The organism is Mesorhizobium sp. RCAM 05099 (assembly GCF_059683685.1).
Genome location: NZ_CM185035.1, coordinates 3,615,266 through 3,670,850 on the forward strand (window position 1 = coordinate 3,615,266; position 55,585 = coordinate 3,670,850).

Below are 55,585 nucleotides of genomic sequence, written 5' to 3' on the forward strand. Positions count from 1 at the left end.
CGCGGCGGCCGAACGGCGGCTTGCCGCCGGCATCGCCGCCGGCGAGGAGGAAGAGATCGCGCTGACCAACGAAGAGGTCGGCGAGGAGACGGAGCTTTCCGATGAACGCTACGAGTTCCTGAAGGCACACGAGCAATACGTGCTGACGGTGACCGAATATGGCTACGGCAAGCGCTCTTCGTCCTATGACTTCCGGCTGACGGGTCGCGGCGGCAAGGGCATTCGTGCCACCGACGTTTCGAAGACGGCCGAGATCGGCAGGCTGGTGGCGACCTTCCCGGTCGGCAATGACGATCAGATCATGCTGGTGTCGGACGGCGGCACCGTCATCCGGGTGCCGGTCAACGGTATCCGTTTCGCCAGCCGCGCCACCAAGGGCGTGACCATCTTCAACACCGCTGAAGGCGAAAAGGTGGTTTCGGTCGAACGGATATCGGAACCGCAGTCGGACGAGGAAACCGAAGAGAGTGTCGAGGGCGGTGCCGTGACAGATCCGGTCGCGGACATAGGCCCAGATGGCGCCGAGTGAAGTGCGGCGGCGGTTTTGACATAGCAACGCCGGCCCATGGGCCGGCGCGGTAGCACGTTCAGGCGATATCAGTAGTGGCGGTACGGCTTGCGGGGGCCGAAGCCTTCGAAGCGCTTGGTGTTGGCCTTGACGCGGACACGTTGGGCCTCCTGATGCAGCCCAAATACGGTGGCGATCAGCATGGCGACGGTCATTGCGGTGGCGAGCATGTAGATCAGCATATGCGTGTTCTCCTGCGCCTGATAACGGATAGATGGGATTTTGGTTTCATCTTATTAAGGTGCAACCTAGTGAACGCTGCGTGAAGGCTTCGTGATCGGCGTGTTCATCTGTCGTTCATGTGCCGGAAAAGGTTCACGGCCGGCGCGCCAATCGGATTTGCCTTTGCGAGAGAGGCTCGCTAGAAGCACCAGCCATGATCGAACGCATCGCCCTCTATGCCGGCTCCTTCGACCCGTTGACCAACGGCCATCTCGACGTGCTGAAGGCGTCGCTGGCCGTGGCCGACATCGTTTACGCGGCGATAGGCATCCATCCCGGCAAGACACCGCTGTTTTCCTTCGAGGAACGGGTGAGGCTGATCGAGACGGCGGCCAATGCGGAATTCGGCCGCGACGGCGCCCGCATCAAGGTTGTCGCCTTCGACGGGCTGGTCATCGATGCCGCCAGGAAGCAGGGCGCCTCGATCATGATCCGTGGCCTGCGCGACGGAACCGACCTCGATTATGAGATGCAGATGGCCGGCATGAACGAGACCATGGCGCCTGAGCTGCAGACGGTTTTTCTGCCCGCCAGTCCGTCCGTGCGCACCATTACCGCCACACTTGTCCGCCAGATTGCCTCGATGGGAGGCGATATCCGCCCCTTCGTGCCGGTGGCGGTTGCCGGTGCGCTCACCGCCAAATTCGCAAAATAAGTTTCTCGGAGAAGACCATGCAGCTGAAAAAGCTCGCCTCGTTCCTCGTTGTGCTTGCCGGTCTCGTGACCGCATCGGTTTCGGCTTTCGCCGCCGATCCGGAAAACACCATGATCATCACCCTGAAGGACGGCGACGTCACCATTGCGCTGAGGCCCGACCTCGCGCCCAAGCATGTCGCCCAGATCAAGAAGCTGGTGCGCCAGGGTGCCTATGACAATGTCGCCTTCCACCGCGTCATCGACGGCTTCATGGCACAGACCGGCGACGTCAAGTTCGGCAACATGAAGAAGGGCTTCAGCGCCGAGGCCGTCGGCACCGGCGGCTCCGATCTGCCCGACCTGCCGGCCGAATTCTCGCAGACCGAGCACTACAAGCGTGGCGTGGTCGGCATGGCCCGCTCGCAGGACCCCAACTCCGCCAATTCGCAGTTCTTCATCATGTTCGCGCCGGCGCCGCCGCTCGATGGCCAGTACACCATCGTCGGCAATGTCGTCAGCGGCATGGAACTGGTGGACCATATCAAGAAGGGCGACGAAGCGGACAACGGTACGGTCACAGACCCCGACCGGATGATCAAAGTGCGCATCGCCGCCGACAAATAAATCTGTTTTCTCAAAAGGATATCTGACATGGCCGAAATCAAGGACCGCGAGAACGCGCTCATCATGGAAACGACCAAGGGCAAGGTCGTCATTGAACTTTTCCCCGACCTGGCGCCCGGCCACGTTGCCCGCATCAAGGAACTGGCCCGCGAAGGCGCCTATGACGGCGTGGTCTTCCACCGCGTCATCGAAGGCTTCATGGCGCAGACCGGCGATGTCAAGTTCGGCAATTCCAGCAAGCCCTCCTTCGCGCCGTCGCGCGCCGGCATGGGCGGCTCCGACAAACCGGACCTGAAGGCCGAATTCTCCAACGCCAACCATGGCCGCGGCACCTGCTCGATGGCCCGTTCGCAGAACCCGAACTCGGCCAACTCGCAGTTCTTCATCTGCTTCGACGATGCCGCCTTCCTCAACCGCCAGTACACGGTCTGGGGCCAGGTCATCGAAGGCATGGACAATGTCGACAAGATCAAGCGCGGCGAGCCGGTGCAGGATCCCGACAAGATCGTGTCGCTGAAGGTCGCGGCCGACGTCAAGTAAGGCGAAACGACAATGATGGGCGTCGTCTGGTCGCTTCTCGGCATCCTGTCCGGCGCCTTCATCGCCATACGGGCGCCGATCAATTCGCAGTTGGCGCGCGGCCTGGGGCTCCCGGTCGCGGCGGCGGCGTTTTCGTTCCTGTCGGGCGCGGTCGTGCTTGGCATCATCTCCGTCGCGGTGGTGAAGCTGCAAGGCATCTCACTCGACTGGAAGGCGCCGGCACCATGGCTGTTCGTGGCCGGCGGCATGCTCGGCGGCTTCTATGTCACACTGTCGACGATCCTGACGCCGCGCATCGGTGCCGCCGACCTGATGGCGTTTCTCGTAGCCGGCCAGTTGCTGGCCGGCATGCTCATCGACCGTGTCGGCTTCCTGGGCGTCGCGGTGCGTGAGATCTCGCTCGGCCGCGTCGCTGGCGCGGTGCTGCTCTTGGCCGGAGCGCTGCTCGTCCGGCTCTACTGATGCGCGTCGATCTCTTTGACTTTGATCTGCCGGAGGAGCGCATCGCGCTACGCCCGGCAGAGCCGCGCGATCGCGCCAGGATGCTGGTGGTCAAGCCCGGCGAGGGGCTCGATGACCGGACGGTTGGCGATCTGCCTTCCTTGCTCCGCACCGGCGACGTGCTGGTTTTCAACGACACCAAGGTCATTCCGGCTCAGCTCAAAGGCTTCAGACGGCGCGGCGAAGCGGTGGCGCAAGTCGAAGCGACGCTGCACATGCGCATGGCTCCGGACCGCTGGCTGGCCTTCATGCGGCCGGGCAAGCGCATTGCCGCCGGCGACCGCATCCATTTCGGCCATGACGGCAATTCCTGTTTCCTCGGCCAGCTCGATGCCACGGTGATCGAGAAAGGCGAGGGCGGCGAGGCGCTGCTTGGCTTCGATCTCTCGGGGCCTTTCCTGGACGAGGCGCTGCATACGGTCGGCCACATTCCGCTGCCGCCCTATATCGCCTCGAAGCGCGACGATGACGAGCGTGATCGGGCCGACTACCAGACCATCTATGCCGGGAAGAAGGCGCCGTCGCGGCGCCCACGGCGGGCCTGCATTTCACGCCCGAGCTGTTTGCCGCACTCGACGCCAAAGGTATCGAGCGCCGCTTCGTCACCTTGCATGTCGGCGCCGGTACGTTCCTGCCGGTGAAGGTGGACGATACCGCCGACCACAAGATGCACGCCGAGACCGGTTCGGTCAGCGAGGCAACCGCCGACGCGCTGAACGCGGCCAAGGCGAGGGGCGGGCGCATCATCGCTGTCGGCACGACCTCGCTACGCCTGTTGGAGAGTGCCGCGCGCGAGGACGGCGCTCTGGCTGCCTGGTCCGGCCCGACCGACATCTTCATCACGCCCGGCTACCGCTTTCGCACCGCCGATATGCTGATGACCAATTTCCATCTGCCGCGCTCGACGCTGTTCATGCTGGTCTCCGCCTTCAGCGGCCTCGACACGATCCGCGCGGCCTATGCGCATGCCATCGAGAACCAATACAGGTTCTACTCCTATGGCGACGCAAGCCTGCTTTATCGAGCGGAGACGAGCGATGGACGATGATCTCGACGGCCTGGACCGCGACGCGCTGATCGCGGAAATCAGGAAATTGCGCGCCGGCATTCGCCAGCATCGTGATGCCACCGGGCATGATCTGTGCTGGCATCATCCCGATCTGTGGAATCTTCTGCCGGAAAAGACCGAGCCGGCGATCGCCGTGCCGCCGTGGCCAAAATTCATGCGGGGTTGCATCCGCTACCGCCAGTCGCTCGACGAACAGGCTCCGGGCGCGCCGCTACATGACAAGGAATTCAATGGTTAAGCCGTTCACCTTCAAGGTTCTGGCGACTGACGGCAAGGCACGACGCGGTGTGATCGACATGCCGCGCGGCGAGATCCGCACGCCGGCCTTCATGCCGGTCGGCACCGGCGGCACGGTCAAGGCGATGTACATGGACCAGGTGCGTGGCGTTGGCGCCGACATCATCCTTGGCAACACCTACCATCTGATGCTGCGGCCCGGCGCCGAGCGTGTGGCGCGGCTCGGCGGCTTGCATGAATTCGCCCGCTGGCCGCATCCCATCCTGACCGACAGCGGCGGCTTCCAGGTGATGTCGCTGTCGAAACTGCGAAAACTAACCGAGAAGGGCGTCACCTTCCGCTCGCATATCGACGGCGCGGCCTACGAGATGTCGCCGGAGCGCTCGATCGAGATCCAGGGGCTGCTCGATTCCGATATCCAGATGCAGCTCGACGAATGCACGGCGCTTCCGGCCCAGATGAAGGAGATCGAGCGCGCGATGGAGCTTTCGCTGCGCTGGGCCGAGCGCTGCAAGACGGCATTTGGCGACCAGCCGGGAAAGGCAATGTTCGGCATCGTGCAAGGCGGCGACAACGCAGCACTCAGAGTGCGGTCGGCACAGGCGCTGAGCGCGATGGAGCTCAAGGGCTATGCCGTTGGTGGCCTGGCCGTCGGCGAGCCGCAGGCCGTGATGCTCGAGATGCTCGACATCACCTGTCCCGAACTGCCGGCAGACAAGCCACGCTATCTGATGGGTGTCGGCACACCGGACGATATCTTGAAATCGGTGGCGCGCGGCATCGACATGTTCGATTGCGTCATGCCGACACGGGCCGGCCGGCATGGCCTTGCCTACACCAGGCGCGGCAAGGTCAATCTGCGCAACGCCCGCCATGCCGACGATCCGCGCCCGCTCGACGAGGACAGCGACTGCCCCGCCGCACGGGATTACTCGCGCGCCTATCTGCACCATCTGGTGCGCTCGCAAGAGGCACTCGGCGCCATGCTGCTCACTTGGAACAATCTTTCCTATTATCAAAAGCTTATGCAGGACATTCGCGCCGCGATCGAGATCGGCTCCTTCGAGACGCGCTCGGCCGAGATCACCGAAGGCTGGGCGAGGGGCGATATTCCACTGGTGTAACCAACGCTCAGGTGCTGAGTGAATTCGAAGCGCGCAGGCTGCAGCCAGTGATCTGGAACGTGCCGTCTGGCTGTTCCTGCAGCGTGTACACCGCCTCGTAGTCCTTGCCGTCCGGCCCAACGATCAGCACCTGTTGGACGATCGAACCCGGGCTCGTCTCCTCGACCTTGCCGAAGGAATAGGTCTGTGGCTTGCGCACCGGCGGGTAGCCGTTGGTCACCATGTTCATGAAGGTGTCGACGGTCGGGAAAATCTGTTTCACGTTGGGCGCCGCGTAACTGTAGGCAGTGGCGCCGTCATTGGCGACGAACGCTTTCAACTGGCCGTCGATGGCTGCCTGCGCCGCCTTGACCTCAGCATCGCCGGCGAAGGCCGACGAGGCCAGGATGAACGGAACGAACGCGAATGCAAAAAACATGCGGCGCATGGCCTGTCTCCGTTGCCCTCGAAAAGCTGCCTCCAGAAAATCTGTTCCAGGAGGCATCCTAACATACGCTTGGCGGCGCTTCACGGTTTCAGCAACGGCGAATATTCGCCTCGTCTCGGCGCATTTCCCAGGGTTGCGGTTCCATAAGGCGGGTCGCTCGTCGTGGTCTGGGGCGAGAGCGTGCAAGCCATGAGACGAAGGATGTTCGCACAGCCTGTCGACCGGTGCCTTTTGCTGAAGGGTGTTGCCAGCCTTGCCGTCTTGGCCCTTTTGCCGGCCTGGGCGAAGAATTCTCCGACGGTCACCGCCGGCTGAGTACGGATTCCAGCGCTTGAAAGCCCGCCTCCAGTCTGCCAGAAGGGCCGCTTGGACTTGGAATTTAGCGGGACGAAGCCATGAAGGCGTTTTTCGTGCAGATCAAATGCGAGCTGGGCAAATCCTACGAGGTTGCCAGCGCGCTTGCCGATGCCGAGATCGCCTCGGAAATCTACTCCACCGCCGGCAATTACGATCTGCTTGCCAAATTCTATGTCGACGATGAGGAAGACGTCGGGCATTTCGTCAATGAGAAGGTGCAGATTCTCCCCGGCATCAAGGACACGTTCACGGTCGTCACCTTCCGCGCCTTTTAGCTCCTGAGCACACTTGCCCGGGCACGAGGCAAAGCCTGACCAAGGCCGTATTTCAGCTGCCTCAATTTTAGGCAGGCGCAACTTACTGATCGTCGGGATCTCCCAAATCACCGATTACGCTTGATTTTCTCCGGCGACGTCAGTGAAATGGCGTCACAGGGGAGTATGCGATTGGCAGCGTTCGACGAAATGCTTCCGGAAGTCTCCGGATTGAGAAGACCGTATTCGGCTTATGATCGCTGGCTGAAGGAGCAGGATCCAGCCAGACTTACCGAGAAGATGCAGGACGCCGAACGCGTCTTCCGCAAGACCGGCATCACCTTCGCCGTCTATGGCGAGCAGGAAGCATCCGAACGGCTGATCCCGTTCGATATCGTTCCGCGCATCATTTCGGGCAATGAATGGCGACGCCTCACGCAAGGCATCGAGCAGCGCGTGCAGGCGCTGAATGCTTTCCTCGACGATATCTACCATCGCCAGGAAATCCTGCGCGCCGGCCGTGTTCCCACCGAGCTGATCGCTAGGAACGAGGCTTTTCTGCCGGAAATGATTGGCGTCAGGCCACCGGCCGGCGTCTACACCCATATTATCGGCGTCGATATCGTGCGCATCAGCGAGGACGAATTCTACGTGCTGGAGGACAACGCACGCACTCCGTCGGGCGTCTCCTACATGCTGGAAAACCGTGAGACGATGATGCAGCTGTTCCCCGAGCTGTTCCAGAAGATCAAGGTGCGGCCGGTGGAGAACTACTCGCAGCTTCTGCGCCAATCGCTGGCGGCGGTGCGCCCGCAAGGCACCAAGGGCGCGCCGACCATCGCCGTGCTGACGCCCGGCAGCTACAATTCCGCCTATTTCGAACACGCCTTCCTTGCCGACCAGATGGGCGTTCAACTGGTCGAGGGCCAGGATTTGCGCGTCGTCGACGGCCATGTCGCGATGCGCACCACCGAAGGCTACAAGCAGATCGACGTGCTCTATCGTCGCGTCGACGATTCTTTCCTCGATCCGCTGACCTTCAGGCCGGATTCGGCGCTTGGCGTACCCGGCATCATGGATGTCTACCGGGCCGGCAACATCACCATCGCCAACGCACCGGGCACCGGCATCGCCGACGACAAGGCGATCTATTCCTACATGCCCGAGATCGTCGAGTTCTACACCGGCCGCAAGGCGATCCTCGGCAACATCCCGACCTGGCGCTGTTCCGAGCCCGACAGTCTGAAATACGTGCTCGAGCACATCCACGAGCTGGTGATCAAGGAAGTGCATGGCTCCGGCGGCTACGGAATGCTGGTCGGCCCGGCGGCGACCAAGAAGGAGTGCGAGGCTTTTGCCAAGAAACTTCAGGCAAAGCCGTCGAACTACATCGCCCAGCCGACACTGGCGCTGTCGACCTGCCCGATCCTGACCGACAAAGGGCTGGCGCCGCGCCATGTCGATCTCAGGCCTTACGTGCTGGTCTCCGACCGCATCCAGATCGTGCCGGGCGGGCTGACGCGCGTTGCGCTCAAGGAAGGCTCGCTGGTCGTCAATTCCTCGCAAGGCGGCGGCACCAAGGACACATGGGTGCTGGATGACTGATTTTCATTTGAAGGATTTTGGATGCTTTTAGGCCGGACCGCCAACGGACTCTACTGGATGAACCGTTATATCGAGCGGGCCGAAAACATGGCGCGCCTGGTTGATGCCGGCTTGCGCATGGCGCTGACCCGCACGCAAAGCGCCTCGGAGGAATGGAACTCGGTGCTGCTCAGCGCCGGCTCCGACGCCGCCTTCACGCAGAAATACCAGGATTATACCGCCGCCAACGTCGCCGACTTCCTGCTGCGCGATGCGTCGAACCCATCGAGCACGATGGCGGCGATCGAGACAGCCCGCAACAATGCCCGCATGGTGCGCACCGCGCTGACGCGCGAAACCTGGGAAAGCATCAACGAAGCCTGGATGGCGCTGAAACGGATGCTGGCCAAGCCTATCGACGAGCGCGACCTGCCCAGCGTGCTCGACGCTATCAAGCGCGAGACGGCGCTGATCCGCGGTTCGTTCTACGGCACCATGCTGCGCAACGAGATCTTCGACTTCTCGCAGCTCGGCACCTATGTCGAGCGGGCAGACAACACGGCACGCATTCTCGACGTGAAATACTATGTGCTGTTGCCGTCGATCTCCTGGGTTGGCTCGACGCTCGACAACTATCAGTGGGAATCGATCTTGCGCTCAGTATCGGCGCACCGCTCCTATCGCTGGGTCTATGACGCCGACTACAAGCCAACCAACATTGCCGACTACCTGATCCTCAATGTCCGCATGCCGCGTTCGCTGACCTTCTGCTATCGCTTCCTGTCCGAGCACCTGAAGTTCCTCGGCGACGACTACGGCGAACGTCACGCCTGCCACGCGACCGCCGAGAAGACGCAGGCGATGCTGAGAGCCGGGTCGATCAAGGACATATTCGACGCCGGCCTTCATGAATTCCTGGCCGCCTTCATTCGCGACAACACCAAGCTCGGCAACGAGATCGCGCAAGATTACCGGTTCAATTGAGCATGATCCCGAACCGAAGGACCGCGTCAGCGAAAAGTGGGAACCGGTTTTCGGACAACATCATGCTCACAAACGGAACAAAAGCATGCGGCTGAAGATCACCCACAGGACCGAGTACCGCTATGATGCGCCGGTGCAATATTTGTTGCAGCGGCTGCGGCTGCTTCCGGTCAGCGGATCGACGCAGACCGTTCTGTCCTGGGCCCTGGTCATCGAAGGCGCGCGCGAAGAGGTTCGTTTTGTTGACCATTTCGGCAACGATACACGGCTGTTGAGCGTCGAGGGCGAGCGCGACTTCATCACGGTGGAAGCATCCGGCGAAGTGGTGACGCGCGACACCGCGGGCGTCTCCGGACCACATCAGGGCTTTACCCCGCTCTGGCTTTACAGCCATGAAACGCCATTGACGGCGATCGGCAGCGGCATTCGCGGACTCGCCGCATCCGTCGACAAGGGGACTGATATCGAAAGGCTGCACAGGCTGATGGCGATCATCGGTGAACGCGTCGCCTACACGCCGGGCAGCACCACCGCGACGACGCCGGCAGAGGAAGCGTTGGCGCTCAAGAGCGGTGTCTGCCAGGATCACACCCACATCTTTGCGGCCGCCGCGCGCGCCATGGGCTTTCCGGCCCGCTACGTCAGCGGTTATCTGATGCTGGACGCGACGGTAGAGCAGGCGGCAAGCCATGCCTGGGCCGAGGCGCATGTCGCGGGTCTTGGCTGGGTTGCTTTCGATGCCGCCAATGGCATTTCTCCGGACGAACGCTATGTAAAGGTGGCAACCGGTCGCGACTACCGCGACGCCACACCGGTGTCGGGGATTCGGCTGGGACAGGCGGAAGAACAGCTTGCGGTCACCGTCACGGTGGAGCAGTAATCCCCCAGGATTGCAGCTAGAAGAGATTCCATGACCTATTGCGTCGGCCTGAAGATCGATCGCGGGCTCGTGTTCATGTCGGACACGCGTACCAATGCCGGCATGGATTCGATCTCCACCTTCAAGAAGATGCATGTCTGGGAAGAGCCGGGCGAGCGCGTCATCGTCTTGATGTCGGCCGGCAACCTGGCGACGACCCAAGCGGTGGTCAGCCTGCTCGACGAGCGCACCAAGGCTATCTCGGAGCGACACTCCACTCTGCTGGAAACGCCATCCATGTACCAGACCGTGCGGATGGTCGGCGATACCGTCAAGGAGGTGATCGCCAGTTCGTCACCGGCCGGTGAAAAGGCGGATTCCTACTTCAATGCCTCGTTCATTCTCGGCGGTCAGATCAAGGGCAGCGAGCCGCGGCTTTTCATGATCTATCCCGAGGGCAATTTCATCGAATCGACCGACGACACGCCTTTCTTCCAGATCGGCGAGACCAAATACGGCAAGCCGATCATCATCCGCGCCTATGAAAAGACGATGAGCCTTGCCGAGACGGTGAAGCTGCTTTTGGTGTCGTTCGATTCGACACTGAAGTCGAATTTGTCCGTCGGCCTGCCGCTCGACATGCTCTTCCTGGAAAAAGATGCTTTCAAGGTCGGGTTGAAGAGGCGGATCGGCCAGGACGACCAGTATTACCGCACCATCTCGGACGGCTGGTCGAATGCACTGAAGACGGCCTTTGCCAGCCTGCCGGATTTCCCTGGCTAGGGGCGCCTGGCTGGCGGTTTCTTGTATTTCACATGTATTGATCTTGAGAAGCCAACCGCGACGGATGGCGGTGAGGGATCATGTCGGGAGGACAAGATGAACAACGATGAATTCCGGCATTGGTCGCGGCGCGCCGCTGACTGGGGCGCCGACTACCGCAACACACTTCGCGACCGGCCGGTGCGGCCGCTGGTCAAGCCGGGTGATATTTTCAGGAGCATCGAAGCTTCGCCGCCTGAAGACGCGGAGCCGATGGACAGGATCTTCGCCGACTTCGAGGAGAAGGTTCTGCCGGGGATGACGCATTGGCAGCATCCGCGCCTTTTCGCTTATTTTCCGGCGAATGCCGCGCCGGTCTCGGTGGTGGCGGAGTATCTGGTGTCGGCGATGGCCGCCCAATGCATGTTGTGGCAGACCTCGCCGGCGGCGACCGAACTCGAAACGCGGACCGTCGACTGGATGCGCCAGGCGCTCGGCCTGCCGGAAGGCTTCTCCGGGGTTATCCAGGATTCGGCCTCGTCGGCGACACTGGCCGCGGTCTTGACGATGCGCGAGCGGGCGCTCGACTGGCAAGGCAACAAGAGGGGACTGGCCGGGCAGGCGCGGTTGCGCATCTATTCGTCGGACCAGGTGCACACCTCGATCGACCGGGCAATCTGGGTGTCGGGTATCGGCGAGGACAATCTCGTGCGCATCCCGGTCGCCGGCCGCTTTCGCGCCATGGATACCGCGGCCCTCGAAGCGGCAATCGTCACCGACCAGGAAGCCGGAATGCTGCCCGCGGGCATCATCGCCTGCGTTGGTGGCACCAGCACAGGCGGCACCGACGACATTGCCACGGTTGCCGAGGTGGCGAAACGGCATGGGCTCTATCTTCACGTCGATGCGGCCTGGGCGGGATCGGCGATGATCTGCCCGGAATACCGGCATTTCTGGGCCGGCGTCGAAGGCGCCGATTCGATTGTCTTCAATCCACACAAATGGCTGGGCGCGCAGTTTGACTGTTCAATCCAGTTCCTGCGCGATCCCGAAAGCCATGTCAGGACGCTGGCCATCAAGCCGGACTATCTGAAGACCCATGGCCATGACGGCATCATCAACTATTCCGAATGGTCGGTACCGCTGGGCCGGCGCTTCCGCGCGCTCAAATTGTGGTTTCTGTTGCGTGCGCACGGGCTGGAAAAACTGCGGACGATGATCCGCGATCATGTGGCGTGGAGCGAGGGTCTTGCCGCACGGCTGGCGGGGGAGGCGGATTTCGAGATCGTCAGCGAACCCATGCTGTCGCTGTTTTCGTTCCGGCACAAAGCTGCAACCCGCGCCGACGCGGACGAGCACAATCTGCGGCTGGTCAATGCGATCAACGATGACGGTCGCATCTATCTGACGCAAACGAGGGTCGACGGAAGGGTGGCAATCCGGTTCCAGGTCGGCCAGTTCGAAACGACCGCCACTGACGTCGATGCGGCTTTCATCGTCATCACCGAAATCGCGCGCGACATGGCTTGATCGGGCCTAGCCGGGATTGCGTTGGGGTTTGCCTTTGCAATCATGTGATTTTCATTAGCCGGCTTATGCCTTTTCATCTGTTTCGTTTTCGACTATAGACAAGAAAAACGAAAACGGGAGCTTGCCTTATGTATCTGTCGCCGCGCCATGCCGAAATCATCCAGATGGCCAAGGACCATGGTCGCGTGCTGGTCGATGATCTGGCCAGCCATTTCAACGTGACTCCGCAGACCATACGCAAGGATCTCAACGACCTGTGTGACCAGCGGCTGCTTTCCCGTATCCATGGCGGCGCGCTGTTTCCATCCGGCATAGAGAACATGGAGTATGAGGCCAGGCGCAAGATCGCCGCCGAGGAGAAGGAGGCGATCGGCCGCGCTGCGGCAAGGCTGATTCCCGACAACGCCTCTCTGTTTATCAACATCGGCACGACGACGGAGGCGGTCAGCAAGGCGCTTCTGGACCACACCGGCCTGATGGTCATCACCAATAATATCAATGTTGCCAATAGGATGCGCATATATCCTTCGATCGAGGTGGTCATCGCCGGCGGCGTCGTGCGCGGCTCCGATGGTGGCGTTGTCGGCGAAGCCGCGGTCGATTTCATCAGGCAGTTCAAGGTCGACTATGCCGTGATCGGCGCGTCGGCGATCGACCATGACGGCGCCTTACTCGATTTCGACTTTCGCGAGGTCAAGGTGGCGCAAGCGATCATCGCCAATGCAAGGCACGTCATTCTGGTTTCCGACCAGACCAAGTTCGAGCGCACGGCGCCGGTGCGCATTGGCCATCTGTCCCAGGTCAACACTTTCATCACCGACCGTTGCGACATCCCATCGGTGCGCAAGATCTGCCAGGAAGCGGAGGTTCAGCTCATCGAGACGTCCGCCGGTTAGCGACTTTTCAGGGTGCCATTACGAGCCTTTCACGTGCTTGTGATATTTCGTTTGACATTCGTTCTCATTTCGAAATAATTCCGCCACGGTTTCGTAAAAAGCCAAAAATGGTGCAATGCGAAATCGTTGGAGGAACTTGTGGACGCATCTCCGATCCGTGACATTTTCGTCATAGGTGGCGGCATCAATGGTTGCGGCATCGCCCGCGATGCCGCCGGACGTGGCTTTTCCGTCTTTCTCGCCGAGATGAATGACCTGGCCAGCGGGACCTCCTCAGGCTCGACCAAGCTGATCCATGGCGGCCTGCGCTATCTTGAGTTCTATGAGTTTCGTTTGGTGCGTGAGGCGCTGATGGAACGCGAGGTTCTGTGGAAGAACGCTCCCCATATCATCTGGCCGATGCGTTTCGTGCTGCCCTATGCCGAGGGCCTGCGGCCCGCCTGGCTGATCAGGCTCGGTCTCTTTCTCTACGACCACATTGGCGGGCGCAAATTGCTGCCGGCGACCAGGACGCTGGATATGGCCAGGGATCCGGCCGGCAAGCCGCTGAAACCGCTTTTCAAGAAAGCCTTCGAATATTCGGATGGCTGGGTCAACGATGCGCGTCTGGTGGCGCTCAATGCGCGGGATGCCGCCGATCGCGGCGCAACGATCCGAACCCGCACGAAGGTGGTTGGAGCGCGCCGCGAAGGTGGCGTGTGGACAATCAAGATCGAGAACCTGCAGACCGGGGAGATCGAAGAGATCAAGGCGCGGCTGCTGGTCAATGCCGCCGGGCCATGGGTCGATCATGTGCTTTCCGGCGTGGTCGGCATGAACGATGTGCACAATGTCCGCCTTGTGCAGGGCAGCCATATCGTCATCAGCAAGAAGTTCGACGATCCGCGCGCCTATTTCTTCCAGAACAAGGATGGCCGCATCATCTTCGCCATTCCTTACGAGGACGAATTCACGCTGATCGGCACCACCGACCAAGACTATCCCGGCGATCCGCACGACGTGAAGATCAGCGAGACCGAGATCGATTATCTGTGTGCCGCGGCGAGCGAGTATTTCGCGCAGCCGGTCAAGCGCTCGGACATCGTCTGGACCTATTCCGCCGTCCGTCCGCTCTACGATGACGGCGCCTCCAAGGCGCAGGAGGCAACGCGCGACTACGTGCTGAAGGCCGATGGCGGCGAGGGCACCGCCCCGATCGTCAATGCCTTCGGCGGCAAGATCACCACCTATCGCCGGCTGTCGGAATCAATGCTGGAGAAGATCGAGGGTTTCCTCGGCAAGCGTGGCAAGCCATGGACGGCAAATGCACCGCTGCCGGGCGGCGATTTTCCGGCGACCGGTTTCGACGCCGAAGTGGCGAAACTGAAGTCGGCCTATCCGTTCCTGGATGCGCGCATGGCCCGCCGGCTGACCCGGCTTTACGGGACACGCGCCCGGACATTGCTCGGCCTTGCCAGGTCGAATGCCGATCTCGGCCGCGGTTTCGGCGCCGATCTCTACGAAGCCGAGGTGCGTTATCTCGTTGAAAACGAATGGGCCGTCACGGCCGAGGATGTACTGTGGCGCAGAACCAAGCGCGGCCTGCATCTCGGCCGCGAGCAGGCGGCGGCGCTTGATGAATTCATGCGCGGAATAAGCCGGCGGCATGTCGTGGCTGCCGAATGAAGAAGGCTTGGAGCTGATGCATAAAGCCTGGGAGGAGGCGTCATGCTGGAACTGAGAAACGTCACCAAGACGGTCGGTGCGGCAGAGCATATCCGCGATGTGTCGCTGACGCTTCAGCACGGCTCGCTCAACGTTCTGCTCGGACCCACACTTTCCGGCAAGACCAGCCTGATGCGGCTGATGGCGGGTCTCGATGTGCCGACCTCCGGCTCGGTCTGGTTCGACGGTCAGAATGTCACCGGCGTGCCGGTGCAGAAGCGCAAGATCGCCATGGTCTACCAGCAGTTCATCAACTATCCGGCGATGACCGTCTACGAGAACATCGCCTCGCCGCTGCGGGTGGCTGGCGTCGAGCAGGCCAAGATCGACAGCCAGGTGCGGGAAGCTGCGGCGCTGCTCAAGCTGACGCCCTATCTCGACCGCACGCCGCTTAACCTGTCGGGTGGCCAGCAGCAGCGCACGGCCCTGGCGCGCGCCATCGTCAAGAATGCCAGCCTGGTGCTGCTCGACGAGCCGCTGGCCAATCTCGACTATAAATTGCGCGAGGAACTGCGCGCGGAACTGCCGAGGATTTTCGCCGCTACCGGCACCATCTTCGTCTACGCCACCACTGAGCCGCATGAGGCGCTGCTGCTCGGCGGCAACACGGCGACGCTTTCTGAAGGGCGCATCACCCAGTTCGGGCCGACCATCGAGGTGTTCCGCAAGCCGGCCGACCTGGTGACGGCCAGGACCTTCGCCGATCCGCCGCTCAACACCATCGTGCTGGCCAAGAAGGGTGCCGACTTCCTGCTGGAAGGTGGCGTCAAACTGCCGGTGCCCGCGGAGCTCGTCGGCATCGCCGATGGCAACTACACGGTCGGCTTCCAGCCGCATCATCTTTCGCTTGAACGGCCCAATGCCTCGGCGGTGCCGGTGCGGGCGAAGGTGACGATCACCGAGATCACCGGGTCGGAGAGTTTCATCCATCTCGACTTCGCCGACGTCCGCTGGGTCATGCTGACCCACGGCATTCGCGATTTCGAGACCGATGAGGTGGTCGACGTGTTCATCGACCCGCGCCACATCATGGTTTTCGACGAGCACGGTCGCGCCGTGACCGCACCCAAGCTGGCTGCATAGGAGGGCGATATGGCGCGCATCGACGTCAATCACATCCGCCATTCCTACCTGCCGAATCCGCGGAAGGATGCCGATTTCGCCTTGCGGGAAGTGCATCATACGTTCGAGGACGGCGGCGCCTATGCGTTGCTCGGGCCTTCCGGCTGCGGCAAGACCACACTGCTCAACATCATTTCGGGCTTGCTTCATCCCTCGCACGGCCAGTTGCTGTTCAACGGCAGGGATGTGACCAATCTGTCGACGCAGGAGCGCAACATCGCGCAGGTGTTCCAGTTCCCCGTCATCTACGACACCATGACTGTCTACGACAATCTGGCGTTCCCGCTGCGCAACCGCGGGGTGCCGGAAGCGGACGTAGACCGCAAGGTGCGCGAGACGCTGGAGATGATCGACCTGGCGTCATGGGCGAAGAAGAAGGCGAGGGGCCTGACCGCCGACCAGAAGCAGAAGATATCGCTCGGCCGCGGCCTGGTGCGCTCCGACGTCAATGCCATCCTGTTCGACGAGCCGCTGACCGTTATCGACCCGCACATGAAATGGGTGCTGCGCTCTCAATTGAAGCAGCTTCACCGCCGGTTCGGCTACACCATGGTCTATGTCACCCACGACCAGACCGAGGCGCTGACCTTCGCCGACCAGGTCGTCGTGATGTATGATGGCGGCATCGTCCAGATCGGCACGCCGGCGGAACTGTTCGAGCGGCCGCGCCACACCTTTGTCGGCTATTTCATCGGCTCTCCCGGCATGAACGTCATGCCGGTGGCGATCGACGGCAAGACGGCGACCCTCGGCTCGCAACGGATCGAACTTCCGGGCGCACCCAAGGCAGGCGGCGGAGCCATCGAGCTTGGTATCCGTCCCGAGTATGTAAGACTTGGTCGCGACGGCATGTCCGTATCCATCAGCAAGGTTGAGGATGTCGGCCGCCACAAGGTCGTGCGCGCCAGACTGGAAGGCCGCGACATCGCGGCGGTTATCGGCGAGGACGAAACCGTCCCCGCCGATCCGAAGGTGCGGTTCGACCCAGCCGGCATCAACATCTACGCCGATTCCTGGCGTGTCGAGATGGGGGCATAGATGGACAAGACCTGGAACAACAAGGCCTGGTTCCTGGTGCTGCCGGTGCTGGTGCTGGTGGCATTCTCGGCCGTCATTCCGCTGATGACCGTGGTCAACTATTCGGTGCAGGACACGTTCGGCAACAATGTCTTCTTCTGGGCCGGCACCGAGTGGTTCGAGGAACTGCTGTCGTCGCGCCGCTTCTGGGAGGCGATGACCCGCAACCTGATTTTTTCCTTCATCATCCTCGCCATCGAAGTGCCGCTCGGCATCTTCATCGCGCTCAACATGCCCAAGAAGGGCTGGGGCGTACCGGTCTGCCTGGTGCTGATGGCCCTACCGCTGCTGATCCCGTGGAACGTCGTCGGCACCATCTGGCAGGTGTTCGGGCGCAACGACATCGGCCTGCTGGGCTACTACATCAACGCGCTGGGCATCGACTTCAACTATGTGCAGGACCCGTTCGACGCTTGGGTCATCATCATCATCATGGATGTCTGGCACTGGACCAGCCTCGTCGTGCTGCTTTGCTACGCCGGCCTCGTCTCCATCCCCGACGCCTTCTATCAGGCGGCCAAGATAGACGGTGCCTCGCGCTGGGCGGTGTTCCGCTACATCCAATTGCCCAAGATGCAGCGCGTTCTCCTGATCGCCGTGCTGCTGCGCTTCATGGACAGTTTCATGATCTACACCGAACCCTTCGTCGTCACTGGCGGCGGCCCGGGCAATTCGACGACGTTCCTGTCGATCGACCTCGTCAAGACGGCGCTTGGCCAGTTCGACCTCGGTCCAGCCGCGGCCATGTCGCTCGTCTACTTCCTCATCATCCTCCTGTTGTCGTGGGTGTTCTACACCGTGATGACCAACTATGACGCGGAGCGCTGAGATGAGCGGCGCCAATGAACGAACCGAGCGGAATGCGATGAACGGATCCGCCGCCACCGAAGGTCTCGCCAGTTCGCTGTCGCATAGCGATCTCGACAGGCGCATGCGGCGGCGCGGCGAGGAATCGCGCTGGTGGTGGATCGTGCCGACGCTCTACATAATCGTGCTTTTGGTGCCGATCTACTGGCTCATCAACATGAGCTTCAAGACCAATGCGGAGATCGTCTCGTCGCTGACGCTCTACCCGCATGCGCCGACGATCGCCAATTACGTCACCATCTTCACCGATGCGTCCTGGTATTCGGGCTACATCAATTCGATCACCTATGTGGTGATGAACATGGTGATTTCGGTGGCGGCGGCATTGCCGGCCGCCTACGCCTTCTCGCGCTACCGCTTCCTTGGCGACAAGCATCTGTTCTTCTGGCTGCTGACCAACCGCATGGCGCCGCCGGCGGTGTTCGCGCTGCCGTTCTTCCAGCTTTACTCGGCCTTTGGCCTGATCGATACGCATATCGCGGTCGCGCTGGCGCACTGCCTGTTCAACGTGCCGCTGGCGGTGTGGATCCTGGAAGGCTTCATGTCGGGCGTGCCGAAGGAAATCGACGAGACCGCCTATATCGACGGCTATTCGTTCCCGCGCTTCTTCGTCAGGATCTTCATGCCGCTGATCGCGAGCGGCATCGGCGTCGCCTGCTTCTTCTGCTTCATGTTCTCGTGGGTAGAATTGCTGATCGCGCGCACGCTGACCACCACCGATGCCAAGCCGATCGCCGCCACCATGACCCGCACCGTTTCGGCCGCCGGCATGGATTGGGGCCTGCTCGCCGCCGCCGGTGTGCTGACGCTGATCCCCGGCGCGCTGGTCATCTGGTTCGTGCGCAACTACATCGCCAAGGGCTTTGCCCTGGGGAGGGTATGATCATGAATTTCGACCTCACCTGGATGGCGTGGACGTGGCCGACGGCGGCCTTCTTCGCAACCATCCTGCTGCTGCTGTGCGGCATGGCGGTGTGGGAGTACGCCGCGCCGGGCGGTAATCCGCGCGTCGGCATCCTGCGCTTCGAGACGACGCGCGGCGACCGTCTTTTCCTGTCGCTGCTTGGCAGCGCCTTTATCCATCTCGCTTGGCTGGGTCTTGTCGGATCCAACCTGTGGTGGGCTCTCGCTCTCTCCGTGGTCTACGCCATTGGCGTGTTCCGCTACGTATAGAGGGGGAAACTGTTGGAGCGACAGCGTGCCGGCCGCCGCTCCAGATCGCACTTGAAACCTGAAACAGTGGAGGAAACTAATGCGACGGCAATTTTTAACATCAACGACTGCCCTTGTCCTATTGCTGGGCGCGGGCAATGCCTATGCGGGGATGGACGAAGCAAAAGCCTTTCTTGACAAGGAGATAGGCCCGCTTTCGACGCTTTCGCGCGCCGACCAGGAAGCCGAAATGCAGTGGTTTATTGACGCAGCCAAGCCGTTCGCCGGCATGGACATCAAGGTCGTCTCCGAAACCATCGCCACGCATCAGTATGAATCGCAGGTGCTGGCGCCGGCCTTTACCGCCATCACCGGCATCAAGATCACGCATGACGTCATCCAGGAAGGTGACGTCGTCGAGAAGATCCAGACCCAGATGCAGACCGGCCAGAACCTCTATGACGGCTGGGTCAACGATTCCGACCTGATCGGCACCCACTGGCGCTACCAGCAGGTGCGCAATCTGACCGACTGGATGGCGGGCGAGGGCAAGGATGTCACCAATCCGAACCTTGACCTCAAGGACTTCATCGGCACCTCGTTCACAACGGCTCCGGACAAAAAGCTCTACCAGCTGCCCGACCAGCAGTTCGCGAACCTCTACTGGTTCCGTTACGACTGGTTCAACGACGAGAAGAACAAGGCGGACTTCAAGGCGAAGTACGGCTACGACCTCGGCGTTCCGGTCAACTGGTCTGCCTATGAGGATATCGCCGCGTTCTTCACCGGCCGCGAGATCGACGGCAAGAAGGTCTACGGCCACATGGACTACGGCAAGAAAGACCCGTCGCTCGGCTGGCGGTTCACCGATGCCTGGCTGTCCATGGCCGGCAATGGCGACAAGGGCATTCCGAACGGCCTGCCTGTCGACGAATGGGGCATCAAGGTCGACGAGAATTCACGACCGGTCGGCTCCTGCACGGCACGCGGCGGCGACACCAATGGTCCTGCTGCCGTCTACTCGATCCAGAAGTATCTCGACTGGCTGAAGGCCTACGCTCCGGCTGAAGCCCAGGGCATGACCTTCTCCGAATCGGGACCGGTCCCGGCGCAGGGCGCGGTTGCCCAGCAGATCTTCTGGTACACCGCCTTCACCGCCTCGATGGTCGACGCGGGCGCCAAGGCGGTGCTGAACGACGACGGCACGCCGAAATGGCGCATGGCACCGTCGCCGCACGGTGTCTACTGGAAGGACGGCATGAAGCTCGGCTATCAGGACGTCGGTTCCTGGACGCTGATGAAGTCGACGCCGACGGACCGCGCCAAGGCCGCCTGGCTCTACGCGCAGTTCGTAACCTCGAAGACCGTGGACGTGAAGAAGAGCCATGTCGGCCTCACCTTCATCCGCGAGAGCACGATCCACGACAAGAGCTTCACCGAACGTGCGCCCAAGCTCGGCGGTCTGATCGAGTTCTACCGCTCGCCGGCCCGTGTACAGTGGTCGCCGACCGGCACCAACGTGCCTGACTATCCGAAGCTGGCACAGCTCTGGTGGCAGGCGATCGGCGATGCGTCGTCGGGTGCCAAGACGGCGCAGGAAGCAATGGACTCGCTGTGCGGCGAGCAGGAAAAGGTCATGAGCCGCATCGAGAAGTCGGGCGTCCAGGGCGATATCGGCCCGAAGATGGCCGAAGAGCATGATCTCGCCTACTGGAACGCCGACGCGGTCAAGAAAGGCAATCTCGCTCCTCAGTTGAAGATCGAGAACGAGAAGGAAAAGCCGATCACCATCAACTATGATGAGCTGGTGAAGAGCTGGCAGAAGTAAGACTGTCCTATGCGGGCGCTCGCGCCCGTGTGAAATTGGGGAGGCGGCTTGTTGCCGTCTCCCTTCTTTGTATCAAGGCGGAGAACGTTGGAATGAGCGGTTTTGTGCTGGCGATCGACCAGGGAACGACATCGACCCGGGCGATCCTGTTCGACGACAAGATGAAGGTCGTTGGCAGTGGGCAGAAGGAATTCACCCAGCACTACCCGGCGTCCGGTTGGGTCGAGCACGATCCCGAGGAGATATGGGCGAGCGTTGTGGCGACAGTGAAGGCGGCACTGAAGAAGGCCGGCCGGCATGCCTCCGAGATGGCGGCGCTGGGCATCACCAACCAGCGCGAGACCGTCGTCATCTGGGACAGGGCGACCGGCAAGCCGATCCACAATGCCATCGTCTGGCAGGACCGGCGCACCGCGCCGCTGTGTCACAAGCTCAAGAAACAGGGGCTGGAGAAGACATTCACGAAAAAGACCGGCCTGCTGCTCGATCCGTATTTCTCCGGCACCAAGATCGCGTGGATGCTGGACAAGGTGAAGGGCGCCAGAAAACGCGCCGAGAAGGGCGAACTGCTGGCCGGCACCATCGACAGCTTTTTGATCTGGCGGCTGACCGGCGGCAAGGTCCACGCCACGGACGCCACCAACGCCTCGCGCACGCTGGTCTACAATATCGCAGAGAATGCCTGGGACGACGAGCTGCTGTCTATCCTCAACATCCCTGCCAAAATGCTGCCTGAGGTCAAAGACTGCGCCGATGATTATGGAATCACGGACAAAAACCTCTTTGGTGCCGAAATAAGAATTCTCGGCGTCGCCGGTGACCAGCATGCCGCGACCATCGGTCAGGCCTGCTTTGAGCCGGGCATGATGAAGTCCACCTATGGCACCGGCTGTTTCGCGCTGCTCAACACCGGTGCCGACCTGGTGCGCTCGAAGAACCGGTTGCTGACGACCATCGCCTACCGGCTGAACGGCAAGACGACCTATGCGCTGGAAGGCTCGATCTTCATCGCCGGTGCCGCTGTGCAGTGGTTGCGCGACGGCATCAAGGTGATCGGCAAGGCCGAGCAGAGCGGCAAGTTGGCGGCCGAGGCCGATCCGACGCAAAACGTCTATCTGGTGCCGGCCTTTGTCGGGCTCGGCGCACCGCACTGGGACGCCGAGGCACGCGGCGCCATCTTTGGCCTGACCCGTAATTCCGGACCGGCGGAGTTTGCCCGGGCCGCCCTGGAAGCCGTGGCCTACCAGACGCGCGACCTGCTCGACGCCATGCGCAGGGACTGGAAGGGGACTTCGGCCAAAACGGTGCTCAGGGTCGATGGCGGTATGGTGGCATCGGACTGGACCATGCAACGGCTGGCCGACATTCTCGACGCGCCGGTCGACCGTCCGACCATTCTGGAGACGACGGCGCTCGGCGCTGCGTGGCTCGCCGGTTCGAAAGCCGGTGTTTGGCCGGATACCAAGAAGTTCGCGAAAAGCTGGGCGCTTGAGCGACGGTTCCAGCCGGACATGGAAGAATCCACTCGAGCCGTCAAACTCGCAGGTTGGCGCGACGCTGTTCGCAGGACGCTGAGCGCGTAGAGAGAAGCCCGCGCCGTTTCCGGCGCGGGCTTCTGTCCAACACTCGTCAGAGAGCGATGCTCATCCCCGGATCAGTAGGGGGACCGGCATTCCCGGCGAGGGCCGTAGTTCGGCTGGAAGGTGTTGTCCGAAGAGCGATAGCTGCGATAGTGGTCGTAGCACCACTGGACATGCGCGTTGCCTTCATAGACGCGATTGTTCTCGTTGTTGATGATGGCGCCGGTGATCAGGGCACCGGTGGCGAAAGCAGCCAGCGGGAACCAGTTGTCGCCATGGCGACGATAGCCGCGATGGTATTCGCGATAGCCGCGATGACCATTCCAATAGACGCTATTGCCGCTGTTTCGGGCAAAGGTCCGATTGCGGTTGAAATTCCGGCGGTCCCCATGACGGTACTTCCATTGGAGATCACCGTTGCGGGCTTCGATGTTCAGAATATTTGACGAAGCCTCCGGTGCCTGCGGCACGAATATCTGCGCTGCATTGGCCGGCATGGCGGCCGCCGCGAACGAAACTGACAGGGAGGTCGCCAGTATACCCGATACGATCTTGTTCATTGTCTTCTCCTTCGAAAGGGTGATTGACGTCCCTTGTGGCGAGACAACGGGCGATGCGGGGGAAGGTTCCTCGCCAAATGCCAAGTTACTGATTTGTAATGTTTCTCCAGCCCGTGCGCAGCGCTGGCGAGAGGCGTACAATGGCTTGGCCAGGATCGTTTCCCTCTTGATTGAAACGGCCGGTCAGGCACGGTGATAGGGCTGCGAAAGCCCGGCTTGCCAGCGCTCTTTTTCCGGTTGACCGGCCGAGGCACTCTCCCTATGTTCCGCGCAATTTCGAGGGCAGCCTTTCGCGCCCGCGGGAGCGCGTAGCTCAGCCGGTAGAGCAACTGACTTTTAATCAGTAGGTCATGGGTTCGAATCCCATCGCGCTCACCAATAAATTCAATAAGTTAGCAACAAATCCGGTGTTATTTCACGCAGTATGATGATTTGCCTTAATTGCCAGCGTTTCCGGAGTTTCCCGAGGATTTCGAGCTGTTGGCGGGGATTCGGTGGCGCATGGATGGCGCACGCTGGGCGGCAGGGGCTCGTTAGCGCGATGCGCCAGATAGGAATCTGCGTCTACCATCTTTCATGATGCTCGCCGCTTCTTTCAAACAATCCATAAATTGCCGATATTTATATTAGCAATCGCGCAACTAAGTGGGGTGACGATACGAGTGCCGTGCTAACCCGTGGTGTTGCCATGCAAAGCGATTTCGCTGTAGCGCGAGAGCTTTTGGAGTGCGCACAAAACCGCCTTTGCGGCCAAGACGAAACGAGCCGGAGCGTCTGTGCGAGGCTTGACGTGATGATTGAAGAAATAGCGGCCGCAGAATTCCAGAAGGCTCCGTTGTTGACGATCGTGCCGTTTCCGCGAACGCGGCTGCCGCATAGTCGGTAGATCTCTGTTGTACTGGAGTGCCGCCCGTCAGGTTGGGTAGAAGTTACTTGTGCTATTATAGCACAAGAGCCCCGCCGAAGCGGGGCTGATTGTTGCGATGTGGAGGGCGCATCGCAGTTTGCGCTAGATAGTACGAGGCGGCCGTCTGGTATTTTGATATCCCGATCGAACGAACGATCGACTTGGATGCGGGCCATCTTTTGCGAAAATGGATTCGCTGAAGGCAGAGGCCAGGCCGCGGGCCATATCTATATTCCTGAACCTCTGTATCGGGTGGCTTCCTTCCACAATACGAGCGTAGGTCCCGGAGTGCGTCCTTTCACCTCAAAGGTGCGGCCTTTATAACTCCCCTCCGCAATCCAAACCGTTTTTGAACGTTGATAGATCCTGATGCCCCGTGCGCTCGCCCGCGCACACAGTTCTGCGTCGTTTCGATGCATGGTTTCGGCTCCGTTGCCCACTCAATGTAGCTGACGCAAAGAACATGCCGGACCAGTGTTGCAGCACGGTGTCGTGAGCCCTGACGTAAGGTAACGGCTCGTAACCCTCGCTCAAAAGTCGGCTTCCAGCCCCGATTCCGCTCCCGCTGCTGGCCCTCGCAGTCAGGGATGACCGTGAAGAACACCGGATGGCGGTCGCGGCCCGCGGAGTTCCATCTCGAGCAGCCGAATATTCCGACTGGATCCTGATGCCGCGATCCGTGACAGGGCCCAAGCCTGTCTATCAGCGCCTGGATATCGAGCTTTGTCGATTTGCAGCACATCGGATGCCGCACTTGCGGGAAGGGCCTTTTGAGGCATGGCAACCTCTGCTGAGGGGGCGGCACAACGAAGGTTATATTTCTGAAATTGAGAACGGGAGCCATCCAATGCCCCCCCACATGACGTAACGTAAAGACTCAGGTATGGCTGGTCGCGTGGCGATCCGAAACAGGACCGTCTGGCCGGCGCCAATCAGGCAACCTCCCACTGAGTGGCGCCGGCCATTCTCTATATGTAAGTTGCATCGCCGCAACAGTTTTGGGAAATACGGGACCCCTCACCCTCCGCCAGCTTCCGTAAGGGAATTCTTCTGATATATCCCAATATAGATTTTGTTTTGCGCACGGCGCGGGGGCAGGCAATGAAATACATTCTGGCTGCAGCGATTCTGGGCACCACTCTTACGTCGGCTATGGCAGCCGATGTTGTAAATGAGCTTCCGGTCGCTTCCACGTATGATTGGACAGGTGCCTATGTCGGCGGCCAGATCGGTTATGCTTGGGGCAGAGACCACATCCAAGATGAAAGCGTCGTCTCCGGCAGTTCGGATTACTCGGATAGCTTCAGGGTCCGTGGAGTCACCGGAGGTATTTTTGCCGGCTATAATATGCAATGGGGCAACGTCGTCGGCGGCATCGAAGGCGATATCGAGGCCTCCGGAATTGTCGGCCACAACCCGGACTGGCCGTTTGGCAGTGATGACAATACCCATGTTAACGCCCAAGGCTCATTGCGCGGGCGCTTGGGTTATGCCTTCGACAATTGGCTGCCCTACGTCACCGGTGGTTTGGCGCTGGGAGATATCCGCACGAAGTTCGAGGATGGCGCGGCAACGGATTCCAAGTCGGAAGTCAAGGCCGGCTGGACGATCGGCGCTGGCGTCGCCTATGCTTTCAACAAAAACTGGGTCGGTCAGGCTGAATATCGTTATACAGATTTCGGCAAGGTCACGACTGTCACCGACAACACCGACCCGGGCTGGGAAGAGCACGAACACGTCAAGACCAACGAGCTCCGGATCGGGATCGCCTATAAGTTCTGATTTGATACTGTTCCAAATGCTAGGCGCCGGACCAGTTGGCTACAATCACTAGAGTCGCCGGCCGGTTCTGGCGTCGAACAGATGAGAACAGGCGCGGTCGATCTCGATGCGCACCTGCTCGCCCTGCTTCAGGGCTAGCCGCTCGCGGAAAAGGCAGGAGATTTCCTCGCCGCCGCAATCCACCCTGGCGAAGATTTCCGATCCTGTCGCTTCCAGAAGCGTGACCGTGCCAAGGACGCCCTGGGCAGTCGCACGGATATGTTCGGGGCGTATTCCGTAGACGAGTTCGCCCCCCGATGCATGCGCCGGATGGACGCCTTCCGGCAACGGCAGGGTCAGTCCGCTGGTGCTGCGGAAAATCCCTTCCTCGACGCGGCCGGCAATGAAGTTCATGGCTGGCGAGCCGATGAAGCCGGCAACGAAAAGATTGGCCGGGCGATCGTAAAGATCGAGCGGCGCGCCGATCTGCTCGACAAGGCCGTCATGCAGCACGACGATCTTGTCGGCCATGGTCATCGCCTCGATCTGGTCATGCGTGACATAGATGGTGGTGGTGCCCAGCCGCTGGTGCAGCGCCTTGATCTCGCCGCGCATCTGGACGCGCAATTTGGCGTCGAGATTTGAGAGCGGCTCGTCGAACAGGAAAACCTGCGGATCGCGCACGATGGCGCGGCCCATGGCGACGCGCTGGCGCTGGCCGCCGGAAAGCTGGCGCGGGTAGCGGTCGAGCAGCTTGTCCAGGCCGAGAATGTTGGCGGCCCTGCCGACGCGGCTGGCGGTGTCGGCCGGATCGGCTTTCTTGATCTTCAGGGCAAAGCCCATATTGTCGGCCACCGTCATATGCGGGTAGAGCGCGTAGTTCTGGAACACCATGGCGATGTTGCGGTCCCGCGCCCGCAGATTGTTGACGACGCGATCGCCGATGGCGATCCTGCCGCCCGAGATGGTTTCGAGCCCGGCAATCATGCGCAGCAGCGTCGATTTTCCGCAGCCCGACGGCCCGACCAGGATGACGAACTCGCCATCGGCGATATCGACGCTGACATCGTGAATGATCTTGGCGGACCCGAAAGCCTTCTGCACATTGTTGATTGTCACCGATGCCATTGGTTTTTCCTCGAAAAGAGTGTGATGCCGGACCGTGCCTTCAGCCGCCCTTGACGGCGCCGGCGGTCAGCCCCGCGACGATCTGCCTTTGTGCAAATAGGGTCAGAACCAGCACCGGCAGCGTCACCACCAGTGCGGCGGCGGCGAGCGGTCCCCAACTCACCTGTTCGTAGGAGAGCATGTTGTAGACGGCCACCGGCAACGTGCGCGTCTCGCGGCTGGCGAGCACTACGCCGAAGACGAAATTGTTCCACGAGAAGATGACCGACAGGATGAAGGCGACGACGATGCCCGGCTTGGCGATGGGCAAGGCGACCAGCCGGAACACCTGCCAGGCGCTGGCGCCGTCGATGTTGGCTGCCTCTTCCAGCTCCATCGGCGTGGTCTCGAAATAGCCGATCATCACCCAGACCACGATCGGTACCGTCACCACGAGATGGATGATGATCTGCGGCCACAGCGTGCCGAGAATGCCGACCCATTGGAACAGCAGGAAGAGCGGGATGAGATAGGAAAGCCCCGGCGTCATGCGGGCGATCATGATGACGACCGCCGACCGTTCGGCCTTGAGCCGGGCGATGCCATAGCCGGCCGGCACGCCGATCAGCAGCGCCAGCAGTGTCGCGGTGCCGGTCACCAGAACCGAGTTCCAGAAATAGAGCAGGAAATTGTTTTCCTCGAACACCTTTGCATAGTTCGACCAGGCGAGATGTTCGGGGATCAGGATCGGCGGATAGGCACCGTTGTCGATCTCGAATTTCAACGACAGCGAGATCATCCAGAGGAAGAACAGGATCGCCGGCGAGACGAAGACGAGAGCCGCGAAAAACAGCCCGATCCGGTTGAGCAGTGAACTCATCTATTTGCCCTCCACGCCGATCCACTCGGAGCGCTGGCGCAGCATCAGGAGGATGAAGGACAGAGCGACGATGACGATGAAGAACACCACGGCCATGGCCGAGCCATAGCCGACATCGTAATAGGAGAAGGCGGTGTTGTAGAGATAGATGTTGATGGTTTCCGAGGCCGTCCCTGGCCCCCCTTGGGTCATCGCGTAGATGATGTCGAAGCTCTTCAGCGCATCGATGGTGCGGATGATCATCGCGATCATCAGGAACGGCGCGATCATCGGCAGAGTGAGATAGCGGAACTGCTGCCAGGCATTGGCGCCATCGATTTCGGCGCTCTCGAACGGCTCGCGCGGCACCGACGCCAGCCCACCCAACACGATCAGCATCACCAGCGGCGTCCACTGCCAGGTCTCGACCGCGACCAGCGAGGGGATGACGGTGTTGGCGTTGAAAATCCATTCCTGCGCCGGGATGCCGAGCAGCGACAGAAGGTAGTTGAGCACGCCGAGCTGGGGATGGAACATCATCGTCCAGACCAGCGCCACCGCGACCGGCGTTGCCATCATCGGCATCACGAAGACGCCACGCAACAGACCGCGCAGCGGAAATTTGGCGTCGAAGATCAGCGCCGCGACTGTGCCGAGGAACATCGGCGCGGCAACCGAGAGGGCCGTGTAGGTCAGCGTGTGGATAAGCGATTCCCAGAAGCGTTGGTCGACAGCCAGCCGCAGGTAGTTTTCCATCCCGGCAAAGCTTCGCGACTGGCCGAGCGTCCAGCGGTTGACACTCATCCACAGCGTGAAGGCCCAGGGAAAGACGATCACGGCGCCGACGACGACAAGCGCCGGGACGACGAAAGGCCAGTAGTTGGGAGCCACGCGAACCGCCTGGCTCTCTTCGATGGCTTGCGTCGTCACCCCGGTGCGTTCTGGGGTGGTGGCGGACATCAGCCTTGCTCGCTCCTGTCGAGGACTGGCTGGAATTGTTCGGTGGCCTTCTTAAGCTCTTCGGCCGGATCCGCACCGGCGATCAGGTTGGTCAGCGCCACGCCATAGATGTCGCGGAACTCGGTGACCGGGATGATGACCGGCAGCGACAGCCGGCTGACATTGCCGGAGCCAACCACCGCATCGAGCCAACTCGCCGGCATGGTGACGCCTTCGCGCACCTTGGGATCTTCAAGCACCGATTTGCGGAACGGCACGCCCGCGCCAGCCTGCAGCAGCCGCGCGCCCATGACCGGCGACACCGCCCACTGACAGAAGAGATAGGCGGCCTCCTTCTTCTCGCTGGCGGCCGTTACGCCGATGCCGTCACCGAACGTGCCCGCCGCATGCGCCTTGGGCCCCTTGGGCATGACGCCATAGCCGACCTTGCCGACCACTCGCGACTTTTCCGGATTTTCCATCGGCGGGGCAAAACCCACGCCGTCGAACCACATGCCGATCTTGCCTTGAAGGAAGGCGGACTGCGCTTCGGCCCAGTTGAAGCCGGTGACGCCCGGAGGAGCGGACTTGGTCATCAGCCGTTGGTAGAGGGCGGCGGCCTCGATCGCTTCAGGTGACGTCGTGCGCAGCTTTCCCTTGTCGTCGAGCGGCGTCATGTCGTAGCCGAGCATGATCGACGTCCACACCGGGGTGTTGGCGTTCTTCAGGCCGCGGGCGACGAAGCCGTAGGTGTTGGTCGACGGGTCGGTCAGCGCTTCGGCGGCGGCCACCAATTGCTCGAACGTTTCAGGGTATTTGAGCCCCTTGGCCTCGAACAGCTCCTTGTTCCAGTAGACGATCCAGTAGTCTACCGAGAAAGGCAGCGAGCGCAGGACGCCCTGGCCATCCTTGGCGAACAGCATGCCAGCGGCGGCGAAATCGCTTTCGACCAGCCCGGAATCGGTGAGGGTGGGATCGGCCAGATAGCCGGCGATGTCGGCCAGCCAGCCGCCCTTTTCGAACTGCCGTTTCTGCACATGGTAGCTCAGATGCACGACGTCGAAGCTCGGCTTGCCGGAGCTCAGTTCGATCACCGTCTTCTGGCGCTGCTGCTGTTCGGGCGTCGCCTCGGCATTGACCTTGATGCCGGTCAGTTCCTCGAACTCGGCGAGATATTTTATCAGGGTGTCGCTGCGCGGGCTCTTGACCAGATTGACGTCAAGCGTCGTGCCGGCAAACCGCTTCCAGTCGACGCCCACGGCAAAACTCGGGCGGACACCCGCAATGCCGGCGGCGGCTAGTGCCGCGGTTCCCTGGAGGAGTTGCCTCCTGGTTGGGTTGAACAGATTGGACGACATTTCTTCCTCCCGGTTGCTGTCGTTGTGGATTGCGCCGCGACCGCGGCGCGGCTCATGCTTCCTCAGATCTGCAGCGCCAGCCGGCGCGCCTTGTCGATATGCAGGCTGATCGCCTCCACCGCCTTCTGCGGGTCGCGGCTCTCCATGGCTTCGATGACCGCCAGGTGCTCGCGCATGACCGGCACGACGCGTCCGTCGATGCGAAAGCGCTCCTGATGGATCAGCCGGATCTTGACCGAGTTGACCAGATAGGCCTTGGCGATGATCTCGTTGCCCAGTGCATTGATGAAGGTGTCGTGCATCGCCCAGTCGATGTTCTGGGCCTTGGCTTCCATTTCCGGCGTCGGCGTTTGCGAAAGGGCTTGCGCCAGCATCTCCTCGTGTTCGCGCCGCAGGCGAGCAAGTTCGTCATCGGAAGCGCTGACGGTGAACAGCGCCACCGCTTCACGCTCCATGAACAGTCGGAACTGAAAAGCCTCGCGGATGAGACTGATGTCGATATGGGCAATCTGCATGCCACGCTGCGGGATCGTCGTCAGAAGTCCTTCGGCCTCGAGACGCGGCACGATTTCGCGAATGGCGCCGAGCGGCAGTCCGGTGAAGGCAACCAGTTCGCGCTGCGATACGAACTGGCCCGGCAGCAGATCGCGAGCCAGCAAATGCCGCGTGAAGCTGGCATAGGCTTTTTCCCTAAGGGTGGTCGGTTCGCTGCCGTCTTCCATTTTAGGGCATATCCCTTTGCCGGTCAGGCCGGCTCCGTTGCAAACAACCTGTCATAGGCGGCGGCAAGCTGTTGCCGCCCCTGCAAAGCGATCGGCTCCAGCGGCGGGCGGACCGCCAGCCAGCGGTCGTCGCCGGTCTTGCGCGCCACCATGACTTTCACCGCCGGCGTGACCGGATATTTGAGCAATTCGAGCACGAAGCTCTCGACGCGCGCATCGTCGCGTCCGTCCTCGGCCATGGCGCGGATTTCGCCGGTAACGAAATTGGCCATGCCGGAGATCGCGCCTTGAGCACCCAATCGCACCGCGCGTGCCAGATGGCGTTCGTCACCGATCAGGATCACCAGATCGCCATGCGCGCCGAGCAGGGCCTCGCTGTAGCTCCAATCCCCGCCTGAATCCTTGACACCGGCGACAACATCCGGGAACGCGGTGCGCAGCCGGCCGATCAGGCCAAGCGAAAGCTGCACCATCGTGACCGAGGGGATGTTGTAGAGCAGCACGCCACGGGCGAGGGGACCAAGCGCGGCAAAGACGGCGGAAAACCAGCCGAAAAGACCGTCTTCTCCGACATTCTTGAAGTAGCTCGGCGGCGCAACGAGAATGTTGCGGGCGCCGCGCTGCAAGGCATGTCGGGCCTGTTCGGCGGCGTCTTCGGCGGCGTCGACCAGTACGCCGGCAACGATCTGCCGTGGCAGAATCCCGGCTGCCAACATGGCTTCGGTCACCGACCGTCGTTCCTGGGCGCCTACCGACGCGCCCTCACCAGTGGTGCCGAAAAGCGTCACGCTGCCACAACCCTCGGCCAGGCAACGCCTGGCCTGCGCGACCATGGGGGCGATGGCGATCTGCCCGGAGGCGTCAAAAGGCGTGGCGAGGGCGGCTGAAAGGCCAAAGCGTGATGTCACCAGGAAGTCTCCGAAAGAAGCTTGCAGGCAGTGATACCTCACTAACATGTTAGTTGTAAACCGGGCTCGTACTTTTTTTCAGAGTCCCCGCATGGCGACGGCCTTCTCTCGTTCCGCGACAACGGCATCCGCCGCTTCCGAAACGCGAAAAATGTCGCTTCGAGGCGAGCGAGGCGTCACCGACGCCTCAGTCAGAAAGAAGAACTTCCGAAAACCAGCGAGACATTGCCACCGGCATGGCGCTCCAGCCGGCCGGCGAGGTCGAGTTCGAGCAGAATCATGAAGACCTGGGCCGGGTGCAGGCCAGTGTGGCGGATGATCTCGTCGACCGGGACCGGCGTCGGGCCGAGCGCCTCGATCACCTTGGCGCGGTCGCTCTCACCGGGTGGCGTAGCGGCCGAGAAGTCGGGCGGCTCTTCAAATGGCGGTACTTCCGGCGCCCGCATGCCGGTCAGTGGGGCGATCGCCCTTGAAATGTCGGCGGCTTCGGTAACCAGCGTGGCGCCGTCCTTGAGCAGACCGTTGGTGCCGGCGGCGCGCGGATCGAGCGGTGAGCCGGGCACGGCGAAGACCAGCCGGCCCATCTCGCCGGCAAGCCTAGCGCTGATCAGCGACCCCGAACGTTGTGCGGCCTCGACCACCACCAGGCCAAGGGCGGCGCCGGCGACCAGGCGGTTGCGGCGCGGAAAATCCTGCGCGCGCGGCTGCCAGCCGAACGGCATTTCCGAGATGATGGCGCCGCGCTCGGCAATGTCATCGCACAGGCCGGCATTCTCGGGCGGGTAGGGGAGGTCGAGACCTCCCGCCAGCACTCCGATCGTGCCGGTCGCAAGACTGCCCTGATGCGCCGCCGTATCGATGCCGCGCGCCAGGCCGGAGACGATTGCGTAGCCGTCGCGGCCGAGATCCGCCGCCAGCATGCGCGCCATCTTGATGCCGGCGAGCGATGCGTTGCGCGCACCGACGATAGCGACCCCCGGCAGCCGGAACACGGCTGCATTGCCCTTGACCGCCAACAGCGGTGGCGGATTGTCCATGCTCCGCAACAGCGGCGGATAGTCTGGCTCGCCGATGCCGACAAAGCGTGCGCCCGCCCGCCGGGCTGCCTCCAACTCCGCCTCGGCTTCAGCAACGGAAGTGATGCGGGCGATCCTGCTGGCGCCGCCCGAAATCATCAGTTCCGGCAGTATTTCCAGCGCCACCTCGGCCGAACCGAAGCGGTTGATCAGGTCGCGAAAGGAGGCGGGGCCGACATTCTGGGTGCGGATCAGCCGCAACCAGCTCAGCCGCTGCCGGTCGCTGAGGCGCGGCCCGGCGGACGGCTCGCTCACCCCTTGGCTCCGATCTTGCCCTCGGTGCCGGCAAGCAGGCGCGAAATGTTTTCCCGGTGCTTGATGAAGACGATCACGCTCATCACCACGAACAAGGCGCCAATCTGCGGCGCACTCAGGAAATACAGGGCGATGGGCACCACGACGGCTGCTGTCAGCGCTGCAAGCGATGAGAACCGGAACAGGAAAGCCATCACCAGCCAGACAACAGCGAAAATCAGCGCCACTTGCCAGGCAAGGCCGACCAACACGCCAAGATAGGTGGCGACCCCTTTGCCGCCTTTGAAGCCCAGCCATGCCGGGAAAAGATGGCCGAGAAAGGCGCCAAGGCCGGCCCAGACCGCCAAGTCAGTTGCGAAATGGCCTGCGATCAGCACGGCGGCGGTGCCCTTCAGCGCGTCGAGAAGCAGCGTCGCGGCGGCGAGGCCCTTGTTTCCGGTGCGCAGCACATTGGTGGCGCCGATATTGCCGGAGCCGATCTTGCGCACATCGCCAAGGCCGGCCGCGCGGGTGAGCAGGAGCCCGAAGGGGATCGAGCCGAGGAGATAGCCGAACACCAGCGCCAAGATCAGGCCGTAAGTCATTGTTCCCCCCTGTATTCCCTAGATCGGCTTGTGGCGCCTGATGCTGACCTTGGACCTCAGGATATGCCGTGATTCAGGTCAGGCCGAGAATACTGTGCGGCCCGCAACCAGCGTTTGCAAGACCTTGCCCTGCAGCCGCGCGCCTTCGAAACAGGTGTTTTTCGAGCGTGAGCGGATGCCGCTTTCGCTGACGATCCAGGGTTCGTCCAGATCGACCAGCGCAAGATCCGCCATTGCCCCCGGTTTCAGCGTTCCGCCGGGCAGTCCAAACAGTCTTGCCGGCGCGGTGGACAAGGTCTCGATCAGTCTGAGCAATGGCACATCGCCATTGTGGTAGAGCCGCAAAGCCGCGCCCAGCAGTGTTTCGAGCCCGATGGCGCCAGCTGCCGCGTCGGCAAAGGGCAGGCGCTTGGTGTCGACGTCCTGCGGGTCATGCGAGGAGACGATGATGTCGATCGTGCCGTCCCTGACCGCCTCGATCATCGCCAGCCGGTCTTCCTCGGCGCGCAGCGGCGGCGTCAGGCGAAAGAAGGTGCGGTACTCGCCGACGTCGTTTTCATTGAGCGACAGATTGTGGATCGACACGCCCGATGTCACGGTCGCGCCGTCGGCTTTCGCTCTCTTCACCGCGTCCGCCGCCATCGCCGTCGAGATCTTCGCCGCGTGGTAGGAACCGCGCGTCAGCCGCGCCAGCGCGAGATCGCGCTCCAGCGGGATGGATTCGGCTTCCCGCGGGATGCCGGAAAGGCCGAGCCAGCTGGCATAGAGGCCTTCGTTCATGACACCTGACGAGGCGAGGTCGGCATCCTGCGTTTCATGCACGATTGTGGCGCCGAAATCGCGCGCATAGGTCAGCGCGCGGCGCATCACCAGCGCGCTTGATATGGTGTGGCGGCCATCGGTGAAGGCGACGGCGCCGGCTTCGCGCAGCAGGCCGAACTCGGTCATCTCGCGGCCGTCGAGGCCCTTGGTGATCGCCGCCGCCGGAAAGATGTTGACGCATGCCGTGTCCTTGGCGGTGCGCAGCACAAACTCGACCAGCGCCACGTTGTCGATCACCGGATCGGTGTCGGGCATCATGACGATGGAGGTGACGCCGCCGGCCGCCGCCGCGACGCTCGCCGAAGCGATGGTTTCGCGATGCTCGCCGCCGGGTTCGCCAATGAAGACGCGGCCGTCGATCAGGCCGGGAATGATCGCCTTGCCGGCGCAGTCGATGACAGTGGCGCCTCCCGGGGCGCCCTGGTTCAGTGCCGCCTTGCCGGTGGCAGCGATTTTTCTGCCGTCGACAATAAGGGAGCCGATTTCGTCGATGCCGCGAGAGGGGTCGACAATGCGGGCGCGCTCAAAGACCGTTATGCTCATGCGCCGCGGCCCTCGTGGTTGCGGCGCGGGTCGAGCAGCGCTTCCATCACCGCCATACGTACGGCGACGCCCATCTCCACCTGTTCCTGGATGACGCTTTGCGGGCCGTCGGCGATTTCCGAGGCGATCTCGACGCCACGGTTCATTGGCCCGGGATGCATCACCATCGCGTCGTCCTTGGCCGCCTTCAGCTTTTCGGCATCGAGGCCGAAATAACGGAAATATTCGCGCACCGAAGGCACGAAAGCGCCTTCCATCCGCTCGCGTTGCAAGCGCAGCATCATCACAACGTCGGCGCCCTTGAGGCCCTCGGCCATCGAGTGTGTGACGATGACGCCCATCTTGTCGATGCCGGAGGGCAGGAGGGTCGAAGGCGCAACGACACGCACCTGTGCGCCAAGCGCATTGAGCAGCATGATGTTCGAGCGCGCCACGCGCGAATGCAGAATGTCGCCGCAGATCGCCACGATCAGCTTTGACAACGGACCCTTGGCGCGGCGGATGGTCAGCGCGTCGAGCAGCGCCTGCGTCGGGTGTTCATGCGCGCCGTCGCCGGCATTGACCACGGAGCAGCCCACCTTCTGCGCCAGAAGGGCGGCGGCGCCCGCCGACTGGTGGCGGATGATCAGGATATCGGGCCGCATGGCGTTGAGCGTCATCGCGGTGTCGATGAGCGTTTCGCCCTTCTTTACCGAGGAGCTTGCCACCGACATGTTCATGACGTCGGCGCCAAGCCGTTTTCCGGCGAGTTCGAACGACGACTGCGTGCGCGTCGAGGCCTCATAGAACAGGTTGATCTGGGTACGGCCGCGTAGCGTCGAGGTTTTCTTCTCGGATTGCCGCGAGATCGCGACCGCCCGATCCGCCCGGTCGAGCAGAAGCTCGATGTCGGCGGGCGAAAGATCGCGGATGCCCAGAAGATGGCGGTGAGGATAGAGTGGCAGGGACGAAGCGTCGGTCATCTCAAGGCGCTGCTATAGGGTGGAGATTTTGCGGCCGCAAGCGCCAGCTTTGCATTGAAGCCATTCTCCCCGGTATTTTCGTCGCGCGGGCGGCAACGCTTGGCTATATCTAGCCGATGGCCCCGGATTCGTGGCTCTCTGACGACAAGTCTACCCGTAGAAGGATTGGGCGTGACCGACGACGTGACGAACCAGCCGCCGCCGCTGACGGGCGGCAACGCCTGGCGGGGCGATCCGTTGCTGATCCAGCTTGCCGAACGCTTTTCCGATCCTGTGCGCAAGGATCTCGACGGGCTCGGCCGTTTCGTGCTGACGCAGGAGGCGCAGGAGCTGGCCCGCCTCGCCAATGTCGAGACACCGAAGCTGAGGACACATGACCGCCGGGGACGGCGCATCGACCTGGTCGAGTTCCATCCCGCCTATCACGCCTTGATGCGCCGCTCGGTGGCGAACGGGCTGCATTCCTCGGTCTGGGAAAATGGCGACGCCGAGATCGGCCGCCGCCATCAGGTCCGGGCCGCCCGGTTCTATCTGACCGCGGAACTGGAGACCGGACATCTTTGCCCGATCACCATGACCAGCGCTTCGCTGGCGGCATTGATGGCCAGCCCGAAACTGTTTCGCGAATGGGCGCCGCGCGTGACGACGCGCAAATATGACCAGAGCCAGAAGCCGCCGGTCGAGAAGGCGGGGCTGACGCTCGGCATGGGCATGACCGAGAAACAGGGCGGCACGGATGTGCGCGCCAATGTGACAAGGGCGGAACGGGCCGGCAGCGGGTTCTATCGCCTGACCGGACACAAATGGTTCATGTCGGCGCCGATGTCGGACGCCTTCCTGGTGCTTGGACAGGCGCCGGAGGGGCTGTCGTGCTTCCTCGTGCCGCGCATTCTCGGCGATGGGTCGGGCAACGGCTTTCGCTTTCAGCGGCTGAAGGACAAGCTCGGCAATCGTTCCAACGCTTCCTCCGAGGTCGAATTCGTCAACGCCATCGGCGAGATGGTCGGCGAACCAGGTGCCGGCGTGAAGACGATCATGGACATGGTGACGCTGACACGGCTCGACTGTGCGGTGGCGTCTTCGGCGATCATGCGCGCCGGCCTGGCCGAGGCCGTTCATCACGCCCGCCATCGCCAGGTGTTCGGCTCAACGCTGATCGAGCAGCCGCTGATGCAGCGCGTGCTGGCCGACATGGCGCTCGACGTCGCCGCCGCCACGGCGCTGTCGTTCCGGCTGGCGCGTTCCTTCGACGAGGCGGCAAGCGATCGCGGCGAGGCCGCGTTTGCCCGCGCCATGACGCCGGTCGTCAAATACTGGGTCTGCAAGATCTCGCCGCCGCTGCTCTATGAGGCGATGGAGTGTCTCGGCGGCAATGGTTATGTCGAGGAGGCGCCACTCGCCCGCTACTATCGCGAAGCTCCGGTCAACGCGATCTGGGAAGGATCGGGCAATGTCATGGCGCTCGACGTGCTGCGCGTGCTCGGCCGCGCGCCTGGTTTGTTCGAGGATGTGCTGGCCGGCATCGACCGAGATCTCGGCGCTGGCGGACGCGGCACGATCGGCGTGCTGAAGGCGGCGATGCAGGTCGCTGCGACCGACGAAGGTTCCGCCAGGCTGCTCACCGAACAACTGGCGCTTTCGGCGGCGGCGGCGGAATTGCGCCGGCTAGGGGCAGGGCGAATCGCGGATGCCTTCGTCGAGACGCGATTGGCCGGTCAGTGGCGCAACACCTATGGCATGCTCGATTCGCGCCATGACGCGCGCATGATCATTGACACGCTCTATCCGCCGATGAACTGACCCACGAACGTCGCGCAAACCGGTACCGCATCCTGATTCAAGGCGCTCACCGGCATCGTCGCAACACCCTGTGGATGGCCGTTAACCTTAACAAATGGTTTCCATTGCGGCGACGGGCGGCAAAGCCCACTGTCTGGCGAGAGCACGGAATGGTTCAAATTGGCCATCCTTTGCTTTGCGAAGCAGGAATGCCGATGCGACACGTACTGAGCTCTTTTCTGGCCTTGCACTGGGCGATCGTTTTCGCCCTGCTCGCGCTCATCTGCATCGACGGAAATCGCGGTGTGGCCTCGGCGCTCGGCGTGCTGGGTGCCACCGTTGAGGGCACTCGCTTCGTCGATCTCGACAACGTCATCGTGGTGGCGCCACTCGCCACCGCATTGCTTGTCGTGGCGGTGCTGTTTTTCTGGGCCTTCGTCGAAACCCTGATCAACGACGCGACCAGCGCGGGCGCCCACAGCGTTGCCCGCATCGCCTTCATCTCAGCCTCCGGCGTGTTGTCACTGATTGTCATCGGTGGCGCCGCGCAAGGCATCAATGGGCTGCTCATGGCTGTCGCCGTGCAGTTGGCCGCACTTCTGGCATCCTATGTCGCCATGCTCACCGAACGACGGTCCGCCGTAGCGGCGGCCGCTTCGGGCGAAGGCGAGATTCGCGCCGTCGCCCATGGCATGGCAAAGGCCGCGGCGCACAACTCGCTGCTTTCGCTCATCTCCGGCCGGACAGGGTCGAATCCGAAGGGAGGCCACTGATGCGTTACGTCTTCGCATTGTGGGCGGCGCCGATGGCGGTCTTCTGGGGCTGGTTCTATCTGTCGGCCAACGACATCAATTTCGGCTACGTCATGTTCAGCCGGCAGATGCACGACTTCTTCTTCCAGCTCTATGGTCAGATGCTCGGCATCGATCCAGCCATTATCCCCGGCATGGTGGCGAAGACGTGCATCTTCGACGGGTTTCTGCTGATGGCGTTGTGGGCGTTCCGCCGTCGCCGCGAAATCGCCGGCTGGATCAAGCAGCGCTGGGCGGCTCGGGTTCCGTTCGAGCGGACGCACCAAGCGACTGAAGCCGGTCCAGAACTCCCTGCAGAATAAAGGCCGCCGCCGCCGAATCGATCTTTCCGGCGCGTTTGCGGCGCGAGAAATCCATCTCGATCAGCGTTCTTTCGGCCGCGACCGTCGATAGTCTTTCATCCCAGAGCACGAAGGGCAGGTCGCTCATTTGCGCCATGTTACGGACGAAGGCGCGCGATTTCTGAGCGCGCGGTCCTTCCGACCCGTCCATGTTGATCGGCAGCCCGATCGCCACGGCGCCGACATTCTCCTTGCGCAGCAAGGCCAGCAGCACGGCGGCATCGAGCGAGAATTTCTTTCGCAGGATGACCGGGCGCGGATGAGCGAAGGAAAACCTCTGGTCCGAGACCGCGACGCCGATCGTCTTGTCGCCGAGGTCAAGTCCCGCCAGCGTCTTGCCGCCGGCGAGCCGTGCTGGCAATTCCTCGATGCTGATAATGCCCAACGGCTGTCCTTCGCCTCTCAACGCCGCACGTTCTGCCAAACGCGCAGCGGACACAGTAACCCTTTGATCTCGGGGCTATCGGCGTTCTATCCTCTGGCAAGGCAAAAATCGAGGAATGCATTCATGAAACTGACCTGGTACGGCCACTCGGCCTTCCGCATCGAAACCGCCGATGCAAGGATCCTCATCGATCCCTACCTGATCGGCAATCCGTCCTGGACGGGCGGCTGGGAAGGGCCGGCAGAGGGAGTGACGCATGTGCTGCTGACGCATGGGCACAGCGACCACATCAGCGGCGCGGTGGAAGTGCTCGGCAAGAGCGGCGCCCAGTTGGTCGCCAATTTCGAGATCTGCATGTATCTGGTCGGCAAGGGCGTCAGCGACAAGAAGATCAACCCCGGCAATATTGGCGGCACCGTCGATTGTGGAGGCTTCACCACCACATTCGTCCAGGCGCTGCACTCATCCTCGTTTCCGGGCGAGGGCGGCCAGAACACCTATCTCGGCAATCCGGGCGGCCTTGTCCTGCATTTCCCGGAAGACAGGACGCTCTATCACATGGGCGACACCGACATCTTTTCCGACATGGCGCTGATCAACGAGTTGCACGAACCGAAGATCGGCATCGTGCCGATCGGCGACCGCTTCACCATGGGTGGCGCGGTGGCAGCACTTGCCTGCCGCCGCTTCTTCAAGTTCGAGACGGTCGTCCCCTGTCACTTCGGCACGTTTCCGATGATCGATCCGACCGCCGAGAAATTCGAGGCAGGCCTGGAAGGATCCGGTGTGAAGGTGGCATTGCCTGACATCGGCGAGACGATCACGCTTTAGAAACAGCGAAAGCGGAATGAAACCATGTCGTTGAGGCAATCTCTTTGCGTGTCCATGTTTGTCGCGGCGTCGCCCGCGCTCGCCGCGGACGACTTCATCGAAGGTGTCTACCTTCAGTCCGAGGAGCTTTGCGCACAGGCCAAAAAGGATACGCTGCAGACGCTGATCGACGCCGGCAACATCGTGCTTTCGGCACACGGCCTGCAAGGCGTCGAATACAATTGCGAGTTCGTGCAGATCAGCAAGGCGGCAGCTTCGCCAAGCTGGGCGGTGACGGCGATCTGCCAGGAACCGGGATATGTCTTTCCGGATGTCCTCTCGGTGACGCGGATGAGCCCGACGCAGCTCGATCTCGTGTCGGTCCGGCCCATCGACGACGAAAGCGAGGCAAGCGGAAACAGCGGCAGCTACTATTTGTGCGAGGGCATGGTGCTGCCGTGAGGTCATTCGCCCGATCGTGGGCAGCGCATGTTGCGCACCGCGCGCCGCGCCGCTATAGCCCGGACTGGTTTTCCCCGAGGCAAGAAAATGTCCGTTGATCTTCAAACAGTGAAGCGCGTTGCGCGTCTCGCCCGTATCGCGGTGAGCGAGGAGGATGCCGAACGCATGACCGGCGAGCTGAACGCCATTCTGGGCTTCGTCGAGCAGTTGAACGAGGTCGATGTTTCCGGCGTCGAGCCGATGACCTCGGTGACGCCGATGGAGATGAAGAAGCGCCAGGACGTCGTCACCGATGGCAACAAGGCGGCGGATATCGTCGCCAACGCACCGGCGACCGAAGAGAATTTCTTCCTCGTGCCAAAGGTCGTGGAGTAGCGGGCCGATGGCAATCGAGATCGCCATCGAAACACCGCTGCAGGACGACGTGCGTGGCCTGGTCGAGGAACTCAACGAAACGTTGCTCGAACTGACGCCGCCGGAGCACTGCTACCACATGACGGTCGAGCAGATGGCCGGTGAGGATACGACCGTTTTCATAGCCCGCGACAATGGCCTGGCCATCGGCTGCGGTGCGCTGAAGCGCCACGATGGCGCCGTCGGCGAAGTCAAGCGGATGTACACGCGGCCTTCGCATCGCGGACGCAAGATCGGCGCCAGGATCGTCGAGCGGGTCGAGGCGCTGGCGCGCGACGAGGGCCTGAAGCGCCTGGTGCTGGAGACCGGCGATCGTCATCCCGCCGCCTGGACCGTCTACGAACGTGCCGGATTTTCGCGCTGCGGCCCGGTACTGGATTATCCCGATTCCGAGTGGTCGGTTTTTTACGAAAAGAGCCTTTGATGAGCGACCTGACCCAGCTGACGATCTCCCAGGCCCGCGCCAGGTTGCGTGGCAAGGAAATTACCGCGACCGAGATCACCGAGGCCTATCTCGCGGCCATCGATCGCGCCAATCCGGCGCTCAATGCCTATGTCGCAGTGACCGGCGACAAGGCGCGCGACATGGCCAAGGCCTCCGACGCCAGGCTGGTCAAGGGCGAGGGCGGGGCACTGGAAGGCATTCCGCTCGGCATCAAGGACCTGTTCGGCACCGAAGGCGTCCACACCCAGGCCTGCAGCCATGTGCTCGACGGCTTCAAGCCGCGCTATGAATCGACCGTCACCGCCAATCTGTGGGCCGACGGCGCGGTCATGCTGGGCAAGCTCAATATGGACGAATTCGCCATGGGCTCGTCCAACGAGACTTCCTATTACGGGCCGGTCATCAACCCGTGGCGGCGATCGCGACTCGACACGGTGGTGATGCCGACAACGCATCAGGGCGACGGCGGCTTCGTCTCCGCCGGCGGCACCAAGACCGCGCGAACCCTGGACAATGCGCAGCTGGTGCCGGGCGGTTCTTCCGGCGGTTCGGCGACCGCTGTCTCGGCCTTTCTGTGCGCCGGCGCCACGGCGACGGATACCGGCGGCTCGATCCGCCAGCCTGCCGCCTTCACCGGCACGGTCGGCATCAAGCCGACCTATGGCCGCTGCTCGCGCTGGGGCATCGTCGCCTTCGCCTCGTCGCTCGACCAGGCCGGACCGATCGCCCGCGACGTGCGCGACGCCGCGATCCTGCTCAAGTCGATGGCATCCGTCGATGCGAAGGACACGACATCGGTCGACAGGCCGGTGCCGGACTACGAGGCAGCGATCGGCAAGCCGATCAAGGGTATGAAGGTCGGCATTCCCAAGGAATACCGCGTCGACGGCATGCCCGAAGAGATCGAGGCGCTGTGGCAGAAGGGTATTGCCTGGCTGAAGGATGCCGGCGCCGAGATCGTCGACATCTCCCTGCCGCATACCAAATACGCGCTGCCGGCCTATTACATCGTGGCGCCTGCCGAGGCTTCGTCCAACCTCGCCCGCTATGATGGCGTCCGCTACGGGTTGCGCGTGCCGGGCAAGGACATCGTCGACATGTACGAGAAGACCCGCGCCGCCGGTTTCGGCCGCGAGGTCAAGCGCCGCATCATGATCGGTACCTACGTGCTGTCGGCCGGCTATTACGACGCTTACTATCTGCAAGCGCAGAAGGTGCGCAATCTGATCAAGCGGGACTTCGAGAATGTCTTCGCCGCCGGCGTCGACGTCATCCTGACCCCCGCAACACCGTCAGCCGCCTTCGGCATCGCCGACGAGGATATGGCCGCCGATCCGGTCAAGATGTACCTCAACGACATCTTCACTGTCACCGTGAACATGGCGGGCCTGCCGGGCATCGCCGTGCCCGCCGGGCTCGACGCCAAGGGGTTGCCGCTCGGCCTGCAGTTGATCGGCCGGCCTTTCGATGAGGAAACGCTGTTCCAGACCGCTGCCGTCATCGAGCAGGCGGCCGGCACATTCCAGCCGCAGAAGTGGTGGTAGGGTCGTTTCTCATCTGACGAGGTGAGCGATGTTCTTCTATCTGTCCAAGATCTTCTGGTTCTTCATCCAACCGCTCAACCTGACGATCTTCCTGCTGCTGGCGGGGCTGATCGCCGCCATGATCGGCTGGCGGCGGCTGGCCGCCACCGGCAGCGTGCTGGCGTTTCTGATCCTTGCGCTCTCAGCCTGGACGTCGCTCGGTGCGATGATGCTCAATCCACTCGAGGAGCGTTTTCCACGACCGCCGCTGCCGCAAAAGGTCGACGGCATCGTAGTGCTCGGCGGCGGGTTTGAGGGCGGGATTAATTTGGTCCGCGGCGGCTATGAATTGAGCAGCAGCGGCGATCGCATGGTCGAAGCCGCAATCCTCGCCCGGCGCTTCCCGCAGGCTAAGGTGGTTGTATCAGGCGGAAACGGCTCGCTTTTCCTCGATGGCGAGGGAGACGCCGACACCGCGTCCCGACTGCTCGTCCCGCTGGGTGTATCGGCCGATCGTCTTGTCCTCGAGGACAAGTCCCGCAACACCTATGAAAATGCGGTCTTCAGCCGCAAACTTGTCGAACAGAAGCCAGGCGAGACCTGGCTTCTGGTGACGTCCGCCTTCCATATGCCACGGGCCAAGGCGCTGTTCGATAAGGCTGGCTTTCCAACCGTCCCATGGCCGGTCGACTACCGAACCTCAGGCAAGGAAGGTGTTGGCTTGTTTCGCGACAATGCGGCCGATTCAGTAGAGAATACGACCATGGCAGTTCGCGAATGGATCGGGCTTTTCGCCTATTGGCTTTCCGGCCGCATCGATCAGCCTTTTCCAGCGCCAGGCGGCTGACCGATCACGGCGCGCCGCGCCGCCGAGAAGAACTGGCGCCGTACCAGGACCGCCAGCAGCAGGAGCGTCGACAGCACGAACACCGCCGGGTCGACGAACCAGCCGAGATAGCCGATCGAGAAGAACACGCCACGCAGGCCGGAATTGAAATGCTTGCCGGCGAGCATGTTCATCTGCGCCGCACGCCACACCGCTGTTTCGGTGACCGGGTTGCGCGAGGCTTCGCCGTGCGGGATCGGCACGGCACCGATCAGGATCGTGCAATAGTTGAACAGCCGGTAGGCCCAGCCGAATTTGAAGAAGGAAAACGCAAGGATCAGCACCAGTCCGAACACCTTTATCTGAAAGGCCGTGCGCGATGGCGCGCCGCCCAGGGGCAGCGTGCTGAGCACTTCGAGAACCCGGTCGGACGCACCGAGCAAGGCAAAGCAGCCGCCGAGCGCGATCAGCGAGCTGGAGGCGAAGAACGCGGTTCCCTGCTGCAGGCCGCTCATGATGGCGGTGTCGACGATGCGGATCTCCCGCTCGGCCATGGTGCGCATCCAGGCTTCGCGTTGCGCATTCATCGCCGTCGTCAGCGATACGCGGCTAACCAGCTTGCCGTCGGAGGCAAGCGTGTGCAGCACCCACACAGCGAGGAAGAAAGCCAGCGCCGCGAGATCGGCAGTCGAAAGGTTGAGGGAATCGCCCATGGGCTGAATTTATCACATTCAGCGCGATCGCTTCGATGACCGGCATGTAGCGATCGACAACCAATGTCGCTGCGGGAGCAAACAAGGTCGGCAGGTGCTGCGCCGCGATTTCCAAAAGAGCGGAAACATCGTGGGAATTCCTATATGTAGTCCTCGACGTGACTCCAGGAGACAACGTGTTCCTTTCGGTTTTCGACCTGTTCAAGATCGGCATCGGTCCATCGAGCTCGCACACGATGGGGCCGATGACGGCCGCGGCGCGGTTTCTCGATGAAGTCGCTGGAGATGACTGGCCGCGTCCGGCCGGCGTGAATGTCGACCGACTCGCCGCCAGTTTGCATGGATCGCTCGCCTATACCGGCATCGGCCACGGCAGTGACCGAGCCGTCATTCTCGGCCTTGCCGGCCTGACGCCGCAGACTGCCGATCCCGATCAGGCTGACGGCATTGCCAACCGTATCACCGCCGAGAAGCGCATTTCTCCACCCGGCCACCCTTCCTACCGTTTCGACCCGGCCACCGATCTGGTGCTGGACCGCAAGACGCCGCTCACCGGCCACGCCAACGGCATGGCTTTCTATGCCTATGACGCCGGCGACCGCCTGCTGCTCAAGCGCATCTACTATTCGATCGGCGGCGGCTTCGTGGTTTCTGAAGAAGAACTGCAGCGGATCAAGGCCAAGGGGTCGGTGACGACCGAAGGCAAGAAAGTGCCGTATCCTTTCAAGAATGCAGTCGAGATGCTGGCGATGGCTGGCAAAAGCGGGCTTTCGATCGCCGACATGAAGCGCGTCAACGAGGAGACACAGATGTCGCGCGAGGAGCTTGATGCCGGCCTCGACGGCATCTGGAGCGCCATGAAGGGCTGCATCGAACGCGGCCTGTCGCAGGACGGCATCATGCCGGGCGGGCTGAAGGTGCGTCGGCGCGCAAGAATGCTGCACGACAAGCTGCAGGAGCAGTGGCAGCAGAACAAACCCAATCCCTTGCTCGCCAATGACTGGCTGTCGATTTATGCGATGGCCGTCAATGAGGAGAACGCCGCCGGTGGGCGCGTGGTCACCGCCCCGACCAATGGTGCCGCCGGCACGCTGCCGGCGGTTCTGCGCTACTGGCTGCATTTCCATCCCGAGGCCGACCAGCCGAGCATCCGCGACTTCCTGCTGACGGCGGCGGCCGTCGGCGGCATCATCAAGACCAATGCCTCGATCTCGGGCGCCGAGGTCGGCTGCCAGGGCGAAGTCGGGTCCGCGTCGGCGATGGCCGCCGCCGGTCTGTGCGCCGTCATGGGCGGCACGCCTGAACAGGTCGAGAACGCCGCCGAGATTGCGCTTGAACATCATCTCGGCATGACCTGCGATCCGGTCGGCGGGCTTGTCCAGGTGCCGTGCATCGAGCGCAATGCGCTGGGCGCGGTCAAGGCGGTGACGGCCGCGTCATTGGCCATCAAGGGCGACGGCGTCCATTTCGTGCCGCTCGACGCGGCAATCGAAACGATGCGCCAGACCGGCCTCGACATGAACGAGAAGTACAAGGAAACCAGCCTTGGCGGGCTCGCCGTCAACGTTGTGGAGTGCTGAGAGTCCTCTGTGAGGCTTGCTATCCGTGGATTGGCACTGTGGAGAAGTCCGACAGGCCGTTGACGCGTCGGCGTCCCGGACTAAACCTTAGCGGATGGCTCTCAACATTCTAAAACTCTGTGTCGGCTGCGACAGCGTCGAGGATCTCGAAGAGTGGATCGCCTTTCGCCTCGACGAGCGGCAACGCGCCGGGGAGCCGGCGGAACACTGGCACACAACACGCATGGTGCCGACGCGCGGTGCCGAGATTACCGATGGCGGTTCGCTCTACTGGGTGATCAAGGGCAATGTGCAATGCCGCCAGCTGATCACCGAGATCCGGCCGTTCACCGACGACGAAGGCATCGGCCGCTGTCATCTGATTCTGGATCCACAAGTCGTGCGCACCGACTGGCAGCCGCGCCGGGCCTTTCAGGGCTGGCGCTATCTGAAACCATCGGACGCACCGCTCGATCTTGGCAAGGGCAAGGCCGGGCTGATCGAGATGCCGCCGAAACTCAGGCGCGAGCTTGCCGATCTCGGCTTGCTGTAGGTCATCACGCCGAAGCGTTTGCCTGGTCCTGTTGGCGCCAGAGAGCATTCCATCCCAATGGAACCGGAATGGGCATGATCTTTTCCCGCGGTTTGCTGGCCCTCAATCTTGCTCCGCACTGGACTTGCAAGCGGCGCGACAACGCCACATCTTGAAATTCATGAGCGAGGAGAACCTGTCGAGGTCGACAAAGACCGTTGTTGCGCCGACCAAGCCTGATGGCATCGGCGGCAGGGCCGGATCGCACGGCGCTGCTGTCGTCCTATACGGGGTAGGCCATGATTCCGGCGCAGAAAAAGTGTCTAGGGAATTTGCGCGGCTGTCCAAACGGGCAGGAGATCCGCGGGGCGGTGGGAAATGTTAGGCGCAATTGTCGTTCTGGGCGCATTGCTGCTGGTGCTTCTGAGCGCAGCCACCGCGTTCCTGCGTGCGGATCCGGCGAGGCTCGCAAGCGGAATGAGAACGCTGGGGCCGATCCTGCTGGCGCTGGTGGGGGGTACCTTGCTCCTGGTCGGGCGTGAAGGGATCGGCGGTATCATCCTGTTCGCGGCAATTGCATGGTATGGCGCCACGCGCGTGAGCCGGCCGGATGCGAAGCTGGCGTCTGGAAAGCGCTCAACAGTGCGGACAGCGGCGCTCGAAATGGAGCTTGATCACGATACGGGCGGTCTCGAAGGGCTCGTCCTGGCCGGCCGCCATGACGGCAAGATTCTTGGCGCGATGGGGCAGGCTGAAATGCAGCAACTTTACCGTGAGCTCTCCGGCGATCCGGAGAGCCGGCAATTGCTAGAGACGTATCTTGACGGCAGATTTCCCGTCTGGCGCAAAAACGCTGAGACGAACGGTGGCGAAGGGCTGGGTGTTGCGCCAGGTCCGGGCGCCATGACTAAGGAGGAGGCCTACAAGGTCCTTGGTCTTGAAGCGGGGGCCGCCGCGGCGGATGTCCGCAAGGCGCACCGCCGCCTGATGCAGCGCCTGCACCCCGATATCGGCGGCACGTCTTTCCTGGCGGCGCGGATCAACGAAGCCAAGGACGTCTTGCTCTCTAATCACAACTAGTCTCCTTCGACGCAGAACTCTTTTCCGGGAGATTGTTCGACGCCGTCCTACTGCTGGACGGCGTAGCATTCGATGTTCTTCTTCTTCAAAGCCGTGCAGGCCTTCCAGGCGGCGGTCTTCGAACCAAAGCCACCGAAGCGGGCGCGGTAATAGGTGACGCCGTCCTTGTCGAAGGCGACGGTGAAGCCGGAAGCGTCGGCCAGCACCTTGGGTGCCTGCTTGGCGGTCTTGTCGAGGAAGGCCTGGGCTTCCGATTGTTTCGGCGAGGAGGCGACCTGGATGGCCCAGCCCGACGGCACCGAAGCCGTATTGACAGGGTCGACAACCGGGGTCGGCTCGGCGTAGGCGGCCACGACCTGGGCCGTGGCGACCTGAGGGGCGGAGACGATGACTGTCTTCACCTTCCTTGCTGGAACAACCGGTTTGGTTTCTTCAACCGCGGCATTGTCGTCGGACCTGTCGTCGTCCTGGGCAACGGTCGAGTCGTCGGCGACGGCTGCATCGGCGCTGGCTACCGCCACCGGCTTGTCGTCCGGCGTCGGCGCGTCGTGCTTGGGCAGCAGCACCTTGGCAAGTGCCTTGATCGGGTTGCCGCTGTCGGCCTGGGCGACCAGGGCGCCACCGCCGCGCGTCGAAGCCCTCGGCAAGTAGGTGTTGATCAGGGACGCCATCTGGTTGTCGCGGCTGCCACCGGAGGTGCCGCCCATGACCACGGCGACGAGGCGGCGATTGCCGTCGGAAACCGACGAGACCAGATTGAAGCCAGAGGCGCGGGTATAACCGGTCTTGATGCCGTCGACGCCCTTGATGCGCCCGAGCAGCCGGTTGTGACCATTGATGCGCTGGCGGCCATAGAGAAAGGACCGCTGCGAGAAGTAAGCGTAATACTGCGGGAAATGCTCCCTGAGCGCGATGCCGAGCGTCGCCATGTCGCGTGCCGTCGTGAATTGGCCGGGGTCAGGCAAGCCGTTGGCATTGCGGAACACGGTGCCGTTCATGCCCAGTTGCCGCGCCTTGGCGGTCATCATGCGGGCGAAGTTGGTTTCGTTGCCGCCGAGCATTTCGCCGAGCGCGGTTGCCGAGTCGTTCGCCGACTTGGTGACTATCGACAGGATCGCGGTGTCGACGGTGACCGAGCCGCCAGCCTTTACGCCGAGTTTGGTCGGCGCCTCGGCGGCGGCATGAGCGGAAAACACGACAGGTGAGTTCCGGCTGATCTTGCCCTTCGCCAACGCCTCGAAGGTCAGATAGAGCGTCATCATCTTGGTCAGCGAGGCCGGATAGCGTCTGCCGTCGGCATCGGCCGAATAGAGCACCTTGCCGGTCTTGGCGTCGACGACAATGGCGGCGGACCTTGCCGCCAGTGACGAGGCGGCGTCGGCAACGACGAACGTCATCGCCATGGCGACGATCATGATCGTTTTAAGAGAAAAGGTGGATTTGGAAACGATGCCCGACAACGCCTGACGCACTGACTACTTCCTTTGAATTCTCGTTGCTTCGGAGGCGGCAAAGGGATCCTGCCTCACTTCCGGCCAAGCTACCGGGGCAGCGTTACCAATCCGTTTATGGTAACCGCCGCGTTCACCATTTTCTTCGGGCTTGAAGCTCTCTTTATTCGATTTTTAGCCATTGCCTGCGCAGGCACATCCGCGAGACCGGCGGAATATTGACTTTTGTGCGGCGCACAATATACTAGCGTGCATTGCACAAAGAGCGCCCCGAAGAAGGACGCTTCAACCGTCAAGGGAATGCGTGAAATGACCCAGACCTATGAGGACTTCAGCAAATACGGCAAAGAGTTTGCCGACACCGGATTGAAGAGCTTCGCTTCACTCTCCAAGGGTGCGCAGGCGATCGCCACCGAGGCTGGCGAATACACCAAGAAGAGCTTCGAAGCCGGCAGCGCCGTGGTCGAGAAGATGTTTTCGGCCAAGTCGCTGGAAAAGGCGATCGAGATCCAGTCCGACTATGCCAAGCAGTCCTACGAGGCGTTCGTCGCCGAGGCCACCAAGATTGGCGACCTCTATGCCGAGCTCGCCAAGGAAGCCTACAAGCCGTTCGAATCGATCGTCGCCAAGGCGAAGTAATTTCACCCGGGCGATGTGATTTCGCCTGACGTGACCCAGATCTGGCCTTTTGGGCCCGGGGCAAGCCCGGCCGCGGAAACGTGGCCGGGTTTTTTCATGTCAATTTCAGCTCCGGGGCCTCGCGCGCCTTCACGATTGCGAAAATCGTCCAAGTTTGGCCACCTAGCCATATTGTCAGCTAAACAGAAGGGCTTAAAATCGTCCATCGAACACCTACATGTCGAACTCGCATGAGGATCTGAAAGAGGCAGGAATACGTGACGATCGGTTTGACTGCCACGAGACGCGTGGTGCGAATGCAAAACGGCGACGGCGACGGCAATGAGGCCGGCCGTGGGACGGCCGTCATTACGCGCACCAAAACCAAAACCAAGAAGCCCAGCCTTTACCGGGTTCTCATCCTCAACGACGACTACACGCCCATGGAGTTCGTGGTTCACGTGCTGGAGCGTTTTTTCCAGAAGGATCGCGAAGCCGCCACACGCATCATGCTTCATGTTCACAATCATGGAGTGGGCGAGTGCGGGGTCTATACATTCGAGGTGGCCGAGACCAAAGTGTCCCAGGTCATGGATTTCGCCCGACAGAATCAGCATCCGCTGCAATGCGTGATGGAGAAGAAGTGAGGTAACATGCCGGCTTTCTCCCAAGGCCTGGAAAAGGCGCTTCACCAGGCGCTGACGCTCGCCAATGAGCGGCACCATGAATACGCAACCCTTGAACATCTGCTGCTCGCGCTCATCGACGACACCGAGGCGGCCGCCGTCATGCGCGCCTGCAATGTCGATCTCGACGAACTGAAGCACACGGTTCTCACCTATATCGACACCGAGCTCGACAATCTCGTCACCGGCTACGATGAGGACTCCAAGCCGACAGCCGGTTTCCAGCGCGTCATCCAGCGCGCGGTGATCCACGTGCAGTCGTCGGGCCGCGAGGAAGTGTCAGGCGCCAACGTGCTCGTCGCCATCTTCGCCGAGCGCGAGAGCCATGCCGCCTACTTCCTGCAGGAACAGCAGATGACCCGCTATGACGCGGTCAACTACATCTCGCACGGCATCGCCAAGCGTCCCGGTGCATCCGAGACACGCTCGCCGCGTGGCGCCGATGACGAACAGGGCGGCCAGAATGGCGCCGAGCCGCAAGAGGAAGGCGGCAAGAAAAAGCAGCAGCAGGACGCGCTGACCGCATATTGCGTCAACCTCAACAACAAGGCCAAGGCGGGCAAGATCGATCCGCTGATCGGCCGCGAGTTGGAGATCAACCGCACCATCCAGGTGCTGTGCCGCCGTTCCAAGAACAACCCGCTCTATGTCGGTGATCCCGGCGTCGGCAAGACCGCGATCGCCGAGGGCCTCGCCAAGCGCATCGTCGAGGGCGACGTTCCCGAAGTGCTGCACAACGCCACCATCTTCGCGCTCGACATGGGCACGCTGTTGGCCGGCACGCGCTATCGTGGCGATTTCGAGGAGCGGCTGAAGCAAGTCGTCAAGGAACTCGAGGATTATCCAGGTGCCGTGCTGTTCATCGACGAGATCCATACGGTGATCGGGGCCGGGGCGACATCGGGCGGTGCCATGGACGCATCCAACCTGTTGAAGCCCGCGCTGTCATCGGGCGCGATCCGCTGCATCGGCTCGACCACCTACAAGGAGTTCCGCCAGTTCTTCGAGAAGGACCGCGCCCTGGTGCGGCGCTTCCAGAAGATCGACGTCAACGAGCCGACCATCGAGGACGCCATCGAGATCATGAAGGGTCTGAAGCCGTACTATGAGGAGTTCCACAAGGTGAAGTTCACCAACGAGGCGATCAAGGCCTCGGTGGAACTGTCGGCCCGCTATATCAACGACCGCAAGCTGCCGGACAAGGCGATCGACGTGATCGACGAGACCGGCGCCTCGCAGATGCTGGTGCCCGAGGCCAAGCGCAAGAAGACCATCGGCATCAAGGAGATCGAGGCGACGATCGCCACCATGGCCCGTATTCCGCCGAAGACGGTTTCGGCCGACGACGAGAAGGTGCTGCAAGGCCTCGACATCGAGCTGAAGCGCGTCGTCTATGGCCAGGACACCGCGATCACCGCGCTGACCTCGGCCATCAAGCTGGCGCGTGCCGGCCTGCGCGAGCCGGAAAAGCCGATCGGCTCCTACCTGTTCTCGGGGCCAACCGGCGTCGGCAAGACCGAAGTGGCCAAGCAATTGGCCGCCTCGCTCGGCGTCGAGCTGATCCGCTTCGACATGTCGGAATACATGGAACGCCACACCGTCTCACGGCTGATCGGCGCGCCTCCCGGCTATGTCGGCTTCGACCAGGGTGGTCTTTTGACCGACGGCGTCGACCAGCATCCGCACTGCGTGCTGTTGCTGGACGAAGTCGAGAAGGCGCATCCGGACCTGTTCAACATCCTGTTGCAGGTGATGGACCACGGCAAACTGACCGACCACAACGGCAAGCAGATCGACTTCCGCAATGTGATCCTGATCATGACCACCAATGCGGGCGCATCCGATGCGCAGCGCGCGGCGATCGGTTTCGGTTCGACCAAGCGGGAAGGCGACGATGTCGAGGCGATCAACCGGCTGTTCACGCCGGAATTCCGCAACCGCCTCGATGCGATCATCCCGTTCGGCTCGCTGCCGGTTCCGGTCATCCATCAGGTGGTACAGAAGTTCGTCATGCAGCTCGAGGCCCAGCTGTCCGAGCGTGGCGTCACCTTCGACTTGTCGCCGGAGGCGATCGCCTGGCTGGCCGACAAGGGTTATGACGAGCGCATGGGGGCGCGGCCGCTTGGCCGGGTCATCCAGGAGCACATCAAGAAGCCGCTGGCTGACGAGGTGCTGTTCGGCAAGCTCAAGAAGGGTGGCACGGTGCGCGTCACCGTCGAGAAGAAGGAAACCGGCGAGACCGGCCTGAAGCTCGAATCGCTCGCCGACGAGGCACCGGTCAAGCCGAAGAAGGAAGAGCCGGAGGATGCTCCCAAGCCGCGCAAGGCCGTGGCGAAAAAGCCCGCGGCGAAGAAGCTGGTGATGCAGAAGCCGGAGCCCAAGGGCAAGGACGGCGGCAAGCGCAGCCTCGTGCCGCAACTGCCACGAAAGAACTGACCCTGACGAAAGCCGAGAAAGCCCCGGAAACGGGGCTTTTTTGTTGGGAACGACGAGGTGACGGATGGGCGGCCAGATCATCATCCTGAACGGTGCGCCGCGATCGGGAAAATCGAGCATTGTCCAAGCCATCCAGGAGAATTTCGAAGGCGTCTGGATGAATCTCGGCGTCGACGTCTACGAGCAGGCCACGCCACTGCGATATCGACCTGGCATCGGGTTGCGGCCGGGTGGCGAGCGTCCGGACCTCGAAAGCCTTGTGCCTGGGCTCTACGCAGCTCTGTACGAATCCATCGCCGCCCACAGCCGACTGGGGCTGAATGTCGTGGTGGATGTCGGCCACCACGATGCCTATTCGAGGCCCCTCGGCTGCCTTGCCGATTGCGCGCGCCGGATCATTGGCCTGCCGGTGCTGTTTGTCGGCGTTCGCTGCCCGATTGAGATCATCATGGAAAGGCGAGCCGCCAGCGCGACAGGCAAGGGATATGTCACCGGCACGGCCCGCGACCCCGTGCCATTGCCTGTGCGCCTGTGGCAGGATGAGGTACACCGACCGGGCGTCTATGATCTTGAAGTCGACACTTCGCTCCTGAATCCCGAGCAATGCGCGGATTTTATACGCCTGCGGTTGGAGCAAGGCATCGCTCGGCCAAGCGCTATCGAGCAACTGGCTGGAACTGCAATCGGTTGATTTTGTTTCAGCTTTACAGCGCTGCCCGTATCTTTTCGGCATTCCGCGCCAGCACTTCGGGCTTCTCCATCGCGCCCGTGTGCGGCTTCAGCGGGATACCGTCGAAGCGCGGGATGACATGCACGTGCAGATGATAGACGGTCTGCCCCGAGGCCGGCTCATTGAACTGCAGGATGGTCACGCCCTCGGCGCCGAAGGCTCCTTTCACCGCCAACGCCACTTTCTGGACCACCGTGAAAAGCGGACCGAATGTCGACGGATCGGCGTCGAGCAGATTGCGCGACGGCGCCTTCGGCACCACGAGCGTATGGCCCGGCCCTTGCGGCATCACGTCCATGAACGCCACCACCGCCTCGTCCTCGTAGACGCGGTGCGAAGGGATTTCGCCACGCAGGATCTTGGCGAAGATGTTGTCGGTGTCATATGCGGTTTCGGCCATGGCGAATGCTCCGGATTGTGGTTCGCCCGGTGTAGCCGAAGCCTCCCGTGGGCGGCAAGGCAATCAGGCGAGGTCGACCAGGCCGGCATCGACAAGCGTGCGGTGGAAACGCCTTTTGCGCGGCGATGCGCTTTCGAAGTAAGGGGCGGCACAGTCGTTCAACAAGGCGGCTCGCGTGGCGAACACCGGATCGAGCGGCAGCCCGGCGGCCAGCAAGGTCAGCGTCGACAGGAAGGCCGAATCGAGCACTGGCGGGGCAGGGAGATCGTCCGGCAGTTCGCCGTTGATGGGCTCGAGCGCTTAAAATGTCTCGCGCAAGGCCAGGTTGGAAGGGGGCAAGCCAGTAAGCGATGTGGTGAACGACGACTGGTGGTCGCCATAGCGAATGATGATGGCCGGTTGGCCGTCCAGCAGGGCTTCGAGCCGTTTGCGAAAGGACGCATAAGCAGCGACGCTCTCGGCCAAGCGCACGACATACTCGCCATAGGACGCGACGCCGGTCGCGGCGACGGCTTCGCGGCGCAGTTCAGCATGGCGGTCGACCGGGAAGATGCGGCGGCGGTGGTCGCCATGATTCATCAGTGTCGTTATCGAAAGAAAGCAGGGCCTGCCGTCCGCCAGGCGACGCGAAAGCTGGTCAATCCCATGGTCATAGAGCTGCTCGTCATGATTTTCCCGCTTCCAGCGTTCGGCATCGAACGGGGGCGGCAAGGTTTCGGCATAGCTGACATCATTGAAGCCGATCGACTTGTAGAACCGGCCGCAGCTGACGAAGGAAGGCCGGTCGCAGCTGATATGCGACACGCCGTAGCCGATGCCGGTCAGGACGGAGGGAAGCGCATGCCGCACGCGCCCGCTCAGAAGATGGAAGACGAAACGGCTGTCGGTGCCGAACGACAGCGAGGAGAGGCCCGTCAGCACCGAAAACTCCGTCTGCAGGGTGCTGCCGCCAAAGACGTCGACATGCAGCGTTCCACAGAGGCCATCCGGCGGTGTGAAGAACGGCTCGAATGCCTGATTGACCGGTATGCCGAGCCGTCGCGGGTCGAATGTTGATTCATGCATGATCATGACGATATGCGGCGGTTTCTCATTCGCCGACCGTCTTGCCGCCACTGGCGGCAAGAGCGGCAGTGGGTCCGGATCGATGTCGACAAAGCCTGGCCGCCGCGACGGACCCGCACCAAACCATGAGGCGACAAAGGCGGAGAGATGAACCCGGTCGTCGGTCAGGTGGTGGAAGCGAAACCGCTTCAACCCTCCACTCACCCAGAAAACGCACAGATAAACAATCGCCGTCGCTCCGAACAACGCAAGCCGCTGTGGCAACGGCATTGCCGGCTCTGCAAACGTCAACGCCAGAACAACGATCAGGGCGAGGATCGCGATCATGCCGGCGAGGGCGGGAATTGCCATGCGTGCATGGTCGGCCAGAACAGTTCGAAAACTGCTTGCCGCGAGATGATAGATATCGCCGGCAAGGAAATTGAAACCGAGATGATGATATTTCAGTTTGGAAACGATGCCGATCGCCGCGGTCAACATCAACGCAGCCCACAAGGCGACGATGTTGCCTGGAAAAACGAGATGCGCGAGGCCAAAGAGAAGGAAGAAGGTTGCAAAGCCCAGAGGCCATGCCGAGCGCTTGCCTTCCAGCCAGGCAACCAGCAACGACGCGGCCACGAGTCCCGCCGCACCGAGCCATTGCCCGACACC

Annotated in this window: 58 protein-coding genes, 1 tRNA gene and 1 pseudogene (2 of these 60 cut by a window edge); 41 read left to right on the forward strand and 19 right to left on the reverse strand. The window is 62.1% G+C overall.

Annotation, left to right across the window (positions count from 1 at the left end; genetic code table 11):
• Window positions 1-529, forward strand: the end of a protein-coding gene (gyrA, locus tag AC56QQ_RS17680) for a DNA gyrase subunit A (protein WP_497122835.1). Its footprint begins 2,276 nt before the window's first position; only the last 529 of its 2,805 coding nucleotides appear in the window; the start codon falls outside the window, past its left edge; its stop codon occupies window positions 527-529.
• A gap of 68 nt (window positions 530-597) precedes the next feature.
• On the opposite strand, the gene AC56QQ_RS17685 is transcribed toward gyrA, so the two are convergent.
• On the reverse strand, window positions 598-750 hold the full coding sequence (locus tag AC56QQ_RS17685; RefSeq protein ID WP_082525247.1) for a hypothetical protein: 153 nt from the start codon (window positions 748-750) through the stop codon (window positions 598-600).
• 194 nt (window positions 751-944) lie between these two features.
• Between AC56QQ_RS17685 and coaD the strand changes: the two genes are divergently transcribed.
• From coaD to tgt, 7 genes and pseudogenes are all read left to right on the forward strand, one after another.
• On the forward strand, window positions 945-1,445 hold the full coding sequence (gene coaD / locus AC56QQ_RS17690; RefSeq protein WP_497122836.1) for a pantetheine-phosphate adenylyltransferase: 501 nt from the start codon (window positions 945-947) through the stop codon (window positions 1,443-1,445).
• 110 nt (window positions 1,446-1,555) lie between these two features.
• Window positions 1,556-2,050 (forward strand): peptidylprolyl isomerase, encoded by a 495-nt coding sequence (locus AC56QQ_RS17695; protein ID WP_256750686.1) that lies wholly within the window; start codon window positions 1,556-1,558, stop codon window positions 2,048-2,050.
• A gap of 27 nt (window positions 2,051-2,077) precedes the next feature.
• Entirely contained in the window at window positions 2,078-2,590 is a 513-nt protein-coding gene (locus AC56QQ_RS17700; RefSeq protein ID WP_497122837.1) for a peptidylprolyl isomerase, read from the forward strand.
• A gap of 12 nt (window positions 2,591-2,602) precedes the next feature.
• The gene (locus AC56QQ_RS17705; protein WP_497122838.1) at window positions 2,603-3,052 is read left to right on the forward strand and encodes a DMT family transporter; all 450 of its coding nucleotides are present in this window, start codon (window positions 2,603-2,605) and stop codon (window positions 3,050-3,052) included.
• Window positions 3,052-4,139, forward strand: a pseudogene (gene queA / locus AC56QQ_RS17710) (tRNA preQ1(34) S-adenosylmethionine ribosyltransferase-isomerase QueA). Before AC56QQ_RS17705 ends, queA begins: the two are co-directional and overlap by 1 nt.
• Window positions 4,129-4,398 (forward strand): hypothetical protein, encoded by a 270-nt coding sequence (locus tag AC56QQ_RS17715; protein ID WP_489861642.1) that lies wholly within the window; start codon window positions 4,129-4,131, stop codon window positions 4,396-4,398. Before queA ends, AC56QQ_RS17715 begins: the two are co-directional and overlap by 11 nt.
• Window positions 4,391-5,521 (forward strand): tRNA guanosine(34) transglycosylase Tgt, encoded by a 1,131-nt coding sequence (gene tgt, locus AC56QQ_RS17720; protein ID WP_497129039.1) that lies wholly within the window; start codon window positions 4,391-4,393, stop codon window positions 5,519-5,521. The genes AC56QQ_RS17715 and tgt overlap by 8 nt, the downstream gene beginning before the upstream one ends.
• A gap of 7 nt (window positions 5,522-5,528) precedes the next feature.
• Here tgt and AC56QQ_RS17725 read toward each other — a convergent pair whose 3' ends face one another.
• Window positions 5,529-5,948 (reverse strand): DUF4864 domain-containing protein, encoded by a 420-nt coding sequence (locus AC56QQ_RS17725; RefSeq protein WP_497122839.1) that lies wholly within the window; start codon window positions 5,946-5,948, stop codon window positions 5,529-5,531.
• Window positions 5,949-6,343: 395 nt separating this feature from the next.
• Between AC56QQ_RS17725 and AC56QQ_RS17730 the strand changes: the two genes are divergently transcribed.
• The 15 genes from AC56QQ_RS17730 to glpK all read left to right on the forward strand — a co-directional run bounded on the left by AC56QQ_RS17730 (window position 6,344) and on the right by glpK (window position 22,507).
• The gene (locus AC56QQ_RS17730; protein ID WP_010909609.1) at window positions 6,344-6,580 is read left to right on the forward strand and encodes an Lrp/AsnC family transcriptional regulator; all 237 of its coding nucleotides are present in this window, start codon (window positions 6,344-6,346) and stop codon (window positions 6,578-6,580) included.
• A 171-nt stretch (window positions 6,581-6,751) separates the two neighbouring features.
• Complete coding sequence (locus AC56QQ_RS17735; protein WP_497122840.1) at window positions 6,752-8,164, forward strand: circularly permuted type 2 ATP-grasp protein; 1,413 nt, start codon at window positions 6,752-6,754, stop codon at window positions 8,162-8,164.
• A 21-nt stretch (window positions 8,165-8,185) separates the two neighbouring features.
• The gene (locus AC56QQ_RS17740) at window positions 8,186-9,127 is read left to right on the forward strand and encodes an alpha-E domain-containing protein (RefSeq protein WP_497122841.1); all 942 of its coding nucleotides are present in this window, start codon (window positions 8,186-8,188) and stop codon (window positions 9,125-9,127) included.
• 85 nt (window positions 9,128-9,212) lie between these two features.
• The gene (locus tag AC56QQ_RS17745; RefSeq protein ID WP_489861638.1) at window positions 9,213-10,007 is read left to right on the forward strand and encodes a transglutaminase family protein; all 795 of its coding nucleotides are present in this window, start codon (window positions 9,213-9,215) and stop codon (window positions 10,005-10,007) included.
• Window positions 10,008-10,037: 30 nt separating this feature from the next.
• Complete coding sequence (locus AC56QQ_RS17750) at window positions 10,038-10,769, forward strand: proteasome-type protease (RefSeq protein ID WP_256750328.1); 732 nt, start codon at window positions 10,038-10,040, stop codon at window positions 10,767-10,769.
• A 96-nt stretch (window positions 10,770-10,865) separates the two neighbouring features.
• Window positions 10,866-12,278, forward strand: coding sequence for a pyridoxal phosphate-dependent decarboxylase family protein (locus tag AC56QQ_RS17755; RefSeq protein WP_497122842.1), 1,413 nt, complete (start codon window positions 10,866-10,868; stop codon window positions 12,276-12,278).
• Between the two features lie 128 nt (window positions 12,279-12,406).
• Entirely contained in the window at window positions 12,407-13,174 is a 768-nt protein-coding gene (locus AC56QQ_RS17760) for a DeoR/GlpR family DNA-binding transcription regulator (RefSeq protein ID WP_489861636.1), read from the forward strand.
• Between the two features lie 138 nt (window positions 13,175-13,312).
• Window positions 13,313-14,839, forward strand: coding sequence for a glycerol-3-phosphate dehydrogenase (glpD, locus tag AC56QQ_RS17765; RefSeq protein WP_489861635.1), 1,527 nt, complete (start codon window positions 13,313-13,315; stop codon window positions 14,837-14,839).
• A 42-nt stretch (window positions 14,840-14,881) separates the two neighbouring features.
• Window positions 14,882-15,961, forward strand: coding sequence for an ABC transporter ATP-binding protein (locus tag AC56QQ_RS17770; RefSeq protein ID WP_497122843.1), 1,080 nt, complete (start codon window positions 14,882-14,884; stop codon window positions 15,959-15,961).
• A gap of 9 nt (window positions 15,962-15,970) precedes the next feature.
• Window positions 15,971-17,038 (forward strand): ABC transporter ATP-binding protein, encoded by a 1,068-nt coding sequence (locus AC56QQ_RS17775; protein ID WP_497122844.1) that lies wholly within the window; start codon window positions 15,971-15,973, stop codon window positions 17,036-17,038.
• Window positions 17,039-17,905: a carbohydrate ABC transporter permease gene (locus AC56QQ_RS17780; protein ID WP_489861632.1), complete on the forward strand. Its 867-nt coding sequence runs from the start codon at window positions 17,039-17,041 to the stop codon at window positions 17,903-17,905. It abuts the gene before it with no gap.
• A 37-nt stretch (window positions 17,906-17,942) separates the two neighbouring features.
• Complete coding sequence (locus tag AC56QQ_RS17785; protein ID WP_489863454.1) at window positions 17,943-18,827, forward strand: carbohydrate ABC transporter permease; 885 nt, start codon at window positions 17,943-17,945, stop codon at window positions 18,825-18,827.
• 2 nt (window positions 18,828-18,829) lie between these two features.
• A complete protein-coding gene (locus AC56QQ_RS17790; RefSeq protein ID WP_091575611.1) occupies window positions 18,830-19,117 on the forward strand; it encodes a DUF2160 domain-containing protein in 288 nt (95 codons plus the stop codon).
• Window positions 19,118-19,196: 79 nt separating this feature from the next.
• Entirely contained in the window at window positions 19,197-20,924 is a 1,728-nt protein-coding gene (locus AC56QQ_RS17795) for an ABC transporter substrate-binding protein (RefSeq protein WP_023764872.1), read from the forward strand.
• Window positions 20,925-21,016: 92 nt separating this feature from the next.
• Window positions 21,017-22,507 carry a glycerol kinase GlpK gene (glpK, locus tag AC56QQ_RS17800; RefSeq protein WP_497122845.1) on the forward strand — a complete coding sequence of 497 codons (1,491 nt, stop codon included), beginning with the start codon at window positions 21,017-21,019 and terminating at the stop codon, window positions 22,505-22,507.
• A gap of 71 nt (window positions 22,508-22,578) precedes the next feature.
• Here glpK and AC56QQ_RS17805 read toward each other — a convergent pair whose 3' ends face one another.
• The gene (locus tag AC56QQ_RS17805) at window positions 22,579-23,064 is read right to left on the reverse strand and encodes a BA14K family protein (protein ID WP_489861630.1); all 486 of its coding nucleotides are present in this window, start codon (window positions 23,062-23,064) and stop codon (window positions 22,579-22,581) included.
• Between the two features lie 302 nt (window positions 23,065-23,366).
• On the opposite strand from AC56QQ_RS17805, the gene AC56QQ_RS17810 reads away from it, so the two are divergent.
• Both AC56QQ_RS17810 and AC56QQ_RS17815 read left to right on the forward strand, forming a co-directional pair.
• A tRNA-Lys gene (locus tag AC56QQ_RS17810) sits at window positions 23,367-23,442 on the forward strand.
• 1,630 nt (window positions 23,443-25,072) lie between these two features.
• Window positions 25,073-25,753 carry an outer membrane protein gene (locus AC56QQ_RS17815; protein WP_497122846.1) on the forward strand — a complete coding sequence of 227 codons (681 nt, stop codon included), beginning with the start codon at window positions 25,073-25,075 and terminating at the stop codon, window positions 25,751-25,753.
• Between the two features lie 48 nt (window positions 25,754-25,801).
• Here AC56QQ_RS17815 and AC56QQ_RS17820 read toward each other — a convergent pair whose 3' ends face one another.
• From AC56QQ_RS17820 to AC56QQ_RS17865, 10 genes are all read right to left on the reverse strand, one after another.
• Window positions 25,802-26,860, reverse strand: coding sequence for an ABC transporter ATP-binding protein (locus AC56QQ_RS17820; RefSeq protein WP_497122847.1), 1,059 nt, complete (start codon window positions 26,858-26,860; stop codon window positions 25,802-25,804).
• Between the two features lie 40 nt (window positions 26,861-26,900).
• A complete protein-coding gene (locus tag AC56QQ_RS17825; protein WP_091574874.1) occupies window positions 26,901-27,719 on the reverse strand; it encodes a carbohydrate ABC transporter permease in 819 nt (272 codons plus the stop codon).
• Complete coding sequence (locus AC56QQ_RS17830; RefSeq protein ID WP_497122848.1) at window positions 27,720-28,658, reverse strand: carbohydrate ABC transporter permease; 939 nt, start codon at window positions 28,656-28,658, stop codon at window positions 27,720-27,722.
• A complete protein-coding gene (locus AC56QQ_RS17835; protein WP_497122849.1) occupies window positions 28,658-29,995 on the reverse strand; it encodes an ABC transporter substrate-binding protein in 1,338 nt (445 codons plus the stop codon). Before AC56QQ_RS17835 ends, AC56QQ_RS17830 begins: the two co-directional genes overlap by 1 nt.
• A gap of 62 nt (window positions 29,996-30,057) precedes the next feature.
• Window positions 30,058-30,717 (reverse strand): GntR family transcriptional regulator, encoded by a 660-nt coding sequence (locus tag AC56QQ_RS17840; protein ID WP_497122850.1) that lies wholly within the window; start codon window positions 30,715-30,717, stop codon window positions 30,058-30,060.
• A gap of 23 nt (window positions 30,718-30,740) precedes the next feature.
• Entirely contained in the window at window positions 30,741-31,625 is an 885-nt protein-coding gene (locus tag AC56QQ_RS17845) for a dihydrodipicolinate synthase family protein (RefSeq protein ID WP_497122851.1), read from the reverse strand.
• Window positions 31,626-31,816: 191 nt separating this feature from the next.
• Window positions 31,817-32,956 carry a DNA-processing protein DprA gene (dprA, locus tag AC56QQ_RS17850; RefSeq protein WP_497122852.1) on the reverse strand — a complete coding sequence of 380 codons (1,140 nt, stop codon included), beginning with the start codon at window positions 32,954-32,956 and terminating at the stop codon, window positions 31,817-31,819.
• Window positions 32,953-33,540, reverse strand: a complete 588-nt coding sequence (gene plsY / locus AC56QQ_RS17855; protein WP_497122853.1) for a glycerol-3-phosphate 1-O-acyltransferase PlsY — start codon at window positions 33,538-33,540, stop codon at window positions 32,953-32,955. Before plsY ends, dprA begins: the two co-directional genes overlap by 4 nt.
• A 78-nt stretch (window positions 33,541-33,618) precedes the next feature.
• Window positions 33,619-34,905: a dihydroorotase gene (locus tag AC56QQ_RS17860; RefSeq protein WP_497122854.1), complete on the reverse strand. Its 1,287-nt coding sequence runs from the start codon at window positions 34,903-34,905 to the stop codon at window positions 33,619-33,621.
• Window positions 34,902-35,867 (reverse strand): aspartate carbamoyltransferase catalytic subunit, encoded by a 966-nt coding sequence (locus tag AC56QQ_RS17865; RefSeq protein ID WP_091574854.1) that lies wholly within the window; start codon window positions 35,865-35,867, stop codon window positions 34,902-34,904. The genes AC56QQ_RS17860 and AC56QQ_RS17865 overlap by 4 nt, the downstream gene beginning before the upstream one ends.
• A 171-nt stretch (window positions 35,868-36,038) precedes the next feature.
• On the opposite strand from AC56QQ_RS17865, the gene AC56QQ_RS17870 reads away from it, so the two are divergent.
• From AC56QQ_RS17870 to AC56QQ_RS17880, 3 genes are all read left to right on the forward strand, one after another.
• A complete protein-coding gene (locus AC56QQ_RS17870; protein WP_497122855.1) occupies window positions 36,039-37,667 on the forward strand; it encodes a DNA alkylation response protein in 1,629 nt (542 codons plus the stop codon).
• Between the two features lie 194 nt (window positions 37,668-37,861).
• Entirely contained in the window at window positions 37,862-38,419 is a 558-nt protein-coding gene (locus AC56QQ_RS17875; protein WP_489861623.1) for a hypothetical protein, read from the forward strand.
• On the forward strand, window positions 38,419-38,760 hold the full coding sequence (locus AC56QQ_RS17880; protein WP_497122856.1) for a DUF6105 family protein: 342 nt from the start codon (window positions 38,419-38,421) through the stop codon (window positions 38,758-38,760). Before AC56QQ_RS17875 ends, AC56QQ_RS17880 begins: the two co-directional genes overlap by 1 nt.
• On the opposite strand, the gene ruvX is transcribed toward AC56QQ_RS17880, so the two are convergent.
• Complete coding sequence (ruvX, locus tag AC56QQ_RS17885; RefSeq protein ID WP_497122857.1) at window positions 38,678-39,184, reverse strand: Holliday junction resolvase RuvX; 507 nt, start codon at window positions 39,182-39,184, stop codon at window positions 38,678-38,680. The genes AC56QQ_RS17880 and ruvX overlap by 83 nt on opposite strands.
• Window positions 39,185-39,307: 123 nt before the next feature.
• Here ruvX and AC56QQ_RS17890 point away from each other — a divergent pair, with 123 nt between their 5' ends.
• From AC56QQ_RS17890 to AC56QQ_RS17915, 6 genes are all read left to right on the forward strand, one after another.
• Entirely contained in the window at window positions 39,308-40,015 is a 708-nt protein-coding gene (locus AC56QQ_RS17890; protein ID WP_256752782.1) for a metal-dependent hydrolase, read from the forward strand.
• 24 nt (window positions 40,016-40,039) lie between these two features.
• The gene (locus tag AC56QQ_RS17895) at window positions 40,040-40,456 is read left to right on the forward strand and encodes a hypothetical protein (RefSeq protein WP_497122858.1); all 417 of its coding nucleotides are present in this window, start codon (window positions 40,040-40,042) and stop codon (window positions 40,454-40,456) included.
• Window positions 40,457-40,543: 87 nt separating this feature from the next.
• The gene (gene gatC, locus AC56QQ_RS17900; RefSeq protein ID WP_010909575.1) at window positions 40,544-40,831 is read left to right on the forward strand and encodes an Asp-tRNA(Asn)/Glu-tRNA(Gln) amidotransferase subunit GatC; all 288 of its coding nucleotides are present in this window, start codon (window positions 40,544-40,546) and stop codon (window positions 40,829-40,831) included.
• 7 nt (window positions 40,832-40,838) lie between these two features.
• Window positions 40,839-41,294 carry a GNAT family N-acetyltransferase gene (locus tag AC56QQ_RS17905; protein WP_497122859.1) on the forward strand — a complete coding sequence of 152 codons (456 nt, stop codon included), beginning with the start codon at window positions 40,839-40,841 and terminating at the stop codon, window positions 41,292-41,294.
• A complete protein-coding gene (locus AC56QQ_RS17910) occupies window positions 41,294-42,859 on the forward strand; it encodes an amidase (protein ID WP_497122860.1) in 1,566 nt (521 codons plus the stop codon). Before AC56QQ_RS17905 ends, AC56QQ_RS17910 begins: the two co-directional genes overlap by 1 nt.
• A gap of 28 nt (window positions 42,860-42,887) precedes the next feature.
• Complete coding sequence (locus tag AC56QQ_RS17915; RefSeq protein WP_489861617.1) at window positions 42,888-43,685, forward strand: YdcF family protein; 798 nt, start codon at window positions 42,888-42,890, stop codon at window positions 43,683-43,685.
• Here AC56QQ_RS17915 and AC56QQ_RS17920 read toward each other — a convergent pair.
• Window positions 43,658-44,377, reverse strand: a complete 720-nt coding sequence (locus AC56QQ_RS17920; protein WP_497122861.1) for a DUF599 domain-containing protein — start codon at window positions 44,375-44,377, stop codon at window positions 43,658-43,660. The two genes, AC56QQ_RS17915 and AC56QQ_RS17920, sit on opposite strands and share 28 nt — an antisense overlap.
• A gap of 176 nt (window positions 44,378-44,553) precedes the next feature.
• Here AC56QQ_RS17920 and AC56QQ_RS17925 point away from each other — a divergent pair, with 176 nt between their 5' ends.
• From AC56QQ_RS17925 to AC56QQ_RS17935, 3 genes are all read left to right on the forward strand, one after another.
• On the forward strand, window positions 44,554-45,957 hold the full coding sequence (locus tag AC56QQ_RS17925) for an L-serine ammonia-lyase (RefSeq protein WP_489861615.1): 1,404 nt from the start codon (window positions 44,554-44,556) through the stop codon (window positions 45,955-45,957).
• Window positions 45,958-46,051: 94 nt separating this feature from the next.
• Window positions 46,052-46,489: a DUF1489 family protein gene (locus tag AC56QQ_RS17930; protein ID WP_489861614.1), complete on the forward strand. Its 438-nt coding sequence runs from the start codon at window positions 46,052-46,054 to the stop codon at window positions 46,487-46,489.
• Window positions 46,490-46,846: 357 nt separating this feature from the next.
• Window positions 46,847-47,548 (forward strand): DnaJ domain-containing protein, encoded by a 702-nt coding sequence (locus AC56QQ_RS17935; protein WP_489861613.1) that lies wholly within the window; start codon window positions 46,847-46,849, stop codon window positions 47,546-47,548.
• 47 nt (window positions 47,549-47,595) lie between these two features.
• Here AC56QQ_RS17935 and AC56QQ_RS17940 read toward each other — a convergent pair whose 3' ends face one another.
• Window positions 47,596-49,020: an SPOR domain-containing protein gene (locus AC56QQ_RS17940; RefSeq protein WP_497122862.1), complete on the reverse strand. Its 1,425-nt coding sequence runs from the start codon at window positions 49,018-49,020 to the stop codon at window positions 47,596-47,598.
• Window positions 49,021-49,308: 288 nt separating this feature from the next.
• Here AC56QQ_RS17940 and AC56QQ_RS17945 point away from each other — a divergent pair, with 288 nt between their 5' ends.
• The 4 genes from AC56QQ_RS17945 (at window position 49,309) to AC56QQ_RS17960 (ending at window position 53,430) form a co-directional block, all read left to right on the forward strand.
• Window positions 49,309-49,638 (forward strand): phasin family protein, encoded by a 330-nt coding sequence (locus tag AC56QQ_RS17945; protein ID WP_256752793.1) that lies wholly within the window; start codon window positions 49,309-49,311, stop codon window positions 49,636-49,638.
• Window positions 49,639-49,934: 296 nt separating this feature from the next.
• Complete coding sequence (clpS, locus tag AC56QQ_RS17950) at window positions 49,935-50,264, forward strand: ATP-dependent Clp protease adapter ClpS (protein WP_167364898.1); 330 nt, start codon at window positions 49,935-49,937, stop codon at window positions 50,262-50,264.
• Between the two features lie 6 nt (window positions 50,265-50,270).
• Window positions 50,271-52,739 carry an ATP-dependent Clp protease ATP-binding subunit ClpA gene (gene clpA / locus AC56QQ_RS17955; protein WP_256752795.1) on the forward strand — a complete coding sequence of 823 codons (2,469 nt, stop codon included), beginning with the start codon at window positions 50,271-50,273 and terminating at the stop codon, window positions 52,737-52,739.
• A gap of 64 nt (window positions 52,740-52,803) precedes the next feature.
• Window positions 52,804-53,430, forward strand: coding sequence for a chloramphenicol phosphotransferase CPT family protein (locus AC56QQ_RS17960; protein ID WP_497122863.1), 627 nt, complete (start codon window positions 52,804-52,806; stop codon window positions 53,428-53,430).
• Between the two features lie 13 nt (window positions 53,431-53,443).
• On the opposite strand, the gene AC56QQ_RS17965 is transcribed toward AC56QQ_RS17960, so the two are convergent.
• The 3 genes from AC56QQ_RS17965 to AC56QQ_RS17975 form a co-directional block, all read right to left on the reverse strand.
• A complete protein-coding gene (locus AC56QQ_RS17965) occupies window positions 53,444-53,869 on the reverse strand; it encodes an HIT family protein (RefSeq protein ID WP_497122864.1) in 426 nt (141 codons plus the stop codon).
• Between the two features lie 63 nt (window positions 53,870-53,932).
• The gene (locus AC56QQ_RS17970) at window positions 53,933-54,118 is read right to left on the reverse strand and encodes a hypothetical protein (protein WP_497122865.1); all 186 of its coding nucleotides are present in this window, start codon (window positions 54,116-54,118) and stop codon (window positions 53,933-53,935) included.
• Between the two features lie 51 nt (window positions 54,119-54,169).
• Window positions 54,170-55,585, reverse strand: the 3' portion of a protein-coding gene (locus AC56QQ_RS17975; protein WP_497122866.1) for a sulfatase-like hydrolase/transferase. Its footprint extends 21 nt past the window's final position; only the last 1,416 of its 1,437 coding nucleotides appear in the window; its start codon lies off the right edge, out of view; the stop codon is at window positions 54,170-54,172.

Excerpts from the sequence above, each read along its gene's own strand:
- AC56QQ_RS17685 (WP_082525247.1), bottom strand. The coding sequence starts at position 750 with ATGCTGATCTACATGCTCGCCACCGCAATGACCGTCGCCATGCTGATC.
- coaD (WP_497122836.1), top strand. The coding sequence starts at position 945 with ATGATCGAACGCATCGCCCTCTATGCCGGCTCCTTCGACCCGTTGACC.
- AC56QQ_RS17695 (WP_256750686.1), top strand. The coding sequence starts at position 1,556 with ATGATCATCACCCTGAAGGACGGCGACGTCACCATTGCGCTGAGGCCC.
- AC56QQ_RS17700 (WP_497122837.1), top strand. The coding sequence starts at position 2,078 with ATGGCCGAAATCAAGGACCGCGAGAACGCGCTCATCATGGAAACGACC.
- AC56QQ_RS17705 (WP_497122838.1), top strand. The coding sequence starts at position 2,603 with ATGATGGGCGTCGTCTGGTCGCTTCTCGGCATCCTGTCCGGCGCCTTC.
- AC56QQ_RS17715 (WP_489861642.1), top strand. The coding sequence starts at position 4,129 with ATGGACGATGATCTCGACGGCCTGGACCGCGACGCGCTGATCGCGGAA.
- tgt (WP_497129039.1), top strand. The coding sequence starts at position 4,391 with ATGGTTAAGCCGTTCACCTTCAAGGTTCTGGCGACTGACGGCAAGGCA.
- AC56QQ_RS17725 (WP_497122839.1), bottom strand. The coding sequence starts at position 5,948 with ATGCGCCGCATGTTTTTTGCATTCGCGTTCGTTCCGTTCATCCTGGCC.
- AC56QQ_RS17730 (WP_010909609.1), top strand. The coding sequence starts at position 6,344 with ATGAAGGCGTTTTTCGTGCAGATCAAATGCGAGCTGGGCAAATCCTAC.
- AC56QQ_RS17740 (WP_497122841.1), top strand. The coding sequence starts at position 8,186 with ATGCTTTTAGGCCGGACCGCCAACGGACTCTACTGGATGAACCGTTAT.
- AC56QQ_RS17745 (WP_489861638.1), top strand. The coding sequence starts at position 9,213 with ATGCGGCTGAAGATCACCCACAGGACCGAGTACCGCTATGATGCGCCG.
- AC56QQ_RS17750 (WP_256750328.1), top strand. The coding sequence starts at position 10,038 with ATGACCTATTGCGTCGGCCTGAAGATCGATCGCGGGCTCGTGTTCATG.
- AC56QQ_RS17755 (WP_497122842.1), top strand. The coding sequence starts at position 10,866 with ATGAACAACGATGAATTCCGGCATTGGTCGCGGCGCGCCGCTGACTGG.
- AC56QQ_RS17760 (WP_489861636.1), top strand. The coding sequence starts at position 12,407 with ATGTATCTGTCGCCGCGCCATGCCGAAATCATCCAGATGGCCAAGGAC.
- AC56QQ_RS17770 (WP_497122843.1), top strand. The coding sequence starts at position 14,882 with ATGCTGGAACTGAGAAACGTCACCAAGACGGTCGGTGCGGCAGAGCAT.
- AC56QQ_RS17775 (WP_497122844.1), top strand. The coding sequence starts at position 15,971 with ATGGCGCGCATCGACGTCAATCACATCCGCCATTCCTACCTGCCGAAT.
- AC56QQ_RS17780 (WP_489861632.1), top strand. The coding sequence starts at position 17,039 with ATGGACAAGACCTGGAACAACAAGGCCTGGTTCCTGGTGCTGCCGGTG.
- AC56QQ_RS17785 (WP_489863454.1), top strand. The coding sequence starts at position 17,943 with ATGAACGGATCCGCCGCCACCGAAGGTCTCGCCAGTTCGCTGTCGCAT.
- AC56QQ_RS17790 (WP_091575611.1), top strand. The coding sequence starts at position 18,830 with ATGAATTTCGACCTCACCTGGATGGCGTGGACGTGGCCGACGGCGGCC.
- AC56QQ_RS17795 (WP_023764872.1), top strand. The coding sequence starts at position 19,197 with ATGCGACGGCAATTTTTAACATCAACGACTGCCCTTGTCCTATTGCTG.
- glpK (WP_497122845.1), top strand. The coding sequence starts at position 21,017 with ATGAGCGGTTTTGTGCTGGCGATCGACCAGGGAACGACATCGACCCGG.
- AC56QQ_RS17805 (WP_489861630.1), bottom strand. The coding sequence starts at position 23,064 with ATGAACAAGATCGTATCGGGTATACTGGCGACCTCCCTGTCAGTTTCG.
- AC56QQ_RS17815 (WP_497122846.1), top strand. The coding sequence starts at position 25,073 with ATGAAATACATTCTGGCTGCAGCGATTCTGGGCACCACTCTTACGTCG.
- AC56QQ_RS17820 (WP_497122847.1), bottom strand. The coding sequence starts at position 26,860 with ATGGCATCGGTGACAATCAACAATGTGCAGAAGGCTTTCGGGTCCGCC.
- AC56QQ_RS17825 (WP_091574874.1), bottom strand. The coding sequence starts at position 27,719 with ATGAGTTCACTGCTCAACCGGATCGGGCTGTTTTTCGCGGCTCTCGTC.
- AC56QQ_RS17830 (WP_497122848.1), bottom strand. The coding sequence starts at position 28,658 with ATGTCCGCCACCACCCCAGAACGCACCGGGGTGACGACGCAAGCCATC.
- AC56QQ_RS17835 (WP_497122849.1), bottom strand. The coding sequence starts at position 29,995 with ATGTCGTCCAATCTGTTCAACCCAACCAGGAGGCAACTCCTCCAGGGA.
- AC56QQ_RS17840 (WP_497122850.1), bottom strand. The coding sequence starts at position 30,717 with ATGGAAGACGGCAGCGAACCGACCACCCTTAGGGAAAAAGCCTATGCC.
- plsY (WP_497122853.1), bottom strand. The coding sequence starts at position 33,540 with ATGACTTACGGCCTGATCTTGGCGCTGGTGTTCGGCTATCTCCTCGGC.
- AC56QQ_RS17860 (WP_497122854.1), bottom strand. The coding sequence starts at position 34,905 with ATGAGCATAACGGTCTTTGAGCGCGCCCGCATTGTCGACCCCTCTCGC.
- AC56QQ_RS17865 (WP_091574854.1), bottom strand. The coding sequence starts at position 35,867 with ATGACCGACGCTTCGTCCCTGCCACTCTATCCTCACCGCCATCTTCTG.
- AC56QQ_RS17875 (WP_489861623.1), top strand. The coding sequence starts at position 37,862 with ATGCGACACGTACTGAGCTCTTTTCTGGCCTTGCACTGGGCGATCGTT.
- AC56QQ_RS17880 (WP_497122856.1), top strand. The coding sequence starts at position 38,419 with ATGCGTTACGTCTTCGCATTGTGGGCGGCGCCGATGGCGGTCTTCTGG.
- AC56QQ_RS17890 (WP_256752782.1), top strand. The coding sequence starts at position 39,308 with ATGAAACTGACCTGGTACGGCCACTCGGCCTTCCGCATCGAAACCGCC.
- AC56QQ_RS17895 (WP_497122858.1), top strand. The coding sequence starts at position 40,040 with ATGTCGTTGAGGCAATCTCTTTGCGTGTCCATGTTTGTCGCGGCGTCG.
- gatC (WP_010909575.1), top strand. The coding sequence starts at position 40,544 with ATGTCCGTTGATCTTCAAACAGTGAAGCGCGTTGCGCGTCTCGCCCGT.
- AC56QQ_RS17905 (WP_497122859.1), top strand. The coding sequence starts at position 40,839 with ATGGCAATCGAGATCGCCATCGAAACACCGCTGCAGGACGACGTGCGT.
- AC56QQ_RS17910 (WP_497122860.1), top strand. The coding sequence starts at position 41,294 with ATGAGCGACCTGACCCAGCTGACGATCTCCCAGGCCCGCGCCAGGTTG.
- AC56QQ_RS17915 (WP_489861617.1), top strand. The coding sequence starts at position 42,888 with ATGTTCTTCTATCTGTCCAAGATCTTCTGGTTCTTCATCCAACCGCTC.
- AC56QQ_RS17920 (WP_497122861.1), bottom strand. The coding sequence starts at position 44,377 with ATGGGCGATTCCCTCAACCTTTCGACTGCCGATCTCGCGGCGCTGGCT.
- AC56QQ_RS17930 (WP_489861614.1), top strand. The coding sequence starts at position 46,052 with ATGGCTCTCAACATTCTAAAACTCTGTGTCGGCTGCGACAGCGTCGAG.
- AC56QQ_RS17935 (WP_489861613.1), top strand. The coding sequence starts at position 46,847 with ATGTTAGGCGCAATTGTCGTTCTGGGCGCATTGCTGCTGGTGCTTCTG.
- AC56QQ_RS17945 (WP_256752793.1), top strand. The coding sequence starts at position 49,309 with ATGACCCAGACCTATGAGGACTTCAGCAAATACGGCAAAGAGTTTGCC.
- clpS (WP_167364898.1), top strand. The coding sequence starts at position 49,935 with ATGCAAAACGGCGACGGCGACGGCAATGAGGCCGGCCGTGGGACGGCC.
- clpA (WP_256752795.1), top strand. The coding sequence starts at position 50,271 with ATGCCGGCTTTCTCCCAAGGCCTGGAAAAGGCGCTTCACCAGGCGCTG.
- AC56QQ_RS17960 (WP_497122863.1), top strand. The coding sequence starts at position 52,804 with ATGGGCGGCCAGATCATCATCCTGAACGGTGCGCCGCGATCGGGAAAA.
- AC56QQ_RS17965 (WP_497122864.1), bottom strand. The coding sequence starts at position 53,869 with ATGGCCGAAACCGCATATGACACCGACAACATCTTCGCCAAGATCCTG.